The organism is Methylobacterium sp. Leaf88 (assembly GCF_001422795.1).
Lineage (GTDB): Bacteria > Pseudomonadota > Alphaproteobacteria > Rhizobiales > Beijerinckiaceae > Methylobacterium.
Map to the genome: position 1 here is coordinate 1 of NZ_LMMK01000004.1, position 54,261 is coordinate 54,261.

Here is a 54,261-nt window from a genome sequence, read left to right on the forward strand (position 1 = left end):
CTTCGCCATCCGTGAAGGCGGACGCACCGTCGGCGCAGGCGTCGTCGCCGCCATCAACGAGTAATCGTCCGTCCTCACGGTCACGTCTGCAGGGAACGATTGAGGGGCGGGTCCTCGCGCCCGCCCCCCCATTGCCCCGCCAAGGTTTCAGGTCATGAACGGTCAGAATATTCGTATCCGCCTCAAGGCGTTCGACCATCGCATCCTCGATGCGTCGACCCGCGAGATCGTCTCGACGGCCAAGCGCACCGGCGCCACCATCCGTGGCCCCATCCCGCTTCCGACGCATATCGAGAAGTTCACCGTCAACCGCTCGCCCCACATCGACAAGAAGTCGCGCGAGCAGTTCGAGATGCGCACCCACAAGCGCGTCCTCGATATCGTCGATCCGACGCCCCAGACCGTGGACGCGCTGATGAAGCTCGACCTCGCCGCCGGCGTGGACGTGGAGATCAAGCTCTAAGTCCCGCGGGGATTTAGAGCTTACCGTAGAATCGCGCGAGGGAGACACCTATGCGCTCAGGCGTCATCGCACAGAAGGTCGGCATGACCCGCATCTTTACGGATGCAGGCGAACATGTCCCCGTCACCGTGCTTAAAATCGATCAATGTCAGGTGGTTGCCCACCGTACCGTCGAGAAGAACGGCTACGTCGCCCTTCAGGTCGGCGTCGGCAAAGCCAAGGTGAAGAACGTTTCGGCTGCCGAGCGCGGCCGGTTCGCAGTCGCCAAGGTCGAGCCCAAGCAGAAGCTCGCCGAGTTCCGCGTGTCCGAGGACAAGCTGATCCCGGTCGGCGCGGAGATCACGGCCGATCACTTCATCCCGGGCCAGTTCGTCGACGTGACGGGCACCACCACGGGTAAGGGGTTCGCCGGCGGCATGAAGCGCTGGAACTTCGGCGGTCTGCGCGCCACCCACGGCGTGTCCATCTCGCACCGTTCGATCGGTTCGACCGGTGGCCGCCAGGACCCGGGCAAGACCTTCAAGAACAAGAAGATGCCCGGCCATATGGGCGTCGACCGGGTCACGACCCAGAACCTGCGCGTCGTGCGCACGGATCCTGAGCGCGGCCTCATCCTCGTCGAAGGCGCCGTTCCCGGCGTCGCCGGCGGCTGGATTCAGATCCGCGACGCGGTGAAGCGCAAGCTCCCCGCGGACGTTCCGCAGCCTGGCAAGTTCCGTGAGCAGGGCGCATCCGCTCCCGCCACCGAAGCGCCGGCTCCCGAGGCTCCCGCTTCCGAGGAGAACGCGTGATGAAGCTCGATATCACCACGCTCGATGGCGCCGGTGCCGGTTCCGTCGATCTGGATGAGACCATCTTCGGTCTCGAGCCCCGCGTCGACCTGCTCCAGCGCATGGTTCGCTGGCAGCTCGCCAAGCGCCAGGCCGGCACCCATGCGGTCAAGAACCGCTCGGATGTGAACCGGACGCGCAAGAAGCTGTACAAGCAGAAGGGCACGGGTAACGCTCGCCACGGCGCCGCTTCCGCTCCGCAGTTCCGCGGCGGTGGACGCGCCTTCGGTCCGGTCGTGCGCAGCCATGCCCACGACCTGCCCAAGAAGGTCCGCGCGCTCGCCCTGAAGCACGCGCTGTCCGCGAAGGTGAAGGATTCCACCCTCATCATCGTCGACGACGTGAAGCTCGCCGAGGGCAAGACGAAGTCGCTCGTCGAGCGCTTCGAGAAGATGGGCCTGTCCAGCGCCCTGATCATCGGCGGTGCGGAAGTGGACGTGAACTTCGCACGTGCCGCTCGCAACATCCCGCAGATCGACGTGCTGCCGATCCAGGGCATCAACGTGTACGACATTCTGCGTCGCGAGAAGCTCGTGCTGACCCGCGCAGCGATCGATGCGCTGGAGGCGCGTTTCCAATGAGTGCCGATCCGCGCCACTACGACATCATCGTCTCCCCGGTCATCACCGAGAAGGCGACGAACCTCACCGAGCAGAACAAGGTCGTGTTCCGGGTTTCCCCGAAGGCGACCAAGCCGCAGATCAAGGAAGCGGTCGAGAAGCTGTTCGACGTCAAGGTCACGGGCGTGAACACGCTCGTCACCAAGGGCAAGAAGAAGATCTTCCGCGGGCTTCGCGGACAGCGCTCGGACGTGAAGAAAGCGATCGTGACCCTCGCCGAGGGTGAGACGATCGACGTCACGACCGGCCTCTGAGACAAGTCGGGTTAAGGATTACCACCGATGGCCTTGAAGACATTCAAACCGGTCACGCCGAGCCTTCGCCAGCTCGTGCTTGTCGACCGCCGTGAGCTCTACAAGGGCAAGCCGGTCAAGAAGCTCACCGAGGGCAAGTCGTCGTCCGGCGGCCGCAACAACCTCGGTCGCATTACAGTCCGCTTCCGCGGCGGCGGTCACAAGCGCACGCTCCGCAACGTGGACTTCAAGCGTCGCGAGCAGATGGGCGTGTCCGCCACGGTCGAGCGGATCGAGTACGATCCGAACCGCACTGCGTTCATCGCCTTGATCGCCTTCCCCGACGGCACGCAGAGCTACATCCTGGCTCCGCAGCGCCTGTCGCCGGGCGACAAGGTGGTGGCTGCCGAGCAGGTCGACATCAAGCCCGGCAATGCCGGTCCGGTCGGCAACATGCCGGTGGGCACGATCGTCCACAACGTCGAGCTCAAGATCGGCAAGGGCGGCGCGATCGCCCGCTCCGCGGGCAACTACGCCCAGATCGTCGGCCGCGATCAGGGCTACGTGACGCTGCGCCTGAATTCAGGCGAGCAGCGTCTGGTCCACGGCCAGTGCTTCGCCAGCGTCGGCGCGGTGTCGAACCCGGACCACATGAACATCTCGCTCGGCAAGGCCGGCCGCAATCGCTGGCTCGGCAAGCGTCCGCACGTTCGCGGCGTTGCCATGAACCCGGTCGACCACCCGCACGGCGGCGGCGAGGGACGCACTTCGGGCGGCCGTAACCCGGTCACGCCTTGGGGCGTTCCCACGAAGGGGAAGAAGACCCGCTCGAACAAGCGGACCGACGTCTTCATCCTGTCCAGCCGTCATAACCGTAAGAAGTAACGCCCATGGCACGCTCGCTCTGGAAGGGGCCGTTCATCGACGGCTACCTCCTCAAGAAGGCTGAAGCCGCTCGCGGTTCCAGCCGTAACGAAGTCATCAAGATCTGGAGCCGCCGCTCCACGATCCTGCCGCAGTTCGTTGGGCTCACCTTCGGTGTGCACAACGGGCAGAAGCACATCCCGGTCTACGTCTCCGAGGAAATGGTCGGCCACAAGTTCGGCGAGTTCTCGCCGACCCGCACCTTCCACGGTCACGCAGCCGACAAGAAGTCGAAGAGGCGCTGATCATGGGCAAGCCCGCCACTCCCCGCGCGCTCCCCGAGAACGAGGCTCAGGCCGTCGCGCGCATGCTGCGCGTCAGCCCACAGAAGCTCAATCTCGTCGCGCAGCTCATTCGCGGCAAGAAGGTCGACTCGGCTCTGGCCGATCTCGAATTTTCCCGCAAGCGGATCGCCCGCGAGGTTAAGAAGTGCCTCGAGAGCGCCATCGCCAATGCCGAGAACAATCACAACCTGGACGTCGACGATCTCGTCGTCTCCCAGGCCTTCGTCGGCAAGGCTCTCGTGCTCAAGCGTTTCCACGCTCGTGCCCGTGGCCGCGGCGCCCGTATCCTGAAGCCCTTCGCGAACCTCACCATCGTGGTGCGCGAAGTCCCGACCGCCGAAGCGGCGTGAGGAGGACCTGATGGGCCAGAAAGTCAATCCGATCGGTCTGCGGCTCGGTATCAACCGGACCTGGGACTCCCGCTGGTTCGCCCAGAAGGGTGAATACGCCAAGCTCATGCACGAGGACGTCGCGATCCGCGCCGCCCTCATGAAGCAGCTCAAGCAGGCTGCCGTCTCGAAGATCGTCATCGAGCGTCCGCACCGGAAGTGCCGCGTCACCATCCACTCGGGCCGTCCGGGCGTGGTCATCGGCAAGAAGGGCGCCGACATCGAGAAGCTGCGCAAGCTGGTGGGCACGCTCACCAAGGCCGACGTGACGATCAACATCGTCGAGGTGCGCAAGCCCGAGATCGACGCCACCCTGGTGGCCGACTCGATCGCCCAGCAGCTCGAGCGCCGCGTCGCCTTCCGTCGCGCCATGAAGCGCGCCGTTCAGTCGGCGATGCGTCTCGGTGCCGAGGGCATCCGGATCAACTGCTCGGGCCGGCTCGGCGGCGCCGAGATCGCGCGCCAGGAGTGGTACCGTGAGGGCCGCGTGCCCCTGCATACCCTCCGCGCCGACGTCGATTACGGCGTCGCCACCGCCTTCACGACCTATGGGACGTGCGGCATCAAGGTGTGGGTGTTCAAGGGCGAGATCCTCGAGCACGACCCGATGGCACAGGATAAGAAGGCGCAGGAAGAGGGTGGCCGTTCGGGCGGCCGTCGCGAGCGCGATGGTGAGGGTGGCCGCGAGCGCGGCCGGCGCGAACACGCCTGACGGCGCGTTCGTGACCCCGTCACCCAGAAAGGTGTTGAGAGGCTGCCATGTTGCAACCCAAGAAGACCAGGTTTCGTAAGCAGTTCAAGGGTCGCATTCACGGTGCGGCCAAGGGCGGCTTCGACCTCAACTTCGGGACCTTCGGCCTGAAGGCCGTCGAGCCCGAGCGCATCACCGCGCGCCAGATCGAAGCGGCCCGCCGCGCGATCACCCGTGAGATGAAGCGCCAGGGCCGTGTCTGGATCCGGATCTTTCCGGATGTCCCTGTCACGGCCAAGCCCACCGAAGTCCGCATGGGCTCCGGTAAGGGTGCACCCGAGTTCTGGGCTGCCCGCGTGCATCCCGGACGTATCATGTTCGAAGTCGACGGCGTGGCCGAGGACGTTGCGAAGGAGGCCCTGCGCCTCGGCGCGGCGAAGCTCCCGATCCGCACGCGCGTCGTTCAGCGCATCGCTGATTGAGGGAGGGGATCATGAAGTCGTCGCAGAGACAGTCGGATCTGGCCGCCCTGTCACCCGATCAGCTGACCGATGAGCTGTTGAACCTGAAGAAGGAGCAGTTCAACCTGCGCTTCCAAGGCGCCACCGGTCAGCTTGAGAACGTCGCGCGCGTCCGCGAAGTCCGCCGCGATATCGCCCGCGTTCGTACACTCCAGCGTCAGAAGACGCTGAAGTCGGCGCAGGCCTGAGGAGTACACCATGCCGAAGCGCGTATTGCAGGGCGTCGTCGTCAGCGACAAGGGCGAGAAGACCATCGTCGTGAAGGTGGAGCGTCGCTTCACCCATCCGGTGATGAAGAAGACCGTCCGTCGCTCGAAGAATTACCACGCTCATGACGAAGCCAACGTCGCCAAGGTCGGCCAGACCGTGTCGATCGAGGAGTGCCGTCCTTTCTCGAAGACCAAGACCTGGCAGCTGGTGTCCGGCGCCACGTCGGAGGCTCCCGCCGCCGAGGCGTGAACCGACAGCACCGGAACTTCCAAATACGGGCGCAGGCTTCTGCGCCCGTTTTTTCGTGCCGTATTGCTCGGGGGAGCGCATGATTGCGGTCCCGTCCGGCATCACCCGCATCGCTTAAGGATAGCGGTGGAAGTCCTCGTGGCTCTTTTCGGAGCGGAGCAGCTCGACGGGATCGTCAGCGCGCGCCGGCAATTCGGCATCCCTCTCCGGCCGGACCTGCAGACCGCGATCGTCGCCGAGGTCGCATTGCCAGCCCAGGACTGCTGGGGGTGCACCAGGTCTCCGATCAGCTGCCCCTGACGAATTCCGAGCCACCTTGTTTGGTAGCACGGCCAAGCCTTCTCCATGCTTCCGCTGCAGGGTCGCGACACGGACGTCGGTGAAGCCGAGCTGTTCGCGGCCCTCGACAATGGGCTCCGGCTCGTCAAGGTCACGGATCGACCCGTGGTGGTGCTGTTTTCGCAATACAGCATCCTTCGAGAGATCGAGCTCTCGCAGGTCGAGATCGTGAACCTGCCTGACGTCGAATCGTTCGAATTTGCGCGGGCTTTCCCTGCGTGATTCGGGCCGCGGGGGCAACCGTCCCGACGAGATTAAGGACGCCCTTGTGTCGCGTCCGGGGCGCGCAGACAAGGCCATCGAGATCGTAGATCCGGATACGGCTCGCAGGGGCCGGCTCGTCGCACTCTATGGGTGTCCCTGGAGTGCGAGGAAGGCGCGATCGACGAGGCGCTCGCATTGTCGGGCGGCCGGAGCGCCGCCTTCGTGAAGGAGACGGCCCGGCTCCTGGCCCAGAGTTTCTCCTTTGCGGGGCGGGACGATATGGTGGACCGAGCGACTATCTTGGATGTCCTCGGCGAAGCCGCCGGCAGCGCAAACCGGATCGGCCGCCGGATCACCGGCCCGTCGAATACCTTCAAGCTCACCGAACGCGCCGGAGTGCCTGTCCCGGACGGGTGCGGGGAAGATCTCTGAGCCCCCGGCACGGTTTGGGTCCGCGCGTGTTCGGCCTTGCGTCCTGCAGTTCGCTGGTGTAGTGGGCATGCCTTCGCGACAGTTGAGAAGGGTGTTCGCGCCTTTCGAACGCGGTGACCGCGCCGGTGTCCAAAAACACCGATTGCGCGGTGCTTCATATGAGCCGGGGACATCAGATCCCCCTCAGGCGTCGTCCGCCGGGCAATACCGTCCGCGTGCGGAAACCCGCCTGAAACAAAGAAAGGTCACTGCCCGTGATCCAGATGCAGACGAATCTGGACGTCGCCGACAACTCGGGTGCACGCCGTGTGATGTGCATCAAGGTTCTGGGCGGGTCGAAGCGTAAGTATGCCGGCGTCGGCGACATCATCGTGGTCTCGGTCAAGGAAGCGATTCCACGGGGTCGCGTGAAGAAGGGCGACGTCATGAAGGCGGTCGTCGTGCGCACCGCCAAGGAAGTGAAGCGTGCCGACGGTTCGGTGATCCGCTTCGACAAGAACGCCGCCGTTCTGATCAACAATCAGAAGGAGCCGATCGGGACCCGTATCTTCGGACCGGTGCCCCGCGAGCTGCGCGCCCGCAATCACATGAAGATCATCTCGCTCGCGCCGGAGGTGCTGTGATGGCCGCTAAGGTCAAGAAAGGCGACAAGGTCGTCGTCCTCACCGGTCGCGACAAGGGTCGCTCCGGCGAGGTCATCCAGGTTCTCCCGAAGGAAGATCGCGCGTTCGTACGCGGCATCAACCTCGTGAAGAAGCACCAGAAGCAGACGCAGAACCAGGAAGGCGGCATCGTCTCCAAGGAAGCTGCGATCCAGCTCTCGAATCTCGCGTTGCAGGACGCGAACGGCAAGCCGACTCGCGTGGGTTTCCGCATCCTCGAAGACGGCCGCAAGGTCCGCTTCGCCAAGACCACGGGGGACCAGATCGATGGCTGAGAAGAATGCTGACGGGTACACCCCGCGCCTGCGCAAGCACTACGACGAAGTGGTGCGCCAGAAGCTGATCGAAGAGTTCGGCTATAAGAACCCCATGCAGGTTCCGGTCATCGAGAAGATCGTGATCAACATGGGCGTCGGCGAGTCGACGGCTGATTCGAAGAAGGCGTCCGTTGCCGCCGGCGACCTGGCCCTCATCGCCGGCCAGAAGCCGGTCATCACCAAGGCCCGCAAGGCCATCGCGACCTTCAAGGTGCGCGAGGGCATGCCGATCGGCTGCAAGGTCACGCTGCGAAAGCAGCGCATGTACGAGTTCATGGATCGCCTAATCACGATCGCGCTCCCGCGCGTCCGCGATTTCCGCGGCCTGAACCCGCGCTCCTTCGACGGCAACGGCAACTACGCGCTGGGCCTCAAGGAGCACCTCGTGTTCCCGGAGATCTCGTACGACAAGGCCGAGGCCACCTGGGGCATGGACATCGTCATCCAGACGACGGCCCGCACCGATGCTGAGGCGCGCGCGCTCCTCACGCAGTTCCGATTCCCGTTCCGGCAGTGAGCCCCCGTTAGGGTCTCAGACGCGGACACCGGAGAGAGAAATGGCAAAGAAAAGCTCGATCGAGAAGAACAAGCACCGCGAAGCGCTGGTGAAGCTCTACGCTCCCAAGCGCAAGGCGCTGCTTGCCACGGCGAATGACGAGTCCCTCGAGATGGAGGAGCGCTTCGAGGCGCGCCTCAAGCTCGCGGAGCTGCCCCGCAATTCGTCCCCCACCCGCATCCGCAACCGCTGCGGCATGACCGGCCGTCCGCGCGCTTTCTATCGCAAGATGGGCATCTCGCGCATCGCGCTGCGCGAACTCGGCAACCAGGGTCTGATCCCCGGTCTCGTCAAGTCGAGCTGGTAAGGAGCAACCACCATGGTCAACGATCCCGTGGGTGATATGCTCACCCGCATCCGCAATGGTCAGCAGCGCCGCCGCAACGTCGTCCAGACGCCCGGCTCCCGCCTGCGTGCCAGCGTCCTCGACGTCCTCAAATCCGAGGGCTACATCCGCGACTACGCGACCACGGATTACGGCAACGGCCGCACCGAGTTCGCCATCGAGCTGAAGTACTACGACGGCCAGCCCGTCATCCGCTCGATCCAGCGCGTGTCGAAGCCCGGCCGCCGCGTCTACTCGTCGGTCGGCGAGTTGCCGCGCGTCGCCGACGGTCTCGGCGTCACCATCGTGTCCACCCCGCAGGGCGTCATGGCCGACCACGAGGCGCGCGAGCGCAACGTCGGCGGCGAAGTGCTCTGCAAGGTGTTCTGATCTCGGACTTGGAGGAATAAGGCGATGTCTCGCGTAGGCAAGAAGCCCGTTCCCGTCCCGTCCGGTGTGACGGCCACGGTGACCGGTCAAACGGTGAAGATGAAGGGCTCCAAGGGCGAGCTCCAGTACGTCGTTCCCAACGTGGTCGACGTGAAGTTCGAGGACGGCGCCGTCTCGGTGCAGCCTAAGAACCAGACCAAGGAGGCGCGCTCGCTCTGGGGCACCTCCCGCGCTCAGGTGGCGAACCTCGTCGAGGGCGTCTCCAAGGGCTTCGAGAAGAAGCTCGAGATCACCGGCGTGGGTTACCGCGCCGCGATGGCCGGCAAGGCTCTGAAGCTCTCGCTCGGCTACAGCCACGACATCGAGTACGAGATCCCCGCGGGGATCACGATCGCGGTGCCGAAGCCCACCGAGATCGTCATCTCCGGCATCGACCGGCAGGTGGTCGGCCAGGTGGCCGCCGAGATCCGCGACTATCGCGGTCCCGAGCCCTACAAGGGCAAGGGCGTGAAGTACGCGGGCGAGTTCATCTTCCGCAAGGAAGGCAAGAAGAAGTAAGGGCCGCCGAACATGTCACGCAAAATCGATGCACTCGACCGCCGCAAGGCGCGTGTGCGCCGCGCGCTGCGGGCGGCGGCCAATGGACGGCCCCGGCTCTCGGTGTTCCGTTCCTCGAAGCAGATCTACGTTCAGGTGATCGACGACGCCGCGGGTAAGACCCTCGCGTCGGCCTCGAGCCTCGACAAGGATCTCCGCACCGGCCTCAAGACCGGTGCCGACGTCTCGGCCGCCCAGGCCGTCGGTAAGCTCGTCGCCGAGCGCGCCAAGGCTGCGGGCGTCACCCAGGTGATCTTCGATCGCTCGGGTTACCTCTACCACGGGCGCGTCAAGGCTCTCGCCGATGCCGCCCGCGAGGGTGGCCTCGAGTTCTAAGATTGGCGGAGGAGGGCGGCGCCCGCCGCTCTCCGTTCCGGACGATTCAAGCGAGCGGGTCCGCCACCCGCGTCAGTGAGATGGATATTCAGTATGGCACGTGAACGTGAAGGCGGTGGCCGCGGCCGCCGCGATGAGCGCGAGGAGCGCGACAGCGAGTTCGTGGACAAGCTCGTCCACATCAACCGCGTGGCCAAGGTGGTGAAGGGCGGACGTCGCTTCGGCTTCGCCGCGCTCGTCGTCGTGGGCGACCAGAAGGGCCGCGTCGGCTTCGGCCACGGCAAGGCCCGTGAGGTTCCCGAGGCGATCCGCAAGGCGACCGAAGCCGCCAAGCGCGGCCTCGTCCGCGTTGCGCTCCGCGAAGGTCGTACCCTGCACCACGACGTCTACGGTCGTCACGGCGCCGGCAAGGTCATCCTCCGCGCCGCCCCCCAGGGAACCGGCATCATCGCCGGCGGCCCGATGCGCGCCGTCTTCGAGACGCTGGGCATGCAGGACGTGGTGGCCAAGAGCCTCGGCTCCTCGAACCCCTACAACCTCGTGCGCGCCACGTTCGAGGCGCTCAAGAACGAAGACAGCCCGCGCTCCGTCGCGGCCCGTCGCGGACTCAAGGTGTCGGGCCTCCAGGCCCGGCGCCGTGATGCCGATCCGTCCGACATGTCCGAAGCCGCCGTCGCGTAAGGGGAGGGTCCAATGGCACAGAAGACTCTCCGCATCGAGCAGATCGGGTCTCCGATCCGCCGCGAAGGCGACCAGCGCGCGACGCTGATCGGCCTCAAGCTCAACAAGCTGCACCGGGTTTCCGAGCTGGAGGATACCCCCTCCGTGCGCGGCATGATCCGCAAGGTGCAGCACCTCGTGCGCGTCCTTGGCGACGCGGCCTGAGGGAGGGCATCATGAAACTGAACGAACTCCGCGACAACGACGGCGCCACCAAGAACCGGATGCGCGTCGGACGGGGCATCGGCTCCGGCAAGGGCAAGACCGCAGGACGCGGCGTGAAGGGTCAGAAGGCCCGCACCGGCGTTTCCATCAAGGGCTTCGAGGGTGGCCAGATGCCGCTGCATCGTCGCCTTCCGAAGCGCGGCTTCAACAACCTGTACTCCACAGACCTGAACGAGGTGAATCTCGGTCGCGTCCAACAGGCGGTCGATGCCGGCCGGATCGAGGCGGGCGCCACCGTCACCGTCGAGACGCTGATCGCCGCCGGTATCTGCGCCCGTGCCCGTGACGGCGTGAAGCTCCTCGGCGTAGGCGAGCTCACCACCAAGCTGACCTTCGAGGTCACCCGCGCGTCGAAGTCGGCGATCGAGGGTGTCGAGAAGGCTGGCGGGTCGGTCACCGTGACCTACGGCGACGGCGTCTCCACCCGTGGCAAGCCTGCCCGCGTGGTTGCGTAGTCACGCGACTGACTTTAAGTCGAAGCTCTGAGCGGCGGCCCGTGCGACCTCGCGCGCGGCCGCCGTTCCCGTTTTTTTCAGGGAGCGGCCTCTTCTCGCCGGAGAAGACGACCCGCCCTCATGTGATCCATCTCTAGGAACCGGTGCCATGGCCTCAGCCGCCGAGCAGCTTGCCGCGAACCTCAATTTCGGGGCCATCGCCAAGGCCGACGAGCTCAAGAAGCGCATCTGGTTCACGCTGGGTGCGCTCATCGTGTTCCGCCTCGGGACCTACATCCCGATCCCGGGCATCGACCCGGAACAGTTCGCGCGGAACTTCCAGCAGCAATCGGGCGGCGTGCTTGGGCTGTTCAACATGTTCTCCGGCGGTGCCGTCGAGCGCATGGCGATCTTCGCGCTCAACATCATGCCCTATATTTCGGCCTCCATCATCATCCAGCTCCTGACCTCGGTGATCCCGAGCCTCGAGACGCTGAAGAAGGAGGGTGAGTCGGGCCGCAAGGTCATCAACCAGTACACCCGCTACCTCACGGTGGTGCTGGCGCTGGTGCAATCCTGGGGAATCGCCTTCGGCCTCCAGGGATCGAGCGCGGCCATCGAGCCCGGTCCGTTCTTCATCCTGTCTACCGTCATCACCCTGACGGGCGGCACGCTGTTCCTGATGTGGATCGGCGAGCAGATCACTTCGCGCGGCATCGGTAACGGCTCCTCGCTGATCATCTTCGCGGGCATCGTCGCCCATCTTCCGGTGGCGATCGTCGGCGCCCTGGAGCTGAGCCGCACCGGTGCGCTTTCCTCGGCCGTCATCCTCGGTATGGGCGTCGCCGCCGTCGCGCTCGTCTATTTCATCGTGTTCATGGAGCGCGCGCAGCGCCGCCTGCTCATCAACTATCCGAAGCGCCAGGTCGGCAATCGGATGTACGAGGGCCAGACCTCGTTCCTGCCGCTGAAGCTTAACACCGCCGGCGTCATCCCGCCGATCTTCGCCTCGTCGCTGCTGCTCCTGCCCGCCACCGTGGCGAGCTTCTCGGCCAATAACGGCGGCACCGGAATCCTGGCCACGATCACGACCTATATCGGTCACGGCCGGCCGCTCTACATGGTGCTCTACGCCGCCCTGATCATCTTCTTCGCGTTCTTCTACACGGCCGTGGTCTTCAATCCCGAGGAAACGGCAGACAACCTGAAGAAGCATGGCGGCTTCATTCCCGGCATCCGCCCGGGTGAGCGGACCGCGGCCTTCATCGACAAGGTCCTGACACGGATCACCCTGATCGGGGCGCTGTACCTGACCTTCGTCTGCCTGGTGCCCGAAATCCTGGCTTCGTATTCCTCGGCCGCCATCGGCTTCGGCGGCACCTCCCTGCTCATCGTGGTCTCCGTGACGATGGATACGGTGGCGCAAATTCACGGGCACCTGATGGCCCATCAGTACGAAGGCCTCGTCAAGAAGGCGAAGCTGCGCGGGGCGACCCGCCGGCGCTGACGGGAACGCGCGGCGGCCTTCAGGGCCGCCGCGGCCCTTGCTAGAGTTTCGAAAGCCGGCGCCGAGCAGGATCGCCGGATATCCAAGCAGACCGGACCTGAGGAAACGACACCATGCGCATCATCCTGCTTGGGCCGCCCGGCGCGGGGAAGGGGACGCAGTCCGAGCGGATCGTGGCACGGTATGGCATTCCTCAGCTCTCCACCGGCGACATGCTGCGCGCGGCCGTCGCCGCCGGCACGCCGGTGGGCCTACAGGCCAAGAGCGTGATGGAATCCGGTGGCCTTGTCTCCGATGCGATCGTGGTCGGGATCGTGGCCGATCGCATCGAAGAAGCGGATGCCAAGCCCGGCTTCATCCTTGACGGTTTCCCCCGCACGGTGGAGCAGGCCAAGGCCCTCGATGCGATGCTGTCCCAGAAGGGCATCGCACTCGACACCGTCATCGAGTTCGCCGTGGACGAGGAGGCGCTGGTGGGCCGAATCGCCAAGCGCGCCGAGGAAACGGCGGCCCGCGGTCAGCCCGTGCGCAAGGACGACACGCCCGAGGTCTTCAAGACCCGCCTCGACGCATATCGGAAGCAGACCGCGCCCCTGTCCGACTACTATGCCGGCACCGGCCTTCTGCAGACCATCGACGGCATGAAGCCGGTCGATGCCGTCACCCAGGATCTGGTGACGATCCTGGACCGCCACACCGCGTCGGCGGAGTCCTGACCGGACCTTCCCGGCGCGGCCACGGAGCCGAGATCGAGCCGGGCTCGCCGCTTTATCAGGGTTGACACACCCCCCGGCCCGCGCTAGTGGGCCGGTCTTCGTTCAGAGGAAGTGGGTCCGGATCGCCTCTCCAAGAGGCCGATGCGGGCCGATTTGTCGTTTTGGACGGCGCGCAGGGGCCGGTCTCCACCGGACGCGCGTGACACTCGGCCCGGCCTCAGGTCCGGCGCCTCATGGAGAGACACCTTGGCTCGTATCGCTGGCGTTAACATCCCGACCAACAAGCGCGTCGTCATCGCGCTGCAGTACATTCACGGCATCGGCCCCAAGAAGGCCGAGGAAATCACCGGCAAGGTCGGGATCCCTGCCGAGCGTCGCGTCAATCAGTTGACCGACGCCGAGGTGCTGTCGATCCGCGAGACCATCGATCGCGACTACATCGTCGAGGGCGACCTGCGCCGCGAAGTCTCGATGAACATCAAGCGCCTCATGGATCTCGGCTGCTATCGTGGCCTGCGCCACCGCCGCAACCTGCCCGTCCGCGGCCAGCGCACGCACACCAATGCGCGCACTCGCAAGGGCAAGTCCAAGCCGATCGCCGGCAAGAAGAAGTAAGCCTCTCGCTTTGGAGGTCGTGCCGCGCGCGGCCTCCCGACCATCGCGCCCGGTGAACCGTGCGCGTCAGCCCGCGCCGCGGCCCGGCAATCGAACACCGCGCCCTCCGCATCGCAGAAGACTCCCGAGCGCCTGGAATGACGGGCGCGCCTGAAGGACGAAAGTACACATGGCCAAGGAAACCACTCGCGTCCGTCGCCGCGAACGCAAGAACATCGTCTCGGGCGTCGCGCACGTGAACGCGTCGTTCAACAACACGATGGTCACCATCACCGACGCCCAGGGCAACACCATCTCGTGGTCGTCCGCCGGCGCCATGGGCTTCAAGGGGTCGCGCAAGTCGACCCCGTACGCTGCCCAGGTCGCGGCCGAGGATGCCGCCCGCAAGGCCGCCGAGCACGGCATGCGCACACTCGAGGTCGAGGTCTCCGGTCCGGGTTCGGGTCGTGAGTCCGCCCTGCGCGCGCTGCAGGCCGCCGGCTTCACCGTCACGTCGATCCGTGACGTGACGTCGATCCCGCACAACGGTTGCCGTCCGCGCAAGCGTCGTCGCGTCTGAGCCGACGCCGTCGCGAACTTTTTGGGGCCTGTTACGGAGACACGCGTGTCGAATGCTCAGAATCCGCTTCCGGGTGTGCTGCGGTGGAGCTTGGGTGATCTGACGATCACGGTGATGAATGACGGCTACCTCCAGGGGTCGCTGGATCTCGTCACCGGGATCGATCGTGCGGAGGCCGGCGCCCTACAGGCCGCCGGCTTTCGCGCGCAGGATCCCCGGATCACGCTCAACGCCTTCCTGATCACGGGTCCCGGGCGCAACCCGCTCCTCATCGACAGCGGGATGGGCCATTTCGGTGGCCCGTCCCTCGGTCGCGTTCCGGCGGCCCTCGCGGCGGCCGGCATCGCGCCGGATAGCATCGAGACCGTGCTGCTGACGCACCTGCATCCCGATCATGCCGGTGGCCTGATCCGGGAAGACGGTACGGCAGCCTATCCGAATGCCGAACTCGTGGTTCATGCCGACGAAGCCGCGCACTGGCTCGACGACGGCGCGCTTTCGCGGGCGCCGGACGAGGCGAAGCCGTACTTCGACATGGCGCGCCAGGCCACCGCCCCCTACGGGCAGCGTCTGCGCACGATCACGGGCGGCAGCGTGGCACCGGGTATCGAGGCAATCCCGCTGCCGGGCCATACGCCCGGCCATACCGGCTACCGCATCACGTCGGGCGACGCGTCGCTTTTGATGTGGGCGGACATCGTTCACCTGCCGGCGATCCAGTTCAAGCAGCCGGAAGCCGGTATGGTCTTCGACGTCGACGGGGATCAGGCACGCGCCGTGCGTCGCCGGATGCTCGACGCCGTCTCAAGCGACCGGACCTTCGTGGCGGGCGCCCATCTGGAGTTTCCGGCTCTGGGCTACGTCGCCCGGGACGGGGCCGCCTACAGTTTCGTTCCGGAGCTCTGGGTCGCAGCCCAGTAACGGTCCGCGCCCGACGCGGACGCATCAGTTTCCAGCCCGCCGGGCGCCGATGGCGCGGTGTCGACGGGCAATGCGTGGACCACCCATGTGGCCCGCGCCGATCTTGCGAGAGGTAGCATCGTGGTCATTCAGAAGAACTGGCAAGAGCTCATCAAGCCGAACAAGCTCCAGGTCTCGACCGGGCACGACCCCAAGCGGGTCGCCACCGTCGTCGCCGAGCCCCTCGAGCGCGGCTTCGGCACCACGCTCGGCAACTCGCTGCGCCGCGTGCTGCTGTCCTCGCTCCAGGGCGCGGCCGTGACGTCCGTGCAGATCGACGGCGTGCTGCACGAATTCTCCTCGATCCCCGGCGTGCGCGAGGATGTCACCGACATCGTCCTCAACATCAAGACGATCGCCATCCGCTCGCAGACCGAGGCCCCCAAGCGCCTGACCCTGCGCAAGACCGGCCCCGGCGTCGTCACCGCCGGTGACATCGGCACGGTGGGCGACGTCCAGATCCTGAATCCCGACCTTGTGATCTGCACGCTGGACGACGGCGCGGAGATCCGGATGGAGTTCACCGTCGCCACAGGCAAGGGCTACGTCCCGGCCGAGCGCAACCGTCCCGAGGATGCGCCGATCGGCCTGATCCCGGTTGATGCGCTGTTCTCGCCCGTCACGAAGGTGTCCTACCGCATCGAGACCACCCGCGAGGGCCAGGATCTCGACAAGGACAAGCTGACGATGACGATCGAGACCAACGGCGCCGTGTCGCCCGAGGATGCCCTGGCCTATGCCGCACGCATCATCCAGGACCAGCTCCAGGTGTTCGTGAACTTCGAGGAGCCCCGCAAGGAGGAGGCGCAGCCGCTCGCGCCGCAGCTTCCCTTCAACCCGGCCCTGCTCAAGAAGGTCGACGAGCTCGAGCTCTCGGTGCGTTCGGCGAACTGCCTGAAGAACGACAACATCGTCTACATCGGCGACCTCATCCAGAAGTCCGAGGGCGAGATGCTGCGCACCCCGAACTTCGGCCGCAAGTCGCTCAACGAGATCAAGGAGGTCCTCGCTGCGATGGGCCTCCACCTCGGCATGGACATCCCCGGCTGGCCGCCGGAGAACATCGAGGATCTCGCCAAGCGCTTCGAAGAGCATTACTGAGGCGGGCCGCCTCGGCCATTTCGTGGCGGCGCATCTCGGCGCCGCCGGTTCGGCCGACACCATCGGGGTTCGCTCGACGCGAACTCCGACACGAATCCCGCCGCGGGGTCATGCGGAATGAACAGCCCCGAAGAGTGATTCGGAGGGGCGCTTGGCCGTACCGTGGCACGGCGGCCATCAACCAAGGACAGCCATCATGCGTCATGGATTTCGCGGTCGTCGTTTCAACCGCACCACCGAGCACCGCAAGGCGATGTTCGCCAACATGTCGGCCGCGCTGATCAAGCACGAGCAGATCGTCACCACCCTGCCGAAGGCCAAGGACCTGCGTCCGGTCATCGAGAAGCTGATCACCCTCGGCAAGACCGACAGCCTGCATGCGCGCCGCCTCGCCATGTCGCAGATCCGCGACGAGGCGATGGTCCGCAAGCTCTTCGCCGTGATCGGCCCGCGCTACAACACCCGCCCGGGCGGCTACTGCCGCATCATGAAGGCCGGCTTCCGCTACGGCGACAACGCCCCCCTGGCGGTCATCGAGTTCGTCGACCGTGACGTCGACGCGCGCGGCAAGGATTCCGGCCCGGTTCTGGTGGACGACGCGGCGTAAGCCACGCCTCCTTTCGATGACGACCAAGGCGGCCTCCGGGCCGCCTTTTTCGTTGCCCGGACGACGCCGCGTCTCAGGCGGCCCGGTCGAGGAGACGCGAGACCTCCGCCGCGAGATCGGCGGATTCGAAGGGCTTGCGCAGCACCGGCAGGTCTGCCGGGATCGGGATCGCCTCGGCATGGCCGGTGACGATCAGCACGGGCACGTCGGACCAGCGTGCGCGCACAATCTCGGCGAACTCCACCCCTGTCATGCCCGGCATCGCCAGGTCGGCGACCACGAGGTCGAAGGCTCCCTGTTCCATCAGCGAAAGGGCGGACGACCCGTCGCTGGCCTCACGCTCGGTGTAGCCGAAGCTCGACAGGAACGAGGCCGTCACGTGACGGACCTCCGGGTCGTCGTCGACGACGAGGATGCGCGCCGCCCGGGCGGCCGGCGTCGCGGTCCCCGGCACCGCCACCTCGTCGGGACCCGCCGATTCGACCCGGGGCAGGATGATCTGGACGCGGGTACCTTCCCCCGGGGCACTCTCGATGCGCAGGCGCCCGTGGGATTGCTGGGCGAGGCCGAAAACCATGGCGAGGCCGAGGCCCGTACCCTGGCCCACTGCCTTCGTGGTGAAGAACGGCTCGCAGACCCGCGCGAGGATCTCCGGGGCGATGCCGCTGCCCGAATCGGCGATCTCGACGGACAGGTAGGCGCCGGCCGGCAAGTCCGGATCGTCGTCCAGCACGAGGCTGCGGGTGGCGACGACGATCCGCCCGCCTTCGGGCATGGCGTCGCGGGCATTGATGCAGAGGTTCAGGATCGCGAGTTCGAGCTGGTCCGGATCGACGCAGGCGGCCGGCGCCTCCGGGGCGAGGATCGTCTCGACGGTGACGAGGCCCCCGAGACTGCCGGCAAGCAGATCGTGCATCCCGGTGATGAGCTCGTTCACGTCGACGGCGCGCGGGCGCAGGTCGCGGGAGCGGCTGAAGCTGAGGAGGCGCTTGGTCAGGGAGGCGCCGCGCTGAGCCGCCTGCATGGCGTTGCCGACGAGGCGCTGGACCCGCGGCTGGTCGGCGACCTTCGGCGCCACGAGTTCGAGGCTGCCGAGGATCGCCATCAGCAGGTTGTTGAAGTCGTGGGCGATGCCGCCGGCCAGGGTTCCCAGCGCCTGCATCTTGTCCGACTGCCGGAGGCGCGCCTCCAGGGATTTCTGGTCGGTGACGTCGCGTTCGATGGTGGCGAGATGGGTGATCTCTCCGCCCGCGTCGCGGATCGGCACGCGGGTGACGTGGCGCCAGCGCTCGGCCCCGGTCGCCCCCTCGGCGACCAGGCTGTCGCTCGGCTCGCCGGCCGCGAACGCGGCGGCATCCGCGCTCCGGATCGCTGCGCCGTCGCCCAGGATCGCCTCCTCGGTGCGTCCGAGGCAGCCGGCGACGTCGCCGCCGAGACCCGCGGCCTTGCGGGCGTTGAGGCGCACGAAGCGCCCCTCCGCATCCTTGAAGGAGATCGCATCCTCGGCATTGTCGAGGAGCCCGCGCAGGAGCGCCCGTTCCGTCGCGAGGTCCCGCCCGAGCTGATGCCGCTCGAAGGCCTGGCGCACGGTGTTGCGCAGGAGGTTCGCGTCCCAGGGCTTGGTGGCGTAGCCGGTGATGCCGCCCTGGTTCAGGGCCGCCACCACCGCGCTCATATCGGCGTAGCCCGTGAGCAGGATGGCCTGGGCGTCGTGGACTTTGCGCGCCTCGGCCAACATGGCGTCGCCTGTCATGCCCGGCATGCGCTGATCCGAGAGGATCACGGCGATGTCCGGGTTGATGGCCAGCATCCGCAGCGCCTCGGCCGGCTTCGTCGTGGTGAGGACGCGGTACTGGTCCTCGAACAGGTCCTCGAGGGCGATGAGGATGTCCGGTTCGTCGTCGACGGCGAGGATCGTGCCCTGTGACATGCTCAACCCGTCTGTCGTGGGATGCCGATGACGAAACAGGCCCCACCTCCGGGAGCGGCCTCGACGCTGAGCGTGCCGCTATGCGCCTGCACGACACTGTAGGCAATCGCGAGGCCGAGACCTGTGCCGGACCCGACGGGTTTCGTGGTGAAGAACGGCTCGAAGATCTTCTCGCGCAGCGTCTCCGGGATGCCGGACCCGGTGTCGTTGATCCGGATGATGTCGGTGTCGGGGAGACTGCGCGTCTCGATGGTGATGGTGCCGGAATCGGGCATCGCGTCCGCGGCGTTGCCGAGGATGTTCATGACGACCTGGTTGAGGAGGGCCGGCGTGCAGTGGATCTCCGGCCGGCCCGCGAAATCCCGCACGACCGCGATCCGGTCGCCGAGCTTGTGCTGGATCAGGGCAAGCACGGTCTCGATCGCCTCGGGCACGTGCACCAGGGTGCGCTCGCCCTCGTCTAGACGGGAGAACTTGCGCAGGTTGAGGACGAGGTCCTGGATGCGGGTCAGGCCCATGCGCATGGCCCCGACCCGGTCGCTGCACTTCCTGAGCCGGCGCGGGCTGTCGGGCGAATCCGGTTCCGCGACGACCTCGCCGAGGATGCGCTCCACCGTTCCCTGGTGGGCGAGGATGAAGGCGAGGGGATTGTTGATCTCGTGGGCGATGCCCGCCACCAGCTCACCGAGAGAGGCCATCTTGGCCGCCTGGACGAGCTTGGCCTGCGCGTCGGTGAGCTTGCGGTTGGCGGTGGCGAGATCCGCGTTGGCCTGCTCCAGGGCCCCGGCCAGGGCTGCGCGCGCCTCCGCCGCCTCGGCCTCGGCCCGGGCCCGCTCCAGGGCCCGCTCACGGGCGCCGAACTCGCCCGCGATGCGACGGTTGTCCTCCTCCAGGAGCTTCCGGCGCACGAGGCTGCGCACCCGCATCACCAGGATCTCGCCGTCGGATTTCGAGACCACGTCGTCGGCGCCCGCGGCGAAGGCCTCCACGAGGAAGTCCTTGGCCGGGCTGGATCCGGCGATGCCAACCACCTGGAAGGTCGGGGCGCCGGCCTCCCGGCCCGCGAGGCCGGCATTGCGGTGGTCGCTGATCGCCCGGCAGAGGGCGAGGCCGTCATAGGTCGTGGCGAGGAGGTCGATCGTCACGCAGTCGAAGGCGGCGCCCGCCGCCTCCAGGGCTGCGATGGCGGCGGCGTGGCTGTCCGCGGTGGTAACCTCCTGCCCCTCATGGGCGAGGAGGCCGGCGAGGAAGGTCCGGTAAGTGGCGCTGGCATCGACCACGAGGACGCGCCCCCGGCGGAAGGCGGAGACGCCGGGCCCGTCGCTGCCGCCCATGCGCTCGCGTAGGAGGGCGCGGATACGGAGCACAAGGAGGTCGCGATCGGCGGATTTCGCCACGTAGGCATCGGCGCCGCTCTCCAGTCCCTGGCGCTCGCCGTCGCGGGCGCCGGTGAGCATCAGGAGGGGCAGGGCGCGGGTGCGGAGGGAGAGCCGGAGCTGGCGGGCGAATTCGTCGCCGTTCATGCCGGGGAGATGATGGTCCGCCACCACGAGGTCGGGCAGGCGGGTGTTGAGTTGGTCGAGGGCCGCCTCGGCCGTAGCGCAGCGCTCCACCGCGAAGCCCTTCGACTCCAGCAGCAGCCGCAGTTCCAGCGCCTGGGTCTCGGAATCCTCGACGAGGAGGAGACGGGGTGGGGTGGCCTCGGTCACGGCGCGGCCTCTGCCACGCGAGCCAGATGGGCGGCGATCCGGTCCAGGGGCAGCACAGTGCCGGCAGCCGAGAGGCGGATCGCGGCGGCCGGCATGCCGAACACCACCGCGGTGCTCTCGTCCTCGGCGACGGTGAGCCCCCCGGCCCGACGCATGTCGAGGAGGCCGAGAGCCCCGTCCTCGCCCATCCCGGTCAGCAGCACGCCGATGCCCCGCGCACCGGCATGCCGGGCGACGGAGCGGAACAGGGCCGTGGCGGCCGGGCGCTGGCCGCCAACCGGGGCGGCATCGCTGATCCGCAGATGGCCGCCGCCGCCGAGCTCCAGGTGCCGGTCCCCCGGTGCCACGTAGACGCGGCCGGCCTCGGCCCGTTCGCCCTCACGGGCCAGGGCGACCGGCAGCCCGACGACCCCGTTCAGCCAGCTGGCGAAACCCTCCATGAAGGCGGGACCCATGTGCTGGACGACCAGGACAGGAAGGGAGAAACTTGCCGGCAACGCGCCGATGACCCGGGCGAGGGCGGGCGGCCCGCCGGTCGAAGCGGCGATGGCCAGGACGCTGGCGGCTTCCGGCACCTTGAGGGCGGCGGCCAACGGCGGCGGCGCGGCGACGCGACCGGCCCATTCCGAGCCGATCGGCCGGCGCCGGATCACCGGCACGGCGGCCATGATGCGCAGCTGCGTGCAGATCTCGTTCGCGGCGGCGTCGTAGCCGGCATTGGTGGTGGCCACCGGCTTCTCCACCACCGAGAGCGCCCCGGCCCGCAGGGCGTTCATCGAGATGCGCAGGGAGGAATCTTCGATCGCGTCGGCGATGACCACGATCGGGGTCGGGCGCTCGGCCATGATCCGCCGCGTCGTCTCCAGGCCATCGATGCCCGGCAGACGGATATCCATCGAGACGACGTCCGGGCGGACCTGGCCGATCGTCGCCAGGGCCTCCTCGCCGGAGGCCACGGCCGCCACGACCTCCAGGCGCGGATCCCGGCCGACGATGTGGATGAGGAGCTGCCGCACCACGAGGGAATCCTCGACCAGCATCACCCGCACCCGCACGGGCGCTCCCGGCGTCGATCCGTCCCGCGCGTGTCCGGTCACAGCAATTGCCCGATGGTGTCGAGGAGTTTGCGCTGGTCGAAGGTCTGCTTCGTCAGGTAGGCGTCCGCCCCGAGGTCGAGGCCGCGGGCCACGTCCTCCGCATCGCCGCGCGAGGTCATCAGGATGACCGGCAGCTGCGCGAAGGCCTCCTCAGCCCGCAGGGCCTTCAGGAGTCCGAAGCCGTCGAGACGCGGCATCTCCACGTCGGCGACGACGAGATCTACGGGTTCGATGCCCGCCCGCAAGCGGTCGAGCGCATCCTGGCCGTCGACGCAAACGACGACGCGGTATCCCGCCGCTTCCAAGATACCCTTCTCCAAGGTTCGCGTGGTGATCGAATCGTCCACCACGAGGATCGTCGAACGTGGCGCCTGCGCGATCGTTCCGCGACTGCCTGTGGGTTGCGGTGCCGCGGCCGAGCCGGCCTCGCCCGCCCATGCGACCAGCCCCTCGGCATCGAGGACGAGGGCGGGCCGATCCCCCGGCAGAATCACGGTTCCGGTGACCAGCCGCGGATCGGTCCCGATCGGCGGGGCCGGCAACACCCGCAGGGTGGTCACATCGGACAACGCATCGACGGCGAGGACGCAGCGGCGCCCGTTGCCACGGAGCAGGATCGCCGGGCAGGTGGCCCCGGCCTCCTCCGCGCGATCCGGCAAGCCGAGAAGGCTTGCCAGATCAAGCACCGGCACGCTGACGGGGCTGCCGCCGATCTCCACCTGCGCCACGATGCGGCCCATCACCTGCGCAAGGTCGCTGCGATCCAGGCGCAGCAGGCGCTCGGCCGACGCGCTGGGGATCGCGTAGGTGATCCCGCCGCCCCGGACGAGAAGCATCGCCCGGCGGGCGGCCGAGAGCGGCAGCGCCATGACGAGTTCGGTGCCGAAAGGGCTACGCGGCAGGAGGCGAACCGTGCCGCCGAGCCGGCGCGCCGCGTCCGCCACCACCGAGAGACCGATGCCGCGCCCCGAGAGGGTGTCGATGGCGGAGGCAGTTGAGAAGCCGGGCTCGAAGACCAGGGCGAGGAGCGCTTCCGGCCCGGGATCGGCGTCGGCCGAGAGCAGGCCCCGGCGCCGGGCGGTGTCGGCGATGGCCGCGAGGTCCGGCCCCCGGCCGTCATCGTGGACCCGGACGACCAGGCGCCCCCCCTGGACCTCGACGTCGAGGCCGATGGCCAGGGCGTCGGGCTTGCCGAGGTGCCGGCGCGTCTCGGGGGGTTCGGCCCCATGGCTCAAGGCGTTGCGCAGGGCGTGCAGGACGGGGTCTTTGAGGACCTGAAGCATCCCGCGATCGACCGGCAGGTCGAGACCGCGCGCGGTCACCGTGATGGCGCGGTCCGCCTCGCGCGCGTGGTCGCGCAGGGCTCGCGCGAATCCCCCGAAGGCGGTCTCGGCCGGGACCAGCGCCAGGCGCTCGGCCTCGCCGGCGACCCGGGCCATGGCGCCCTCGACCGAGGATGCGAGGGCGCTGCGAACCCGTGCCAGGTCGGCGGCATCGCGCGCCAGGGCGAGGAGTCCGGTCTCCAAGGCCCGCGCATCGCCCTCCGGCTCCGATCCGCGGGCGCCGCGCCGGCGCTCGGTGAGACGGGCGAGGTCGGCGGCCCGGCGGCCCAGGCGGGCGATGCCCTCGGCCAGCACGGCCTCGCCCCCGAGGGCACTGGCCAGTTCGTGTGTGGCCCGCGTCAGCGCTTCGACTGCGTCCGCAGGCACCCGCAGGAGGGTCTGGGCGACCTCGGTGGGGGCTTCGGACGGTGCGGACTTCGAAGCCGTGGCGACGGGTGGGGCAGGATCGGTGGCCGGCGCCGCGGTGGGGGCCGTGTCCGGCGCCCGGTCCGTCTCGGGCGATGCGGCGGCCTGCGGATCGAGGGCGCGGTCCAGGGCCGCGAGGGCATCGGCCGGCATGTCCGGGCCCGTCCCGTCGGTCAACCCGGCGACGTAGGCCTCGATCCGGTCGAGGGCGAGGTGCACGGCAGCGGTGGCGGTGCGCGAGAGACCGCCCTCCTGCGCCACCACGCGCTCGAACAGGGTCTCCAGGCGATGGGCCACCGCCTCCACCGCCGGCAGGTCGACGGCCCGGGAGGCGCCCTTCAGGCTGTGCGCCCGCCGGAAGACGTCGTTCCAATCGGGCGCGTGCTCGCCGTCCTCGCCTCCGAGGGCGGCACGGATTGCATCGATGTGCTCGCGGTGCTCGACCTCGAACGCCGCGAGTAGAAGCTGGCGAATGTCCATCGGTCGCCTAAAGTCGCCCCAGGGTTGCGGCGGATTCCGCACCTCCGGAATCCGCGCGAAGCCATTCGTTCATCATGCATGCCCCGCGAAACCGGGGGTCCCCCAACCGTGGAAGTCCGCTCAGTGCCGGTAGCGCTCGGCGAGCGTCATCAGGGCCTGGGCGAGTTCGGTGAGGTTGGCGGAGGCCGCCTCGACCTCGCGGGTGCCGGCCGCCGTCTGCTGGCTCGCCTGGCGGATGTTCTGCAGGGCGCCCATCACCTGCTCGATGCCGAGCTGCTGCTGGTTCGTCGAGGCGACGATCTGCTGGAAGGTCTGGACGCTCTCCTCGACCCGGGCGGTGATCTCCTCGATGGTCCGCTGGGTGGTGTCGGAGCGAGCCTTGCCCGCGGCGGCGCGCTTGACCGCCTCCTCGGTGAGCATGACCGAGGTGTTGATGCCGCGCTGGATCTCGCCGAGGATCGTCCGGACCTGCCCGGTGGCCGCCTTGGCCTGGTCGGCCAGGAGCTTCATCTCCGAGGCGACCACCGCGAAGCTGCGCCCGCTCTCGCCGGCCGCCGCCGCCTCGATGGCGGCGTTCAGCGCCAGGAGATGGGTGCGTTCCGAGATGTCGTTGACGGTGGTGATGATGTCGCCGATCGCCTGGGTCTTCTCGGAGAGGGCGACGATGTTGCCGGCCACCGCCTCGGCCTGCTCGCGGATCGAATCCATCGCCCGCGCGGTGTCGGCCACCGCGCGCAGGCCGGCGCGGGAGGTCTGGGCCGTCGACTGGGCCGTGGCGATGACCTCGCCGGCCCGCTTGCCGATCTGCGCGCCGGAATGGGTGATCTCGTCGACCGTGGCGGCGGTCTCCTGCACGGCGGCGAACTGCTCCTCGACGCTGGCCGCCTGCTCCTGGGCGGAGGCGCGGATCTCGGCCGCCGCCGCGTTGAGGTCCGAGGTCGCGGCCCGGTTGGTCCGGGCGAGGTCGGCCAGGCCCGCCACCATGCGGTTCAGGGTGCGGCCGAGACGGCCGATCTCGTCCTTGCCCCGCGCCTCGAGGGTCCCCGAGAGGTCGCCCTCGCCGACGCGCTCGGCGAAGGCCATCACCGCCTCGAGAGGCCGCACCACGGCCCGGCTGATCAGCAGGGTGATGAGGATGCTGAGAACGATGCAGGCGCCCAGCGTGAGCAGGATGGAGAGGCGGCTGCGCTCGTAGAGATCGGCCACGCTGCGCTGGCCGGCGGCGATGCCCTCGTCGAGGGCGCTGCGGGTGCGCTCGATGTCGCTGAGGAACAGCTCCTGGCTTCGGTTCAACGCCTCGTTGCGGGCTTCGACACCGTCCACGTCCTTGGCGGCGATCGCGGCGAATTGCGCCTCGCTCGCACTGCGCAGCTCGCGCAGTTCAGCCACGGCCTCGATGGCGATGCCGTTCACCTTGCGCCAGGCGAGACTGCGCTCTTCGGAAGCCGACCGGGCCCGGTAGCTGTCCGTCGCGCGCACGAGTTCGGCGAGGATCGCCTCGGCCTCGGCGGCGGACCGGCGCCAGGAGGCGGAGCCGTCATCCCGCTCCGGGCCGCCCCGCGCCCGCATCAGCAGCGCGATGATGGCGTTGCGGCGCTGGAGGCCCATGTCGCGGGCCTTGTTGGCGAGATCGTCGAGCTGGCGCGCCACCGTCAGGTCGCGGGTGACGATGCCGTCGGTCGTGTCGCGCACCACGCCGATCTGCCCCAGGGCATAGAAGCCGAGCGCTACGATGACGATGGTGATGGCGACGAAGCCGAGGAGGATGCGTTTTCCGATCGAGATCGACACGAGGGGCTCCAGGCTCCGGGAATTCGAGCGGGACCGAGGCAGGACGGCCCCGGGTCTCGGCAGTACGAAGAAGGCTCACCGCCGGCGCGGCAGCGCGGCAGGGACGGTCACGGCAGGTACCGGCGCAGGAGACGCGGCAGATCGACGATGACGAACCCGGGTTCCCCGTCCGGTCCGGCGCCGGGGGGGGCATACCCCGAAACCGCCTCCGTGCTCAAACCGGCCTCGGCGAGGGCCGGAACGTCCGTCGCCTCGGCGATTTCGGCGACACCGAGGACGCGGTCGACGGCGAGCGCCACCGGAACCCCCGCGCCCCGCACGAGGACCACGTGGCCCTCATCACCGGGCGCCGCGGCGCCGCGTCCGAGGGCGCGGGCGAGGGCGATCAGGCTGACGACCCGGCCGGAGATGGCGATCAGCCCGAGGACCGCCGCCGGGGCACCGGGGAGGGGGGTCACCGGCCGGGCCGGCAGCACCTGGGCCACCTGGGCGAGGGCGAGGGCGAAGCGGTCGTCGCCGCAGGCGCAGACGAGAACGGCCCGCGTCGGCCCGGCGGCCACAGCCGTCCCCCGTCCACGCCCGGCGAGCAGGCGGGAGCGCTCGGCGCGCAGGGCCTTCAGGCGGGCGGCGGGGGCTTCGGCCCGGGTCTGCGTCACGGCCCTTCTCCTGTCACGCCGGCACGGGCAAGGGCGGCGCTGCGCGCGATCTCGTGCGGGCCGAGCCCGTCGCCCTCGGCCACCACCGCATCCGGCGCCAGGGATTGGGCCAGACGGATCGCGTTGTCGAGGGCCCGCACCGCGTCCGCCCGCCGGCCGAGGCCGATCATCAGCAAGCCAAGCTGGTAATGCGCCATGACGAAGGTGCGGTCGAGGTAGAGCGCGCCGCGCCAGGCCCGCTCGGCCTCGGCCTCGCGCCCGAGGCTGTGGGCGAGGAGGCCGTCATAGTAGTGCAGGACGGGATCGGTCGGCGCAGCGCGGATAGCCGCCCGGACCGCCCGCCAGGCCTCCGCGGTCTCGCCGGCATCGGCCAGGGCCCGGATGCGGGCCGGATCGTCCGGTCGCACCGAAAGGTCCGGGGGCTCCACCGCATCCGCGCCGGGGGGCCCGGGGAAGTCGAGCAGGGTCGGGTCGGGCAGGTCGGATTTGGACGAGCCGAACTCGGCCGCCTCCGGCTGCCCGATGGCCGGCATGGGTGGGGCGACCGGGGCGGGCTCGGGGACGAACTCCGGGACCCAGGGCGGCGGAGGGAGGACCGGGGCGCCGGCGCCCCGTGGCCGATAGGCGACGGTTCCGGGCAGGTTCACGGGTTCCAGCATCGCCGCGATGGCCGGGTTCGGCTCGGCATGCCCGATCAGGAGCCAGCCCTCGGGGGTTAGGCGCCGGCCGAGGGCGCGCACGATGCCGAGCACGACCTCGGCCTCGAAGTAGATGAGTACGTTGCGGCAGAGGACGAGGTCGAACTCCGCCAGGGGCTGAGCGGTGCGGACGTCGAGGAGGTCCATCAGGTTGCGCCGCTCGAAGCGCACCATCCGGCGGAATTCCGGCCGCAGGGCGTAGGTGCCGTCGCGGCCGGGTCCCGCGACGGCCGGGCCGGGCACGAAGTAGCGCAGGCGCTCGCCGAGGGGCAGGGTCCGCAGCGCCCAGCGGCCGTAGATCCCCGCCCGCGCGGTCTCGAGGGCGGCCGTGCTGATGTCGGTGCCCAGGATCGAGACCCGCCACTCCGGCAGGGCGGTTCCCAGGAGTTCGTGCAGCAGGATGGCGATCGAGTAGGGCTCGGCTCCGGTGGAGCAGCCGGCGCTCCAGACCCGGAGGGTACGCTCGGGGGCGCGGGCGGCGATCAGGGCGGGCAGGATGGTGGTGCGCAGGGCCGCGAACTGTTCGGCGTAGCGGAAGAAGAACGTCTCGCCGATGGTGATCTCGGCCTCCAGCGCGGCCCATTCCGGACCGCCGGTCAGGCGGTCGTCGAGGCAGGCGGCATAGGCCGTCGCATCCGCGAGCCCGAGCGCCCGGAAGCGCTTGCGCAGGCGGTCGAACAGGAGGTCGTCCTTGTCGGCATAGTAGTGATGGCCGGTGCGGGCGATGATCCGGGCCTTGAGGGCCGGAAAGCCCGGATCGACCTCCGGGCCTGAGCGCGGCGGACGCGTCATGGTTGCTGCATGCCGGGTGGCGGCCGGGTCAGACGGCCGACAGGGCGGCGAGGCGCTCGGCCGCCGCATCGGTCAGGGCCGACAGGCGGGCCCGCTCCTCCGCCGTGAGGAGGCGGGCCAGGCCGAGCACGTGGACCAGCCCATCATCCCGGGCGATCTCGGCGACGACGCAGCCGTTGAGGGTCCGCTCCGCCGCGACCGGGCGGAGCGCCGCTGCCTCCACCGTGATCAGGTCCTCGACGCGGTCGACCAGGAAGCCGGTGCCCCGCGGCGCATCGAGAAGGATGTGCCGATAGGCCTCTTCGGCGCCGCGGCGCGCGGCGTCCGTGCGCAGGCCGAGGAGCCGGGCGAGGTCGACCACGGGCACCGGGCGGCCTCCGAGATTGAGGAAGCCCGCGAACGGCCCACCCCCGGCCGGCGGCGCGTGCAGGTCCGGCAGCGGCAGCACCTCGCTCACCGACGTGCGCGCGAGCGCGCAGGCGACGCCCGCCACGTCCAGGAGGAGGAAGGCGCTGGTCTCGGACAGGGGCGGGGATCCTTGTGGACGGGCGGGGACCGGACGCGATCCGACATCGGATCTCGGCCTTGATAGGACGGCGATGCGGCGGGGAGCAAACACGAATCCGTGGCCTCGGCCGAGGTCGCGCCCTCGCGGCGCCGGCCCTCCGCCCTAATATAGTGAGACCCCGCGCGCCTGCGCCCGCCGGGACCTTTCATCCCAGGAGTCCTCACATGTCCCGACCCGCCCAGACCGTCCGTACCGCCGCCCTGACCCTCGTTCTCCTCGCGGTCACCGGGATGGCCCGGGCCGAGGTTCCGAGCGCCGATTGGCTCACCCCGGCTCAGGCGAAGCAGGCCCTGAAGAATGCGGGTTACAGCGAGATCACCAAGCTCGAAGCCGATGACGGACACTGGGACGGCGAGGGGATCAAGGACGGACGACGGATGCGGTTCGATGCGGACCCGAAGACCGGCGCCATCCTCGGGGAAGTTCCGGTCGAGTAATCCGGTCCGGATCCGGCGTCCGTTGTCTGGGCCCGTTGCCCGGGAACGTGCGACGCCGGAACCGGCAAGATCGTGCGCCCCGGCGTTGACCGGTGTCGCCGCCTTCGGTAAGACACCCCACACGATTTTCGATTCGCCTTGTCGGGCGGACGAACGAGGCGGACAACGACGCGATGCGTGCCATCCTTATCGTAACGGAAGCGCCACCGACGGGGCGGACCTGACAACAGGGTCCGCGATCCGAATGGTGGCGCATGCAGGGTCCCTCGGGGCCCTTTTTTATTGCCGCGACGCGCCGGACGACACGAACAGCACAGACAGTTTCAAGGAGCAGGACGATGGGCGGCGAGGTCATGACCGGGGCCGAAATGGTCATCCGGGCGTTTCAGGATCAGGGTGTCGACACGCTGTTCGGGTATCCCGGCGGCGCGGTGCTGCCGATCTACGACGCGCTCTTCCACCAGGAGACCCTCAAGCACATCCTGGTGCGCCATGAGCAGGGCGCCGTCCATGCGGCCGAGGGCTATGCGCGCTCGTCCGGCAAGGTCGGCTGCGTCCTGGTCACATCGGGACCCGGCGCCACCAACATCATCACCGGCCTGACCGACGCGCTGCTCGATTCGATCCCGCTCGTCTGCATCACCGGCCAGGTTCCCACGCACCTGATCGGAACGGACGCCTTCCAGGAGTGCGACACGGTCGGCATCACGCGCCACTGCACGAAGCACAACTACCTGGTCAAATCGATCGACGATCTGCCCCGCATCCTGCACGAGGCGTTCTACGTCGCCGCCAACGGCCGGCCCGGCCCGGTCGTCATCGACCTGCCGAAGGACGTGCAGTTCGCGTCGGGCGTCTACGAGCGTCCGACCCAGAACGGCCACAAGACCTACAAGCCGGCCTTCAAGGGCGATGCGGCTCAGATCCGGGCGGCCGTCGAGCTGATGGCCTCCGCCCGCCGGCCGATCCTGTACACCGGCGGCGGCGTCATCAATGCCGGCCCGCACGCCTCGGCCCTGCTGCGCAGGCTCGCCGCCGAGACCGGCTTTCCCGTCACCTCGACCCTGATGGGCCTGGGCGCCTTCCCGGCCTCGGACGACAAGTTCCTCGGCATGCTCGGCATGCACGGGACCTACGAGGCGAACCTGGCGATGCACGAATGCGACGTCATGGTCTGCATCGGTGCGCGCTTCGACGACCGCATCACCGGCCGCCTCGACGCCTTCGCGCCGTTCTCGAAGAAGATCCACGTCGATATCGATGCCTCCTCGATCAACAAGGTCGTCAAGGTCGATGTCGGGATCGTCGGCGATTGCGGCTCGGTGCTGGAAGACATGCTCGCCGCCTGGAAGGCGCTGCCGCGCCAGCCGGACACGGCCCGCCTGGAGGATTGGTGGACCAAGATCCGCACCTGGAAGGCGCGCGACTGCCTCGCCTACTGGCCGTCGGGCACGATCATCAAGCCGCAATACGCCGTCCAGCGCCTCTACGAGGCCTGCAAGGACCGGGAGACCTACGTCACCACCGAGGTCGGCCAGCACCAGATGTGGGCGGCGCAGTACTTCAAGTTCGACGAGCCGAATCGCTGGATGACCTCCGGCGGCCTCGGCACCATGGGCTACGGCCTGCCGGCGGCCATCGGCACCCAGCTCGCCCACCCGGACGGGCTCGTCATCGACATCGCCGGCGAGGCTTCGATCCTGATGAACATGCAGGAGCTGTCCACGGCGGTTCAGTACCGCCTGCCGGTCAAGATCTTCATCCTGAACAACGAGTACATGGGCATGGTGCGCCAGTGGCAGGAACTGCTGCACGGCTCGCGCTACTCGCAGAGCTACTCCGAGAGCCTGCCGGACTTCGTGAAGCTGGCCGAGGCCTACGGCGCCAAGGGCATCCGCTGCGAGAAGCCGGGCGACCTCGACGCGGCGATCGCCGAGATGCTCGACTATGACGGCCCGGTCGTCTTCGACTGCGTCGTCGACAAGAAGGAGAACTGCTTCCCGATGATCCCGTCGGGCAAGGCGCACAACGAGATGCTGCTGTCCGACTACCTCGGCGAGACCGGGGTCGAAATCGGGGACGTCATCTCCGAAGAGGGCAAGATGCTGGTCTGAGCCTCCGGACCCATCCTGACGCATCCGGATCGGGCGCCGCGCGCCCGGTCCTTTTCCGATCGGCCCCGCCGGGCCACTCACGACACGCCATCGCAGACGAAGATCCGGGGCACGCCATGAACGCCATGAACACGCACTATCCCGATGCCGGCCGGGTCGAGCCGATCAACCGGCACACCCTGGCCGTCATCGTCGACAACGAGCCCGGCGTGCTCGCCCGGATCTCGGGGATGTTCTCGGGACGGGGCTACAACATCGAGAGCCTGACGGTGTCGGAGACCGAGGTGGCGCGCCACCTCTCCCGCATCACCATCGTCACCGCCGGCACCGACGCGGTGATCCAGCAGATCAAGGCGCAGCTCGACCGCCTCGTGCCGGTGCACCGGGTCGTCGACCTCACGCTCCAGGGCAAGGCCCTCGAGCGCGAACTCTGCCTCGTCAAGGTGGCGGGCACCGGCGAGCACCGCACCGAATCGCTGACCCTCGCGGCCGCCTTCGGCGCCAAGACCCTGGACGCGACCCTGAACTCCTTCGTGTTCGAGGTCACCGGCACCACGGAGGAGATCGATCGCTTCATCGGCCTGATGACGGTGATCGGCCTCGTGGAGATCTCCCGCACCGGCATCGCCGCGATGGGACGCGGCGCCGAGCCGATGTAGGTCCCAAGGTCTGGCATCGCGGGAGCCGTTCTGGTCGATGGGGTCCGCTCGATCGACGGGAAGGTACGCATCCGCCGGTCCATCGGCTCCGTGCCGAACTCTGTCCTTACCGAGGTTCGCGGGACGCTCGCGACGTTGATCGGCATCACCTGGAACGCTCCAGAGATCACATGACCACGCTCTACTACGCCCCCGGCGCCTGCTCGCTCGCCTCCCATATCGCCCTCGAGGAGACCGGTGCACCCTACGAGACGGTACGGCTCGACCTCGCCAAGGGCGACCAGCGGGCGCCCACCTACCTTGCCGTCAACGAGCGCGGCCGGGTCCCGGCGCTGGCGGAGGGCGACTGGGTGCTCACGGAGAACACCGCGATCCTGCGCCACATCGCGCGCGCGCATCCCGAAGCCGGCCTGTGGCCGCAGGATCCGCGCGACCAGGCCCGGGTCGACGAGTGGCTCGGCTGGCTCTCCACCGGCCACCACATCGCCTACGCGCATATCCGCCGGGCCGAGCGGTACTCGAACGACGAAACGGCCTTCCCGGGCATCCAGGCCAGGGGCGCCGAGACCTGCGGCGACCTGTTCACGATGACCGAGGTCAAGCTCTCCAACGGCGGCTGGGCCGTCGGCGAGGCCTACAGCATCGCCGATCCCTACCTGCTGCTGTTCTGGACCTGGGGCCGGGGTCCGGCGCTCGGCTTCGACATGGCCGAGCGCTTCCCGGCCTGGACGGCCCATGCCCGGGCCATGGCCGTGCGCCCCGCCGTGCAGGCGGTCTTCGCCCGCGAAGGCCTCAAACTGCCGGCCTGAGCGCGGCACAGGGGCGGCAAAGGACGGGGCATGCGACAATGCCCCTTCCGTCAAGGGGATCGCCTCGCTAAAAGCTCGGCGATCGCACGGCCGCGCGGATGTCGTTTCAGATGAGGGCGCCGGAGCGCACTCATGCCGATTTCATGCCCAATCGAGAGAAAAGAGAAGGTACCGCCATGCGGGTCTATTACGATCGTGACGCCGACCTCAACCTGATCAAGGGCAAGAAGGTCGTCATCGTCGGCTACGGCAGCCAGGGCCATGCCCACGCGCTCAACCTGCGCGATTCGGGCGTCAAGGACATCGTCATCGCCCTGCGCGAGGGCTCGGCCACCGCCAAGAAGGCGGAGCACGAGGGCTTCACGGTGATGTCGGTGGCCGAGGCCGCCAAGCAGGCCGACGTCGTCATGATGCTGACCCCGGACGAGCTCCAGGGCGACATCTACAAGGAGTCCCTGGAGCCGAACATGAAGCAGGGCGCCGCCCTCCTGTTCGCCCACGGCCTCAACGTGCACTTCAACCTGATCGAGCCCCGCAAGGACCTCGACGTGCTCATGGTCGCCCCGAAGGGCCCCGGCCACACCGTGCGCGGCGAGTACCTGAAGGGCGGCGGCGTGCCGACCCTGATCGCCATCGCGCAGGACGCTTCGGGCAACGCCCACGACCTCGGCCTGTCCTACGCCTCGGCCAACGGCGGCGGCCGGGCCGGCATCATCGAGACCACCTTCAAGGAAGAGTGCGAGACCGACCTGTTCGGCGAGCAGGCCGTGCTCTGCGGCGGCCTCGTCGAGTTGATCAAGGCCGGCTTCGAGACCCTGGTCGAGGGCGGCTACGCCCCCGAGATGGCCTATTTCGAATGTCTGCACGAGGTGAAGCTCATCGTAGACCTCATCTACGAGGGCGGCATCGCCAACATGAACTACTCGATCTCGAACACCGCCGAGTACGGCGAGTACGTCACGGGCCCCCGCATCGTCACGCCCGAGACCAAGGCCGAGATGAAGCGCGTCCTCAATGACATCCAGTCGGGCAAGTTCACCCGCGACTGGATGCTGGAGAACAAGGTCGGCCAGACCTCGTTCAAGGCCACCCGCGCCAAGCTCGCCGCTCACCCGATCGAGGAGGTCGGCGCCAAGCTGCGCGGCATGATGCCGTGGATCTCCGAGAAGGCCCTGGTCGACAAGGCCAAGAACTGAGGTCGGGATCGGGGAGGCCGGCATCGTCCGGCCTCCCCTGACGGAGGGCGCCGGCGTCGCGAGAGCGGCGCCGGCTTTTTGATGCGCGGTCGCGGGGCCACACCGCGCGCGCTCGGACGCGACGGAGCCGCGTCGCCTGTTGTGCTCCGACGGGTTTCCCGCGATCATCTCGGGCAACGGCGGCCCGGACGAGAGCAGCCGAAACGCGGAGGACCCCCATGGCATCGCTCTACTCTGACGCGCATCGCGCGCTGCAGGAAGAGTTCAAAACCGTCAAGCTCGCCGAGCGCCTGGACACGGGCTGGGTCCAGGACAGGATCGGCGAGACCGAAGCCGCCTTCATCGGCAGCCGGGACATGTTCTTTCTCTCCACCGTCGATCCCGACGGCATGCCCACCGTCTCCTACAAGGGCGGCAACCCCGGCTTCGTGAAGGTGCTCGACGGCAACACGCTGGTGTTCCCGGGCTTCGACGGCAACGGCATGTGGTACTCGATGGGCAACATCGAGGGGCAGTCGAAGGTCGGGCTGCTGTTCATCGACTTCGAGACCCCGCACCGGGTCCGCGTCCAGGGCCATGCCCGGATGCTGCGCGACGATCCCCTGATGGCCGAATATACGGAAGCCAAGTATCTCGTCCGCGTCGAGGTCACGAAGGCCTGGGTCAACTGCCCGCGCTACATCCACAAGTACCAGAAGGTGGCGCAGAACCGGTACGTGCCCACCCCCGACAAGGAGACGCCGCTCGCCCTCTGGAAGCGCCTCGACATGGTCGCCGACGTCATCCCCGAGGAGGATAAGGCCCGCGTCGCGCGGGAAGGCCAGATCGAGTTGCCCGAGTACGAGGCCCGGGTCGCGCGCGGCGAGAGCTGAACCGGCGCGGCGTCAGAGCAATTTCGGTAATCTCTGGATCACCGAAATTGCTCTAATCTATTGTGTGGTCGCATTGTCTTCACGCGAGCCAGAATCCACCTCGCTTGAAAATGCTCTAGCCCGCGCGTCGCGCGACGATGAACACCCGAGGGAATGCGAGCAGTCGCCGTCCGTCACGGCGGAGTGGATACCCCTCCGCGATCGCCGCCGTGTAGGCGGTTAGGAACCAGGCCTCTTCGTCGGGCGTGAGCGGGTCGAGGAAGGGTCGCAAACCCGTGGCGCGGACCCATTCGACAATGGCGGACGCATCTGCCATCCGGTGGTGATAGGCAGTGCGCCAGACATTCACCTCGGCGGCGTGCGGCGCCAGCAGATCGTAATAGCCGGCCGGTTCCAGCATGCGCCCGAGCCGGCCGGCCACGGCCGGGTCGCCGATCGCCGCTGCCCAGGGGCCGGTTTCCGCCACCATGCGCATCAGGCGGTGCGACGGCTCGGCGAGGTTGTCGGGCATCTGTACGGCGAGAACGCCGCCGGGTGCCAGGAGGCCGAAGAGACGGGGTAGCAGCACCGGGTGGTCGGGCAGCCATTGCAGCACGGCATTGGCGTAGATCAGGTCCGGCGCCCGCTCCGGCTGCCAAGTCGCCGCGTCCGCCAGCGCAAAGGAGAGGCCGGGCAGGCGCTCGCGGGCCCGCTCCAGCATGGCCGGGGAGGTGTCGAGGCCGATGACCTCGGTCTCGGGGAAGCGGGCCGCGATCAGCGCTGTGGAATTGCCGGGGCCACAGCCGAGATCGTAGGCGAGGCCTGGCGCCGCGAGCGGAACCTGGGCGAGGAGTTCGGCCGCCGGACGCGTGCGCTCATCCTCGAAGCGAGCGTAGAGGGCGGGGTTCCAGTCGGACATCGTGCATCTCCCGAAGCCGGCCCTTTGGGAGGCCGGATCGCCTCACTCGTCAGGGGACCATCCGCAGACGCGGCCCGCGGCGGACGAATCCGACGATGTCCTTGACGGCGTCGAGGGTCGGCGCCGCGATGGCCTCGGCGCGCTCGGCGCCGTCGGCGAGCACCGCATCGATCTCGGCCGGGTCGGCCACGAGGCGCTTCATCTCGGTGCCGAGGGGCGCCAGGGTCTCGACCGCGAGCTCGACCAGGGCGCCCTTGAAAACCGAGAACTGGGCGCCGCCGAAGTCGCGCAGGACCTCCTCGCGCGTGACGTCCTTCAGGGCGGCGAAGATACCCACCAGGTTGTCGGCCTCGGGCCGACCGGCCAGGCCGGCCACCTCGGAGGGGAGGGCGTCCGGGTCGGTCTTGGCCTTGCGCACCTTGGCAGCGATCGCGTCGGCATCGTCCGTCAGGTTGATCCGCGAATTGTCGGAGGCGTCCGACTTCGACATCTTCTTGGTGCCGTCGCGCAAGCTCATGACGCGCGCCGCCGGCCCGCCGATCAGGGGCTCGGTAACGGGGAAGAAGCCGGCCCCTTCGTCGTGCCCATGGGCGGCGATCGACTGCGAAAAATCGTTGTTGAACTTCTGGGCGATGTCGCGGGTCAGTTCGAGGTGCTGCTTCTGGTCCTCGCCCACGGGCACGTGGGTGGCGCGATAGGCCAGGATGTCGGCCGCCATCAGTACGGGATAGTCGTAGAGGCCGATCGAGGCGTTCTCCCGGTCCTTGCCGGCCTTGTCCTTGAACTGGGTCATGCGGTTGAGCCAACCGAGCCGCGCGACGCAGTTGAAGATCCAGGCGAGTTCGGCGTGCTGGGGCACCTGGCTCTGGTTGAAGACGATCGAGCGCGTCGGGTCGATACCGGCGGCGAGGAACGCGGCGGTGACCTCGCGGATCTGGCCCTTCAGCGCGGCCGGGTCCTGCCACAGGGTGATCGCGTGCAGGTCGACGACGCAGTAGAGGCACTGCGCATCGCGCGCCTGCATCTCGACGAAGCGCTTGATGGCGCCGAGATAGTTGCCGAGATGCAGGTTCCCGGTCGGCTGTACGCCCGAGAACACCAGTTCCTTGAACGCGGTCATCGCGGCGGGGTCCTCGTGCGGATTGCGGGAGAGCGGCCGCGGACGTCGATCCCGTGCAGCCGAGCGCCGGTTTCTGGACGCCGAGCCGGAACCGGTCAAGGCTTCGCGAAAACCCCCGACGATCGCACGGGAGCGTCGGCACGGGACGACCGGGGTCGTTAGGGCTCGCGGATCGCGCCCCCGGTCCCCGTCCGACCCTGACCTTCGGGACAGAGGTCGAGGAGCACGCAGCGGGTGCAGGCGGGATTGCGGTGGTGACAGACCTTCTGCCCGTGCAGCATCAGCACCTCGTGGTTGTCGTAGAGGGCCTGCGCGCTCCAGTCGGCGGGCAGCTGTGCCCGCAGGATCGGGTGGGACGGCCCGACATCGACGCGGGGACCGATCAGACCGGTGCGCTGGGCGACCCGGTGGTGGTGGCTGTCCACCGGCAGGGCGGGCATCCGCAGGATGCTGAAGGAGAGCACCGCCGCACTCGTCTTCGGCCCGACCCCGGGAATCGCCTCGAGCCAGGCCCGGGCCTCCTCCACCGCCATGTCCTTCAGAAAGTCGAGGGTGAGCGCGCCGTGGCGCGCCTGCACGGCGGAGAGGATCGCCTGCAGTCGCGGCGCCTTCAGCTCGGGCCAGGTCACCCCGGCGATGGTCGCCTCGATCTCGGAGACGGGGGCAGCCAGCATCCGGTCCCAGTCGGGGTAGCGCGCCCGCAGGGCCTTGAAGGCGCGGCCGGACTCCGCGTTGCGGGTTCGGTGGGAGAGGAGCGAGGAGACGAGTTCGCTCAATGGGTCAAGGCTGTGGAAGTAGGGGATCGGGCAGCCGTAGACCGGGCAGAGGCGAGCATGGATCGCCAACGCCTTGTCCGTCAGGGCAGGATCGATCGCGGCCGGTACAGACTTTGAAGAGCGGGTCCGGCGGGGGCGGGGGCCGGCGAGGTCGTGCCCTGATGCGATCGGCATGCTGGAGGAATCGAGCCCGAGTCGTCGCGGTTCCCGAAGTCGACGCCAGGCCATGCCCGGACTGACGGATCGGACAAAGCGTAACGCGCCGGCCGGGCAGGGCGCCTTGCCTGACGCAGTGCAATGTGAAACCCTGACCGAGTCATCAAGGACGATACGGGAGAGCCCAGGTCGAGCGTTTCACAGAGCGAAGCCTTCGAACCATGGCGCCGACGGAGCAACCACCCCCGGAAACTCTCAGGCACAATCACCGTACCGTCGGACAATCTGGAGAGAGGCGCCTGATGGCGCCCACCGAAGGAGAAATCCCGGACCGCAGCCGCGGTCGGGGAGAAGCTCTCAGGTAACCGCGACAGATGGGGGCAGCCGGACACGCTCAGTCGAGCTTCCGGAGGCTGTTCGTCGTGGAGTGATCCGATGTCCCCTGATGTTGCCCGCACACCCCTGCATGCCCTGCACCTGCGTCATGGCGGCCGCATGGTCCCCTTCGCAGGCTACGCCATGCCGGTGCAGTACCCGGCCGGCCTCCTCAAGGAGCACCTGCACACGCGGGCCCAGGCCGGCCTGTTCGACGTGTCGCATATGGGCCAGATCCGGCTCACCCCGCACTCGGGCGATGTGGGCGACGCGGCGCGCGCCCTGGAAACCCTCCTGCCCATCGATGTCCTGGGCCTGAAGCCGGGCCGCCAGCGCTACGGGCTCCTCCTCGATGCGTCGGGCGGCATCCGCGACGACCTCATGGTCGCCCATTGCGGCGACAGCCTCTTCCTCGTGGTCAACGCCGCCAACAAGGTCGACGACGCGGCCTATCTCCGCGCGAATCTCTCCGACACCTGCACGGTGACCGTGCTGGCCCGCGCCCTCGTCGCCCTGCAGGGGCCGGGCGCGGAGGCGGCCCTGGCGCGCCTCGCACCGGAGGTGGCCGGGATGCGCTTCATGGACGTGCGGATGCTCGAGCTGCTGGGCGCCTCCGCCATCGTCACACGCTCCGGCTATACCGGCGAGGACGGCTTCGAGATCTCGGTACCGGAGGACAGGGCGGAGGCCCTGGCCGAGGCGCTGCTCGCCGATCCGGACGTGCTGCCGGTCGGGCTCGGCGCCCGCGATTCCCTGCGCCTCGAGGCCGGGCTGTGCCTGCACGGCAAGGACATCCACCCCGGCATCGACCCGGTGGAGGCCGGCCTGTCCTGGGCCATTCCGAACGTGCGCCGCCGTGGCGGGCCCCGGGCCGGCGGCTTTCCCGGCGCGGGGCGCATCCTCGACGCCCTGGAGGCCGGCCCGGCGCGCAAGCGCGTCGGCCTGCGCCCCGAGGGGCCCACCCCCGTGCGGGCCGGCGCGCCGCTCTTCGCAGACGAGACCGGCGCGGCGGTCGGCCAGGTGACGTCCGGCGGTTTCGGGCCGAGCCTGCAGGCCCCCATCGCCATGGGCTACCTGCCGGCCGCCCTCGCCGCCCCCGGCACCCGCGTCTTCGCCGAGGTGCGCGGCAAGCGCCTCGCCGTCGCGGTCTCGGCTCTTCCCTTCGTTCCGGCAGGCTTCAAGCGCGCCTGATCGGGCCCGTTCCGTCCCCCCCTTTGCCAACAACCAGGAGAAAGCCATGCGGAAGTTTACGGACGAGCACGAGTGGCTGGATTGCACCGGCGACGTCGCCACGGTGGGCATCACCACCCACGCCGCCGAACAGCTCGGCGACCTCGTCTTCATCGAGTTGCCGAAGGTCGGCGCGAAGCTGTCCAAGGGCGAGGCCGCGGCGGTGGTCGAGTCCGTCAAGGCGGCCTCGGACGTCTATGCGCCGGTCTCCGGCGAGGTCACCGAGGTCAACGAGGCGGCCGTGGCCGACCCGTCCAGCGTGGGCACCGACCCGCAGGGCGCCGGGTGGCTCTACCGCATCCGCCTCGACGATCCGGCCAGCCTCGAGGGGCTGATGGACGCGGCCGCCTACGCCGAGTTCGCGAAGTAGCGCCGCCGCTTACCCTCCCCCCCTCAGCGGGGGAGGGTGCCCACGGAGTGGGCGGGAGAGGGGGCAACCTCTCCGAATACGGCGCTTCCCTCATCCGACCCGCTGCGCGGGCCACCTTCTCCCGCTGAGGGGAGAAGGGATGCGACGGCACAGTCCAGATCATTCACAATCCGAGGTCCCCCATGACCACCGACCGCTACGACCCCTACGACTTCGCCAACCGCCGCCACATCGGCCCGACGACGCAGGAAATCGAGGCGATGCTCGGCGTCGTTGGCGCCGCGAGCCTGCATGCCCTGATGGACGAGACCCTGCCGGCCGACATCCGGCAGGAGGAGCGCCTCGATTTCGGGGGCGCCATGACCGAGCGCCGGGTGATCGAGCACATGCGGGGCATCGCCGACAAGAACCGGCTCCTCGTCTCGCTGATCGGGCAAGGCTACCACGGCACCACCATGCCGCCGGTGATCCAGCGCAACATCTTCGAGAACCCGGCCTGGTACACCGCCTACTCGCCCTACCAGCCGGAGATCAGCCAGGGACGGCTCGAGGCGCTCCTGAACTTCCAGACCCTGGTCTGCGACCTGACCAGCCTCGACATCGCCAACGCCTCGCTGCTCGACGAGGCCACCGCCGCGGCGGAAGCCATGGGCATGGCGCAGCGCATCGCCGGCACGGGCCGGACCGCGTTCTTCGTCGATGCCGAGTGCCTGCCCCAGACCATCGCGGTGCTGCGCACCCGCGCCGCGCCGCTGGGCTGGACCGTCGTGGTCGGCGATCCGGCCAAGGACCTCGACCCCGCCCAGGTCTTCGGGGCGATCTTCCAGTATCCCGGCGTCTGCGGCGGCATCCGCGACCTGACCCGGCCCATCGCCGACCTGCACGCGGCCGGCGCGGTCGCGGTGGTGGCGGCCGACCCCCTGGCACTGACGCTGCTCACATCGCCGGGCGAGATGGGCGCGGACATCGCCGTCGGCTCGATGCAGCGCTACGGCGTGCCGATGGGCTATGGCGGGCCGCACGCCGCCTACATGGCGACCCGGGACGCGCACAAGCGCACCCTGCCGGGCCGCCTCGTCGGGGTCTCGGTGGATGCCCGCGGCAACCGCGCCTACCGCCTCGCGCTCCAGACGCGCGAGCAGCACATCCGCCGCGAGAAGGCGACCTCGAACATCTGCACCGCGCAGGTGCTGCTCGCGGTCATCGCCGGCATGTACGCGGTCTTCCACGGCCCGCGCGGGCTGAAGGCCATCGCGGCGCGGGTCCATCGCGACGCCGTGCGCCTCGCCACCGGGCTGGAGGCCCTCGGCTTCACGGTGGAGCCGGAGCACTTCTTCGACACGATCACCGTGCGGGTCGGCGCCTTCCAGGGCCTGATCCTCGGACAGGCGGTGGCCAACGGCGTCAACCTGCGGACGGTGGGCGACGACCGCATCGGCATCACGGTGGACGAGCGCACCCGGCCCGACATCCTCCAGGCCGTCTGGCGCGCCTTCGGGGCGAAGAACCCGGCCTATGACGAGGCCTGGCCGGAGCACCGCCTGCCCGCCGCGCTGGTGCGGACCTCCCCCTACCTGACGCACCCGATCTTCCACATGAACCGGGCCGAGAGCGAGATGACGCGCTACATGCGCCGCCTCGCCGACCGGGACCTGGCGCTGGACCGGGCGATGATCCCACTCGGCTCCTGCACGATGAAGCTCAACGCCACCGCCGAGATGCTGCCGATCTCCTGGCCGGAATTCTCGGAGATCCATCCCTTCGTGCCGGCGGACCAGGCTGAAGGGTACCAGGCCCTCATCGGAGATCTGTCCGAAAAGCTCTGCGCCATCACCGGCTACGACGCGATCTCGATGCAGCCGAATTCCGGGGCTCAGGGCGAGTATGCCGGGCTCCTGGCCATCCGGGCCTATCACCGCGCGCGGGGCGACGCGCACCGGACCGTCTGCCTGATCCCGTCCTCGGCCCACGGCACCAACCCGGCCTCGGCGCAGATGTGCGGCATGAGCGTCGTGGTGGTGGGCGCCGACGCGCAGGGCAACGTCGACCTCGACGATTTCCGCCGGAAGGCCGAGTTGCATTCCGAGACGCTCGCCGCCTGCATGATCACCTATCCGTCGACCCACGGGGTGTTCGAGGTGCAGGTGCGCGCGATCTGCGACATCGTCCACGGCCACGGCGGACAGGTCTACCTCGACGGGGCCAACCTGAACGCCCTGGTGGGCCTCGCCCGCCCCGGCGATATCGGGGCCGACGTCAGCCATCTCAACCTGCACAAGACGTTCTGCATCCCCCATGGCGGGGGCGGCCCCGGCATGGGACCGATCGGCGTCAAGGCGCACCTGATCCCGTTCCTGCCCTCCGACCCGCGCACCGGAGAGGCGGGTGCGGTCTCGGCGGCGCCCTACGGCTCGGCCTCGATCCTGCCGATCTCCTGGAGCTACTGCCTGCTCATGGGCGGGCGCGGCCTGACCCAGGCGACCCGCATCGCCATCCTGAACGCCAACTACATCGCGGCCCGGCTGAAGGGCGCCTACCCGGTGCTGTATTCAGGCGCCCAGGGCCGAGTGGCGCACGAGTGCATCATCGACGTGCGGCCGTTCCAGAAGAGCGCGGGTGTCAGCGTCGAGGACATCGCCAAGCGCCTGATCGATTGCGGCTTCCACCCGCCGACCATGTCCTGGCCGGTGGCCGGCACCCTGATGATCGAGCCCACCGAATCCGAGACCAAGGGCGAGATCGACCGCTTCTGCGAGGCCATGCTGGCGATCCGCGAGGAAATCCGCGCCATCGAGGACGGGCGGATGGACAGGGCCAACAATCCCCTGAAGCACGCGCCCCACACGGTGCGGGACCTCGTGGGAGCCTGGGAACGCCCCTATTCCCGCGAGGCGGCCTGTTTCCCGAGCGGAAGTCTGGGGATGGACAAATACTGGCCCCCGATCAACCGGGTCGACAACGCCTACGGCGACCGCAACCTCGTCTGCGCCTGCCCGCCGGTGGACTCCTACAGCGAGGCGGCAGAGTAGGGACCGCCCATCGCGCTCCCGGCCCACCCGGGACGGGCGCGCCCCTTCCGGGTGACGTCCGCTCGACAGAGCCCTCGGCCTATCGCCAGTCGGGCAGCGTGATCGTCACCATCTTCCCAGTCAGAGGGTCAAAGATCGTCACTGTCATGCCAGCCTCCACTGAAACAGCCGGAGACATAGCCTTCTCCAGGATTGTGGCTGGAACTTGACTTTACAAAAATCAACAGACAGCGATGCTGTTGATTGCCGTGGAATACATCCCAGTGCCCCATCGCGGCCCGCTTCCGCCACACGCCGCCGGTCTGAACCGGCCGGGCGGGACGCCGGAGGCCGAACGCGTCCAGGCGCAGCGGTCGCCCCCCCCGGAACAGCATGTTTTGACGCCAATCCCATAAACGTCTAAGATCAACGCTATACCAATACGGCAGGAAGAAATATCTATATCAATTGTCATCCATATTGATCGCCACGGCGTCGCCGCACGAACTGATATTCGGGTTCGAAGAGGGCGCAATCCGTGGGCGAAGACGCTGGAGGACGCGCCCGTGACCCCTTCCCCCTTCATCCATCTCGACCTGGTACGCCTACCCGATGGCCGCGTGGGAGCCGTCGTGGGCGTCTGGAACCTGGGCGAAGCCTACGAGATCGACGTGGGCAACATCCGTGAGACCTGGTCCGCGGACGATCTGGCCCCCACCGACTAGGACGCCGGCCACGGGGCGCCCGATCCCGAGACCCGAAGGGGCCCGGCGCGCGCACGCCCTGACGCATCACCATCCGAGATCTCGGAAAAACCCCAGGGAGGCACGGCGATGCCCAAGACGGCCATGTATGTCCTGCAAGGCGTCGATCCGGCGGTGATCGCGGCTGCTCCGTTCGACGTGAAGGTGGTCGAGGCCTACACCGATGACGGGCGGATGTTCACGCCGGCCGAGGTGCAGCAGATGGGCGGCGGCCCGGGCCAGGCCCTGCTCCTCGGCTATTTCAGCCTCGGGGAGGCCGAGGCCTACCGGGACTACTTCGCCACGATCCCGAGCGGAGCCCTCGGACCCGAGGACCCGAACTGGGCGGGCGATTTCGAAGTCGCCTACTGGACGCCGGAGTGGAAGGCCGTCGCCGAAGCCGCCATCGATCGGATGGTCCAGGCGGGCTATGACGGCATCTACTTCGACGTGGTCGATGCGTTCGAATTGCCCTGGAGCCAGGCGCATGCGCCCGGGGGCGACGCCGCCGGCGCGATGCGGACGCTGGTCCAGGCGTTGAGCGCCTATGCCAAGGCCCAGGCCCCGACCTTCAAGGTCTGGGTCAACGGAGCGGAGGACCTGCTGACGGACAAAGCCTACGTCGACAGCATCGACGGGTTGTTCAAGGAGAACCTGTTCTACAACGATGACGGCTCCGCGAAGCGGCCCGCCGCCGAGACGCAGGCGAGCCTCGACCAGTTGAAGATCGCCCAGGATGCCGGCAAGGACGTCGTCGCGATCGAGTACGTGACCGGGGCGCAGAAGGTCGCCGATGTCCACGCCAAGGCCGAGGCGGCCGGGATGGGAAGCTACGTCGCCAAGCTCGATCTCATCGGCGTCGACACCGAGGGCGTTCTGCCCGGCCAGGTCATGCACGATGACGGCATCCTGCGCGATGACGGCCCCGGCGACGCGGCGGTCTTGCCCGAGCCGACACCGCCCATGCCACCCTCCGCCACGCCTCCCTCCGCCACGCCGCCGCCCCTCACGACGACGCCCCCCGGTGAGGACGGCACCGCCACGCCGGTCGGACCCAACCACCACGCCGGTGGGCAGCAGGGGCACGGGGACCCCGCGGGCAGTGATGCCCACCGCTCGCTCGCGAGCGAAGCCGGCACCGACAGCTTCGTGTTCGTAGAGGGGGCCCAGGGACTGCGGGATCCGGCCGCCGACCTGCGCGTCGAGGCCACGGCCATGATGGCCGGCGCCCCGGCGCCTCGACTGCACGAGACCGGCGATCCCGCGGACGGGACCGATCCCGGCGCGGGCATCGACGTCGCCCCGCATCAGGCCCCGCATGCGGGGCTGGCGCATCACGACATCCCGCTGTTCTGAGCGGGACGCCGCGCCTCAGCCCGCGTGGCCGGGAATCCGTGCCGGAAGCGCGGATACCGGCGGGGTGGTGCGCTTGGCCTTGGCCACCGCGATCGTGCCGCCGTCGAGGGTGACGAAGCGGATGCCTCCGCCCCGCAGGGTGTCGACCACGAGGCGGTAGCTGCGCCGGGCGACGTCCTGCGGTTCCAGCTCGATGCGCTTGATCGTCGAGATCGAGAGGCCGCTCTCCAGGGCGAGATCGGACATCGACCAGTTTAGCAGGGCTCGCGCGGCCCGGAGATGATCGGGCGTCAGGCTCCCGGTCGCGGCGATGTCACGCTCCACCGACAGCAGGGCCGACCTGCCGAGCTCCTCGCAGAGGGTCGAGAACACGATCTGGCCGAGACGCCTCTGCAATTCGTCCTCGAGGCCCGTCGGATCGGCGATGGCGATCGACGCGGGCGGCGCGTCCCCTGTGCCCGGACCGGCTCCCTTGGGGAAGACTCGCGGCGCGACGGTTCGGTCCCGATTCAAGTTTTCCAGCCAGGCAAGCGTGGGTTCAGTACAGGGCATCTGGCGACACGTGTGATGGCAACATCAGGAAAGGTTTGCAAAAGAGGAGCGGAACTATTGGCACTGTGCTGCAGCAACAGATACGACCGCGATCGCAGCTCCAGATCGATCAATTTCGCGCAAGACATTCGAATTCTACCCCGCAGCTCCATCGCGTTTTCGGCGTTCTCTTGCAGGCGAAACGACGCTGACTGAAATTCTATCAAATGACTGAAACTGTCAAACTTTCGCAAACATGATACGGTTGCGCGCGATCCCGATAGAAACGCCTGATCGCCGCTCCGATGGATGGTGAAGGCCGATCCGCAGCCGGCACCGGCGCCAAGCCGTTCCGGACGCCTCAGAGGGCACGGCCGGTGCGGCGGGTTTCCGTCGGCGTGCGGCCGTACTGGCGGCGATAGCGCTGGCCGAAGTCGCCCATATGCACGAAGCCCCAGGAGCGGGCGATGTCGGCGACGGACAGGGACGCCTTGGCGGGTGACATCAGGTCCTGATGGACCTGCGCCAGGCGCCGCTCGAGGATGACCTGGACCGGCGTGCGCCCCAGGTCCCGGCGGAACCGGTTCTGAAGCGAGCGCACGCTGATCCCCGCCACCGCCGCGATGTCGGCCAGGGTCAGGGCCCGCGAGAGATTCGCCTCGATGTAGTCGAGCGCCCGGCCGAGGCTGCGGGAGGGGATATCCTGCGCCTGGGACGGCGCGGGAGCGTCGCGTTGGGGCCAGGCCGACAGCAACTGGTAGCTCAGGACCTCCTTGAGGAGCTGAAAGGTCAGGTCGTCGTGGCACTCGATTGCCTGGATCTGCTCCTGAACCCGCCGCAGGGTGAGAAACAAGGCCATCATGGCGGGGGTCGCCACGGAGGCCGTGGGCGCGAGATCCGGCAGGGTGCCATCGCTGCGGCCCGTCAGGGCCGCATGGGCGGCCATCAGCACATCGACACTGAACGTTCCGCTGACCGCGCTGAACGCGCCGTAGGCCTGGACCTCCCGCAGGTCGTTGAAATTGACGAGGGTCGCATGGGTCGGAACGCCGTCGACGTCTCCGGATCGGCGCCGATAGATGATGTGGCCGCTCGTCACGAAGCGGATCGTGATCAGCTGTGCGTTGAACTTCGGTTTCGTCACGAAGCCGCTGGACGAGCGAGTCTCCCACAGGCTGAAGGCCTCGGTCTGACTGCCGGCGATGGCGATGTCGGGGATGGTCGAACGCAGGACGTCGAAACCGATCGCGAGTCCACCGCGATCGTTGCACAGCTGAAGTTGTCGCATCGAGGCGATGCTGGCAACGAACCGTCCCTGGGAGCGCCAGGTGACCGGCTCGGGACGCGTATGACCCGTCATGGCAACTTGCCCGCGATGCCCCCACCGTCCGACACGTCCTTCGGCGCGCTCTTGTCGGGATGCGTGCCAGGATGCGGCCCCTGTTAGGCGAGGTACTTCCGCCTACGCAAATAATTTGCGCGAAATCCACCCGAACGGTAAATCGCGCAGATCGTCCAACTCCGCCAAAACCAGTATCAACGCCAAAACCAAGAGTTGATAAATTTAAATTGTGAGTTGCAGATCGCTGGCATGACTGGCCCAAACGCGTCACGCGACGCTCCGCATCTGCCCGACGCACGGGTCCGGTCGCCCGACGACCAGTCCCAATCAATCTTGAGCGCAAAATGCGTGACCTCTGGAAATCCGACCCGAAAGAGAGCGAAGGTCAGGTCCCTCGCCGACGAGCCGCGCCATGCCCGCAACGCGCTTCACGATGCTGCCGACCCCCATCGGTCCGCTGGTCCTCGCCGGCCCGGACGAACGCCTCGCCTGCATCGGCCTTCCCCGCGGCAAGGGCGCGGTGATGCCGGGTCCGGACTGGCACCGGGACGACACCGCCTTCGCCCCGGCGCGCGCTCAGCTCGAAGCCTACTTCGACGGGCGCCTCATCCGCTTCGACCTCGCCCTCGCACCGCGCGGCACGCCCTTCCAGCACGCGGTCTGGCAGGCGCTTACCGAGATCCCGCCGGGGGAGACGATCAGCTACGGCGAACTCGCCCGCAGCATCGGCCGGCCGGGTGCCAGCCGCGCCGTGGGGGCAGCCAACGGCGCCAATCCTCTGCCCATCGTCGTGCCGTGCCACCGGGTCATCGGGGCCGGCGGCACCCTGACGGGCTTCGCCGGCGGCCTCGACATCAAGCGCTTCCTGCTGGCGCTGGAACGGGTCCCGGGCGCCGCGCCGGGCGGGCAGGCCAGCCTGTTCTGAGCCGGCCGCGACCGGACGGTCTCACGCCGACGGCGCGCGGGAACGGCCCCATTCCTGCCACGTCCCCGAATCGGCTCACAGCGCGTGCAACCCTGCGCTCGCCTTCGAGGCCTGAGCCAGGATGCGGTGCGGCTCCCGCATCCGATCTGGCCGCCCGTGCAGCTATCCTCGACGGTCGGGGCTCTCAGCGAGCTGGCGGCCACGACGTCGGCGCGGCGGAGCGCGTGATCCAGCGGAACGACGGCCGGCTCGGCGAGGCCGAACCGGCCGCGGTCCGGGCCTGACCGCCCGCTACTTCGGCAGGGCGTAGATGTTCACGTCGAGCTTCTCGTCGGCCTTGTCGTTCAAGTCCGTGACGTATTCCTCGATGAACTTGTCCTGCACGACGATGTCCTTGGCATCCAGGTAGGCGGTCAGGGTCTCGTAGGTGCCGTCGATCTCGTCGTAGGAGCCCTTGTGCGGGAAGCGCAGGGCGCGGCCGCTCGGCGTGGTGCCGAAGCGCAGGCCGTCGGCCTCGGCAGGCTTGGGGTCCGGCATCGCGGCGATCGGGATCATCGCGTCGTACTGGAAACCGTCGTCGTCGGTCTTGGCGAAGACCGCGATCGGCCGGCCCACGGCCTGGATGCCGGCCTTGGCGAGGTCGCCCTCGATGCGCTGGAACGCGGCCTTGAGGCTCGGCACCGCCTCCTCCCACTTCGTCCGCCCGGCGAGGATCGCTGCGGGCTTCGCGGGTAGCGAGACCTCGTCGACGTCGTTGGCGTCGCCGGGGGTGGCCACCAGGGTCTGCCGAGGTCCGGCCGTCGGCGTGGCGGAGGGCGCCGCTCCAGCCTGGGCCGGCACCGGGATGTCCGCCGTCCCGGGCGTCTTCGGATCGGGGTTGGTGGTGGTCGGCAGCGGGTTGGCCGCGGCCGGCGGCGTGACCGCCTGGGCCAGGGCCGGTTTCGCGGCGCAGACGGTCGACAGCGCGACGCACCCGGCGAGCACCGTGGCGAGCGGCTTGAGGCTGGAGCGGGTCAAGAAGCGGGGACGGGTCAAGGCGGTGGCTCCGGATCGGCGCGGGGCGCATCGAATCGCACACCCCTGGGCCCGTGCGGAGAAACTAGGCGCGATGCCTGCGGCCGGCGAGACGTCCCGGGTGCCGCGTCGCACGAAGCCGGCAAGGCGCGGCGCTTCTGCAACGCAGCCGCGGCGCCGGGCCCCGTGCGTGCGCGGTCGCTTTGGCCTATAGCCCCACCAGGGCCGGTCGCCCTCGTGGGGGTCCGTCGACCCGCGCGATCTCGAGCCCCCCGGACGCACGACACAGAGACAAGGCGGCATGAGCGAGCTTGCCCATCGACGGTTCCTGAAGATGCACGGAGCCGGAAACCAGATCGTGGTGCTGGACCTGCGCGGCACGCAGACGCAGGTCACGGCCAGGGAGGCGCGTGCCATCGCGGCCTATCCCCGGGCGCAGTTCGACCAGCTCATGGTGATCCACGATGCCCGTACGCCCGGCACCGACGCGTCCCTGAGGATCTACAACACCGACGGTTCGGAAGCCGGCGCCTGCGGCAACGGCACTCGCTGCGTCGCCTACGCGATGCTCGACGACCCCGCCATGGCCCGGCCGGCCGAGAGCGGGCAACTCCTCCTGGAGACCCGCGGCGGCCTGGTGGGTGTCAAGCGCGTCGCCGAGCGCTCCTTCACCGTCGACATGGGCCGCCCGAAGCTGGCCTGGGCCGAGATCCCGCTGGCCGAGCCGTTCCAGGACACCCGCCGGATCGAGCTGCAGATCGGTCCGATCGACGATCCGGTGCTGCATTCGCCCGGGGTCGTGAACATGGGCAACCCGCACGCGGTGTTCTTCGTGGATCGCGATCCCGACATCTACGACCTCGCCCGGATGGGCCCGATGCTGGAGAACCACCCGATCTTTCCGGACCGCGCCAACATCTCGGTCGCCCAGGTCCTGGGTCCGGACCGGATCAAGCTCCGGGTCTGGGAACGCGGCGCCGGATTGACGCTGGCCTGCGGCACCGCCGCCTGCGCCACGGTGGTGGCCGCTTCGCGCCTGCGCATGATCGGCCGGGGCGCCACGGTGAGCCTGCCCGGCGGCGACCTCGTCATCGAGTGGCGCGCCGACGACCACGTCCTGATGACCGGTCCGGTGGCGCTGGAATGGGACGGCAGCTTCCCGCCGGAGATCTTCTCCGCCGAAGACGCCGCCTGAGATGGCGGTCGAGACCCTGACCTTCGGCTGCCGCCTCAACACCGTCGAGTCCGAGGTCATGCGCGGGCATGCGGCGGCGGGGGCGGCCTCCGCGGACCTCGTCATCGTCAACACTTGCGCGGTGACCGCCGAGGCCGGGCGCCAGGCCCGCAAGGCCATCCGCAAGCTCGCCCGCGAACGCCCCGGCGCCGAGATCGTGGTCACCGGCTGCGGCGCCCAGGTCGAGACCGGCGCCTATGCGGCCATGCCGGAGGTGGCGCGCCTCGTCGGCAACGACGCCAAGGGCCGGGCCGAGACCTGGTCCCGTCCGGTCCGGCCGGAGGCGCGCAATGCCGTCGACGACATCATGACGGTGCGCCACGCCACGCCGACCCGGATCGCCGGAATCGCCGGGCACACCCGGGCCTTCGTGCCCGTCCAGAACGGCTGCGATCACCGTTGCACCTTCTGCATCATCCCCTTCGGGCGCGGAAACTCGCGATCCCTGCCCGTTTCGGATGTGGTCGATCAGGTCGCCCGCATCGTCGAGGCCGGCGGGCACGAGGTGGTGCTCACCGGGGTCGACCTGACCGCTTATGGCCGCGACCTCGACGCGACCCCGAGCTTGGGATACCTGATACAGACCCTCCTCGGGCAGGTGCCCGGCCTCGCCCGGCTGCGCCTCTCCTCCATCGATTCCATCGAGGCCGACGCGGCGCTGATGGCGGCGATCGCCGGCGAGGCGCGGCTGATGCCGCATTTCCATCTCTCCCTCCAGGCCGGCGACGACCTCATCCTGAAGCGGATGAAGCGGCGTCACGCCCGTACGGACGCGATCCGATTCTGCAACACGGTCAGAGCCTTGCGCCCCGGCGCCGTCTTCGGGGCCGACCTGATCGCGGGCTTCCCCACCGAGACCGAGGCGCAGTTCGCCCGCTCCCTCGACCTCGTGGCCGAGTGCGGCCTGACGCATCTCCACGTCTTCCCGTACTCCGCCCGGCCCGGCACCCCGGCGGCCCGGATGCCACCGGTGCCCGGCGACGTCATCCGGGATCGCGCCGCACGCCTGCGAGCCGCCGGCGACGCCGCTCTCGCGGCCCATCTCGCCGGCGAGGTGGGCCGGACCCGCCGGGTGCTCACGGAACGGGGCGGTCTCGGCCGCACGGACGCCTTCACGCCGGTCCGGCTCCCATCCGGGACACCGCCCGGGATCTTCGCCGACGTGACGATCGTCGGGCACGACGGCCGGGCTCTCATCGCCGCCGAAACGGATCGCAGCCGACCGGTCGACTAAGCGGAGTCCGGTCCCCGGAACCCGCACACGGCCAACCCCGCCTGCATGTGCCCCGGAGCCGGCGCTTCGACCCGGATCGGGGCCTTCTTCGGATAGAGCGGGAGCGTGAGCGCGCGGGCATGCAGCTGGAGGCCCGGGCCACCGCTGCGGGGGGCGGTGCCGTAGATCGGGTCGCCGAGGATGGGAAAGCCCATCGCGGCGCAGTGGACGCGCAGCTGATGCGTCCGCCCGGTGACCGGCGAGAGGGCGAGCCAGGTCAGGCCGCCGCCGCGCCCGAGGACCGCGAAGCGGGTGAGGGCGGCATCGCCCGCCGGGTCGACCTTCATCCACCAGGAGCGGGGATCGTCGGAGCGCCGCGCCAGGGACAGGGCGATCTCACCGGCCTCCGTCTCGGGCCCGCCCTCGACCAGGGCCCAGTAGGTCTTCTCGACCGTACCGCTTGCGGCGAAGAGCCTGTTCAGGCGGGCAAGGGCCTTGGCGTGGCGTCCGAGAGCGAGGCAGCCGGAAGTATCGCGATCCAGGCGATGGGCTGCCTCCGGCCGGCGGGGCAGACCGAAGCGCAGGGCGTCGAGATGGTCGGTGAGAGTGGCGCCGCCTTTCGGGCCGGGATGGACCGGCAAACCCGCCGGCTTGTCGATGACGAGCACAAGGGCATCGCGGTAGAGGAGGCGCGCGCCTATGTCTGTTACGAGGGCATCGGCTGGGGGCATGGCCCTGCGCTAACCATGCCGGGTCCGGGGAGCAAGCGGGAATGAGCGAAGACAAGAGGCCGGGCTGGCTGCTGCGCAAGATGTTCGGCACCAAGGAGGAGGAGCGGCCCGCTCCGGTGCCGGTTCAACCGCCGGATCCCAAACCGGCCCCAAAGTCCGTCGTCGAGCCGGTGGTCGAACCGGCTGCGCTGCCCGTCGACTCCCCCGCCTCGCTGTCCGAGGGCCAACCGGACTTCGCCACGGCCGCGACGGACGTCTCCCACGTCCCGCCACCACCCGGCGAGCCGGGTGAGGGGACACCGGACAAGAACGCGATCCCGGACGAACTCGAGGGCGCCGACCTCCAGCCCGTGGAAGGCGCCAAGGAGCGCCCGCCCGCCGGTACGGCCGGGGACGATCCCGCTCGGGGGGCCGAGCCCGCCGACACGACGAGCCAAGCCTTCGCGCCCGAGCCGGCACAGGCAGTTCCACGAGCGCCACTGCCCGAACCTGAGCCCGAGCCCGAAGTCTCGACTCAGATTTTCATGCCGGAGCCCGACGGGGCTTCCGAAGAGCCCAAGCGCGGCTGGTGGAGCCGCCTGACGGGGGGCATGAAGCGGACCTCGTCGGCCCTGACCGAGCGCGTCACCGGTCTGTTCACCAAGCGCAAGCTCGACGCCGACACCCTGGAGGAGCTCGAAGACGCCCTGATCCAGGCGGATTTCGGCATCGAAACCGCGACTCGGATTTCGGAGGCCGTAGGCAAAGGCCGCTACGAGAAGGGTATCTCTCCGGATGCCGTCCGCGAGATTCTGGCGGCGGAGGTGGAGCGCGCGCTCACCCCCGTGGCGATTCCCTTTCGCATCGATGCCTCGAAGAAGCCTTTCGTCATCTTGATGATCGGGGTCAACGGCGCGGGCAAGACCACCACCATCGGCAAGCTCGCGCTGAAGCTCAAGGCAGAAGGGCACTCCCTGATGCTGGCCGCCGGCGACACCTTCCGGGCTGCCGCGATCGAGCAACTCAAGGTCTGGGGCCAGCGCACGCAGACGCCGGTCATCGCCCGGGCGCAGGGCGCGGACGCGGCGGGCCTCGCCTTCGATGCCTACGAGGCGGCCAAGGCGCAGGGAACCGATGTGCTCCTCATCGACACGGCGGGCCGGCTGCAGAACAAGGCGGGCCTGATGGCGGAGCTGGAAAAGATTCTCCGGGTGATCCGCAAGATCGACCCGCAAGCGCCCCATGCGGTACTTCTCGTTCTCGACGCCACCGTGGGCCAGAACGCACTGAGCCAAGTCGAGCTGTTCTCGAAGGCCGCGAACGTAACCGGCCTCGTCATGACCAAGCTCGACGGCACGGCCCGCGGCGGCATCCTGGTGGCACTCGCCGCGAAGTTCGGCCTGCCGGTGCACTTTATCGGCGTCGGCGAGGGCGTCGAGGACCTAGAGCCTTTCGCGGCTCGAGATTTCGCCCGGGCTATCGCGGGCCTGGACGCCGGGTGACGCGGCGCTCGCCCTGAAGCGCCGTGTCGCGGTAAGCCGCCACCCGGAACCCTATATGACGGATACCATGCAGATCGAAGCCATCCCCCCGCGTCGCCATCTCCCTCCGCTCCTGAAGCTCGCCCTCGAGCTCGGGCCTTTGATGGTCTTCTTCTTCGGTAACGCCTACGCCGAACGCCTCGGCGTTCACCCGGATCAGAAGCTGTTCGTGGCGACGGGCGCCTTCATCGCCGCCACCCTGGCGGCCCTGGCGGTCCATTATGCGCTGATGCGGCGCCTGCCCATCATGCCCCTGGTTTCGGGCGTGGTGGTGGTCGTGTTCGGTGGCCTGACCCTGGCGCTGCAAGACAAGACCTTCATCATGATGAAGCCGACCATCGTGAACACGCTGTTCGGCCTCGTGCTGCTGGGTGGCCTCGCCTTCCGAAAGTCCCTGCTCTCTGTCGTGCTGGATTCGATGTTCGCCCTCACGGAGGATGGATGGCGCAAGTTGACCTTCCGCTGGGGGGTATTCTTCCTCTTCCTGGCGGTTATCAACGAGGTCGTCTGGCGAACTCAGACCGAGGATTTCTGGGTCAGCTTCAAGGTCTTCGGCATCATGCCGCTGACTATCGCCTTCGCGTTGGCCCAGACTCCGCTCCTCCTGCGCCATGAGCGCAAGGCGCCGGATACGGGTTCCGCCTGATATCGCGCGGAGCCGACGGCGTTCCTCAGGCCTCGCCGAGGATACGGGCATACTCAGCCTCCGGAACGCCGTAGGACGCTCCGGCGACAGCCAGGAGGGCGGCACGATCACGGATTCCGATGCCGCCCCGGCGCATCTTCAGGGCACCGGCGAGTTCGAGCATGCGCAGCCCGGTCGTCACGCCTGCGCGCCGGACCCCGAGCATCAATGAAAGCGTCTCGTGCGTCAGGGGCAGATCCTCCCGGTCGGCTCTGTCGTGACACATCAGCAGCCAGCGAGCGAGGCGCTGCTCGATGGTGAAATGCGCATTGCAGAGACCGGCTTGCGCCAATTGCACGGCGTAGACCTGAGCGTAACGCAGAAAGTACGCCTGCAGCGCCCGGCTCTCGGCCAATGCCGTCCGGAACGCCTCAGCCTCGATCCGCAGGGTCCGACACGGTACCTGAACGAAGGCGGTGTGCGGCGCTCTGTCGACACCGTTGAGCAAGGCAATGCCGATCA

The 54,261-nt window shown here is 68.7% G+C and carries 62 protein-coding genes and 1 riboswitch (1 of these 63 only partly in view); of the genes, 46 read left to right on the forward strand and 16 right to left on the reverse strand.

Going from position 1 to position 54,261, the window contains the following annotated elements; all coding sequences use genetic code 11:
- Positions 1-154: 154 nt before the first annotated feature.
- The 30 genes from rpsJ (at position 155) to rplQ (ending at position 17,016) form a co-directional block, all read left to right on the forward strand.
- Positions 155-463, forward strand: a complete 309-nt coding sequence (gene rpsJ / locus ASF20_RS01995; protein ID WP_018044230.1) for a 30S ribosomal protein S10 — start codon at positions 155-157, stop codon at positions 461-463.
- Positions 464-513: 50 nt separating this feature from the next.
- The gene (gene rplC, locus ASF20_RS02000; RefSeq protein WP_055949264.1) at positions 514-1,254 is read left to right on the forward strand and encodes a 50S ribosomal protein L3; all 741 of its coding nucleotides are present in this window, start codon (positions 514-516) and stop codon (positions 1,252-1,254) included.
- Positions 1,254-1,874: a 50S ribosomal protein L4 gene (gene rplD / locus ASF20_RS02005; protein ID WP_056270306.1), complete on the forward strand. Its 621-nt coding sequence runs from the start codon at positions 1,254-1,256 to the stop codon at positions 1,872-1,874. Before rplC ends, rplD begins: the two co-directional genes overlap by 1 nt.
- Positions 1,871-2,167, forward strand: a complete 297-nt coding sequence (locus ASF20_RS02010) for a 50S ribosomal protein L23 (protein WP_018044227.1) — start codon at positions 1,871-1,873, stop codon at positions 2,165-2,167. Before rplD ends, ASF20_RS02010 begins: the two co-directional genes overlap by 4 nt.
- Before the next feature lie 27 nt (positions 2,168-2,194).
- Positions 2,195-3,031: a 50S ribosomal protein L2 gene (rplB, locus tag ASF20_RS02015; protein ID WP_056219866.1), complete on the forward strand. Its 837-nt coding sequence runs from the start codon at positions 2,195-2,197 to the stop codon at positions 3,029-3,031.
- 5 nt (positions 3,032-3,036) lie between these two features.
- Entirely contained in the window at positions 3,037-3,315 is a 279-nt protein-coding gene (gene rpsS, locus ASF20_RS02020) for a 30S ribosomal protein S19 (protein ID WP_055949278.1), read from the forward strand.
- A 2-nt stretch (positions 3,316-3,317) separates the two neighbouring features.
- Entirely contained in the window at positions 3,318-3,704 is a 387-nt protein-coding gene (rplV, locus tag ASF20_RS02025; RefSeq protein ID WP_055949281.1) for a 50S ribosomal protein L22, read from the forward strand.
- 10 nt (positions 3,705-3,714) lie between these two features.
- Positions 3,715-4,455, forward strand: coding sequence for a 30S ribosomal protein S3 (gene rpsC, locus ASF20_RS02030; RefSeq protein ID WP_055949284.1), 741 nt, complete (start codon positions 3,715-3,717; stop codon positions 4,453-4,455).
- Positions 4,456-4,502: 47 nt separating this feature from the next.
- A complete protein-coding gene (gene rplP / locus ASF20_RS02035; RefSeq protein ID WP_055949287.1) occupies positions 4,503-4,916 on the forward strand; it encodes a 50S ribosomal protein L16 in 414 nt (137 codons plus the stop codon).
- Positions 4,917-4,927: 11 nt separating this feature from the next.
- A complete protein-coding gene (rpmC, locus tag ASF20_RS02040) occupies positions 4,928-5,143 on the forward strand; it encodes a 50S ribosomal protein L29 (protein ID WP_056219869.1) in 216 nt (71 codons plus the stop codon).
- A 10-nt stretch (positions 5,144-5,153) separates the two neighbouring features.
- Positions 5,154-5,414 (forward strand): 30S ribosomal protein S17, encoded by a 261-nt coding sequence (gene rpsQ, locus ASF20_RS02045; protein WP_056270312.1) that lies wholly within the window; start codon positions 5,154-5,156, stop codon positions 5,412-5,414.
- A gap of 345 nt (positions 5,415-5,759) precedes the next feature.
- Positions 5,760-5,975 (forward strand): hypothetical protein, encoded by a 216-nt coding sequence (locus ASF20_RS24790; protein ID WP_056270315.1) that lies wholly within the window; start codon positions 5,760-5,762, stop codon positions 5,973-5,975.
- A 132-nt stretch (positions 5,976-6,107) separates the two neighbouring features.
- Positions 6,108-6,389 (forward strand): hypothetical protein, encoded by a 282-nt coding sequence (locus ASF20_RS24795; RefSeq protein WP_056270319.1) that lies wholly within the window; start codon positions 6,108-6,110, stop codon positions 6,387-6,389.
- Between the two features lie 254 nt (positions 6,390-6,643).
- Positions 6,644-7,012, forward strand: coding sequence for a 50S ribosomal protein L14 (rplN, locus tag ASF20_RS02060; RefSeq protein WP_018044219.1), 369 nt, complete (start codon positions 6,644-6,646; stop codon positions 7,010-7,012).
- Entirely contained in the window at positions 7,012-7,326 is a 315-nt protein-coding gene (gene rplX, locus ASF20_RS02065; protein WP_056219883.1) for a 50S ribosomal protein L24, read from the forward strand. The genes rplN and rplX overlap by 1 nt, the downstream gene beginning before the upstream one ends.
- Positions 7,319-7,885, forward strand: a complete 567-nt coding sequence (gene rplE / locus ASF20_RS02070; protein WP_056219886.1) for a 50S ribosomal protein L5 — start codon at positions 7,319-7,321, stop codon at positions 7,883-7,885. Before rplX ends, rplE begins: the two co-directional genes overlap by 8 nt.
- Positions 7,886-7,925: 40 nt before the next feature.
- Positions 7,926-8,231, forward strand: a complete 306-nt coding sequence (gene rpsN / locus ASF20_RS02075; protein ID WP_056183527.1) for a 30S ribosomal protein S14 — start codon at positions 7,926-7,928, stop codon at positions 8,229-8,231.
- Positions 8,232-8,243: 12 nt separating this feature from the next.
- Entirely contained in the window at positions 8,244-8,639 is a 396-nt protein-coding gene (rpsH, locus tag ASF20_RS02080; RefSeq protein ID WP_055881679.1) for a 30S ribosomal protein S8, read from the forward strand.
- A 24-nt stretch (positions 8,640-8,663) separates the two neighbouring features.
- Positions 8,664-9,197 (forward strand): 50S ribosomal protein L6, encoded by a 534-nt coding sequence (gene rplF, locus ASF20_RS02085; RefSeq protein ID WP_055949306.1) that lies wholly within the window; start codon positions 8,664-8,666, stop codon positions 9,195-9,197.
- A gap of 12 nt (positions 9,198-9,209) precedes the next feature.
- On the forward strand, positions 9,210-9,572 hold the full coding sequence (gene rplR / locus ASF20_RS02090) for a 50S ribosomal protein L18 (protein ID WP_056219889.1): 363 nt from the start codon (positions 9,210-9,212) through the stop codon (positions 9,570-9,572).
- A 93-nt stretch (positions 9,573-9,665) separates the two neighbouring features.
- A complete protein-coding gene (rpsE, locus tag ASF20_RS02095) occupies positions 9,666-10,253 on the forward strand; it encodes a 30S ribosomal protein S5 (protein WP_056270322.1) in 588 nt (195 codons plus the stop codon).
- Between the two features lie 12 nt (positions 10,254-10,265).
- On the forward strand, positions 10,266-10,457 hold the full coding sequence (rpmD, locus tag ASF20_RS02100; protein ID WP_055949314.1) for a 50S ribosomal protein L30: 192 nt from the start codon (positions 10,266-10,268) through the stop codon (positions 10,455-10,457).
- Positions 10,458-10,468: 11 nt separating this feature from the next.
- Positions 10,469-10,972 carry a 50S ribosomal protein L15 gene (gene rplO / locus ASF20_RS02105; protein WP_056270324.1) on the forward strand — a complete coding sequence of 168 codons (504 nt, stop codon included), beginning with the start codon at positions 10,469-10,471 and terminating at the stop codon, positions 10,970-10,972.
- A gap of 148 nt (positions 10,973-11,120) precedes the next feature.
- Positions 11,121-12,458: a preprotein translocase subunit SecY gene (gene secY / locus ASF20_RS02110; RefSeq protein ID WP_056219895.1), complete on the forward strand. Its 1,338-nt coding sequence runs from the start codon at positions 11,121-11,123 to the stop codon at positions 12,456-12,458.
- 113 nt (positions 12,459-12,571) lie between these two features.
- Positions 12,572-13,174 (forward strand): adenylate kinase, encoded by a 603-nt coding sequence (locus ASF20_RS02115; protein ID WP_056219898.1) that lies wholly within the window; start codon positions 12,572-12,574, stop codon positions 13,172-13,174.
- A 246-nt stretch (positions 13,175-13,420) separates the two neighbouring features.
- Positions 13,421-13,789, forward strand: a complete 369-nt coding sequence (gene rpsM, locus ASF20_RS02120) for a 30S ribosomal protein S13 (RefSeq protein ID WP_019904471.1) — start codon at positions 13,421-13,423, stop codon at positions 13,787-13,789.
- Between the two features lie 169 nt (positions 13,790-13,958).
- Entirely contained in the window at positions 13,959-14,348 is a 390-nt protein-coding gene (rpsK, locus tag ASF20_RS02125; RefSeq protein WP_055949325.1) for a 30S ribosomal protein S11, read from the forward strand.
- Between the two features lie 45 nt (positions 14,349-14,393).
- Positions 14,394-15,269: an MBL fold metallo-hydrolase gene (locus tag ASF20_RS02130; RefSeq protein WP_056270326.1), complete on the forward strand. Its 876-nt coding sequence runs from the start codon at positions 14,394-14,396 to the stop codon at positions 15,267-15,269.
- Positions 15,270-15,389: 120 nt separating this feature from the next.
- Positions 15,390-16,409 carry a DNA-directed RNA polymerase subunit alpha gene (locus tag ASF20_RS02135; RefSeq protein ID WP_055949333.1) on the forward strand — a complete coding sequence of 340 codons (1,020 nt, stop codon included), beginning with the start codon at positions 15,390-15,392 and terminating at the stop codon, positions 16,407-16,409.
- 196 nt (positions 16,410-16,605) lie between these two features.
- Positions 16,606-17,016 carry a 50S ribosomal protein L17 gene (gene rplQ, locus ASF20_RS02140; protein WP_055949338.1) on the forward strand — a complete coding sequence of 137 codons (411 nt, stop codon included), beginning with the start codon at positions 16,606-16,608 and terminating at the stop codon, positions 17,014-17,016.
- A gap of 73 nt (positions 17,017-17,089) precedes the next feature.
- Here the strand turns inward: rplQ and ASF20_RS02145 are convergent, their stop codons facing one another.
- From ASF20_RS02145 to ASF20_RS02180, 8 genes are all read right to left on the reverse strand, one after another.
- Positions 17,090-18,946 (reverse strand): response regulator, encoded by a 1,857-nt coding sequence (locus tag ASF20_RS02145; RefSeq protein WP_056270329.1) that lies wholly within the window; start codon positions 18,944-18,946, stop codon positions 17,090-17,092.
- Between the two features lie 2 nt (positions 18,947-18,948).
- Complete coding sequence (locus ASF20_RS02150) at positions 18,949-20,655, reverse strand: response regulator (protein ID WP_056219906.1); 1,707 nt, start codon at positions 20,653-20,655, stop codon at positions 18,949-18,951.
- Entirely contained in the window at positions 20,652-21,695 is a 1,044-nt protein-coding gene (gene cheB / locus ASF20_RS02155; RefSeq protein WP_056270332.1) for a chemotaxis-specific protein-glutamate methyltransferase CheB, read from the reverse strand. The genes ASF20_RS02150 and cheB overlap by 4 nt, the downstream gene beginning before the upstream one ends.
- 53 nt (positions 21,696-21,748) lie before the next feature.
- Positions 21,749-23,980, reverse strand: a complete 2,232-nt coding sequence (locus ASF20_RS02160) for a response regulator (RefSeq protein ID WP_056270335.1) — start codon at positions 23,978-23,980, stop codon at positions 21,749-21,751.
- A gap of 120 nt (positions 23,981-24,100) precedes the next feature.
- Positions 24,101-25,771, reverse strand: a complete 1,671-nt coding sequence (locus ASF20_RS02165; protein WP_056219916.1) for a methyl-accepting chemotaxis protein — start codon at positions 25,769-25,771, stop codon at positions 24,101-24,103.
- A 107-nt stretch (positions 25,772-25,878) separates the two neighbouring features.
- Complete coding sequence (locus tag ASF20_RS02170) at positions 25,879-26,427, reverse strand: chemotaxis protein CheW (RefSeq protein ID WP_056270338.1); 549 nt, start codon at positions 26,425-26,427, stop codon at positions 25,879-25,881.
- A complete protein-coding gene (locus ASF20_RS02175) occupies positions 26,424-27,917 on the reverse strand; it encodes a protein-glutamate O-methyltransferase CheR (protein ID WP_056270341.1) in 1,494 nt (497 codons plus the stop codon). The genes ASF20_RS02170 and ASF20_RS02175 overlap by 4 nt, the downstream gene beginning before the upstream one ends.
- Positions 27,918-27,945: 28 nt before the next feature.
- Complete coding sequence (locus ASF20_RS02180; protein ID WP_056270671.1) at positions 27,946-28,443, reverse strand: chemotaxis protein CheW; 498 nt, start codon at positions 28,441-28,443, stop codon at positions 27,946-27,948.
- Positions 28,444-28,649: 206 nt separating this feature from the next.
- On the opposite strand from ASF20_RS02180, the gene ASF20_RS02185 reads away from it, so the two are divergent.
- From ASF20_RS02185 to ASF20_RS02210, 6 genes are all read left to right on the forward strand, one after another.
- Entirely contained in the window at positions 28,650-28,922 is a 273-nt protein-coding gene (locus ASF20_RS02185; protein ID WP_056270345.1) for a PepSY domain-containing protein, read from the forward strand.
- Positions 28,923-29,260: 338 nt separating this feature from the next.
- The gene (locus ASF20_RS02190) at positions 29,261-31,036 is read left to right on the forward strand and encodes an acetolactate synthase 3 large subunit (protein WP_056219930.1); all 1,776 of its coding nucleotides are present in this window, start codon (positions 29,261-29,263) and stop codon (positions 31,034-31,036) included.
- A gap of 116 nt (positions 31,037-31,152) precedes the next feature.
- The gene (gene ilvN, locus ASF20_RS02195; protein WP_056183565.1) at positions 31,153-31,695 is read left to right on the forward strand and encodes an acetolactate synthase small subunit; all 543 of its coding nucleotides are present in this window, start codon (positions 31,153-31,155) and stop codon (positions 31,693-31,695) included.
- 170 nt (positions 31,696-31,865) lie between these two features.
- Complete coding sequence (locus tag ASF20_RS02200; protein ID WP_056270348.1) at positions 31,866-32,504, forward strand: glutathione S-transferase; 639 nt, start codon at positions 31,866-31,868, stop codon at positions 32,502-32,504.
- A 176-nt stretch (positions 32,505-32,680) separates the two neighbouring features.
- Positions 32,681-33,700 carry a ketol-acid reductoisomerase gene (gene ilvC, locus ASF20_RS02205; RefSeq protein WP_056219936.1) on the forward strand — a complete coding sequence of 340 codons (1,020 nt, stop codon included), beginning with the start codon at positions 32,681-32,683 and terminating at the stop codon, positions 33,698-33,700.
- A 218-nt stretch (positions 33,701-33,918) separates the two neighbouring features.
- On the forward strand, positions 33,919-34,572 hold the full coding sequence (locus tag ASF20_RS02210; protein WP_056219939.1) for a pyridoxamine 5'-phosphate oxidase family protein: 654 nt from the start codon (positions 33,919-33,921) through the stop codon (positions 34,570-34,572).
- Between the two features lie 115 nt (positions 34,573-34,687).
- Here the strand turns inward: ASF20_RS02210 and tam are convergent, their stop codons facing one another.
- From tam to ASF20_RS02225, 3 genes are all read right to left on the reverse strand, one after another.
- Entirely contained in the window at positions 34,688-35,470 is a 783-nt protein-coding gene (gene tam / locus ASF20_RS02215) for a trans-aconitate 2-methyltransferase (RefSeq protein ID WP_056270351.1), read from the reverse strand.
- 49 nt (positions 35,471-35,519) lie between these two features.
- Complete coding sequence (gene trpS / locus ASF20_RS02220; protein WP_056219945.1) at positions 35,520-36,590, reverse strand: tryptophan--tRNA ligase; 1,071 nt, start codon at positions 36,588-36,590, stop codon at positions 35,520-35,522.
- 158 nt (positions 36,591-36,748) lie between these two features.
- Positions 36,749-37,540, reverse strand: a complete 792-nt coding sequence (locus ASF20_RS02225) for a Fe-S cluster assembly protein HesB (RefSeq protein WP_082501130.1) — start codon at positions 37,538-37,540, stop codon at positions 36,749-36,751.
- A gap of 257 nt (positions 37,541-37,797) precedes the next feature.
- A riboswitch (glycine riboswitch) is annotated at positions 37,798-37,906 on the forward strand.
- A 51-nt stretch (positions 37,907-37,957) separates the two neighbouring features.
- On the opposite strand from ASF20_RS02225, the gene gcvT reads away from it, so the two are divergent.
- The 5 genes from gcvT to ASF20_RS02245 all read left to right on the forward strand — a co-directional run bounded on the left by gcvT (position 37,958) and on the right by ASF20_RS02245 (position 44,604).
- Positions 37,958-39,088 (forward strand): glycine cleavage system aminomethyltransferase GcvT, encoded by a 1,131-nt coding sequence (gene gcvT, locus ASF20_RS02230; RefSeq protein WP_056270353.1) that lies wholly within the window; start codon positions 37,958-37,960, stop codon positions 39,086-39,088.
- Positions 39,089-39,134: 46 nt separating this feature from the next.
- Positions 39,135-39,497, forward strand: a complete 363-nt coding sequence (gcvH, locus tag ASF20_RS02235; RefSeq protein ID WP_056270357.1) for a glycine cleavage system protein GcvH — start codon at positions 39,135-39,137, stop codon at positions 39,495-39,497.
- 182 nt (positions 39,498-39,679) lie between these two features.
- Positions 39,680-42,526: an aminomethyl-transferring glycine dehydrogenase gene (gene gcvP / locus ASF20_RS02240; RefSeq protein WP_056270361.1), complete on the forward strand. Its 2,847-nt coding sequence runs from the start codon at positions 39,680-39,682 to the stop codon at positions 42,524-42,526.
- 545 nt (positions 42,527-43,071) lie between these two features.
- Positions 43,072-43,230, forward strand: coding sequence for a hypothetical protein (locus ASF20_RS23760; protein WP_156375565.1), 159 nt, complete (start codon positions 43,072-43,074; stop codon positions 43,228-43,230).
- 108 nt (positions 43,231-43,338) lie between these two features.
- The gene (locus ASF20_RS02245; RefSeq protein ID WP_056270365.1) at positions 43,339-44,604 is read left to right on the forward strand and encodes an endo alpha-1,4 polygalactosaminidase; all 1,266 of its coding nucleotides are present in this window, start codon (positions 43,339-43,341) and stop codon (positions 44,602-44,604) included.
- A gap of 15 nt (positions 44,605-44,619) precedes the next feature.
- Here ASF20_RS02245 and ASF20_RS02250 read toward each other — a convergent pair whose 3' ends face one another.
- A complete protein-coding gene (locus tag ASF20_RS02250; RefSeq protein WP_056270370.1) occupies positions 44,620-45,117 on the reverse strand; it encodes a helix-turn-helix transcriptional regulator in 498 nt (165 codons plus the stop codon).
- Positions 45,118-45,496: 379 nt separating this feature from the next.
- Complete coding sequence (locus ASF20_RS02255; RefSeq protein WP_162242605.1) at positions 45,497-46,423, reverse strand: helix-turn-helix domain-containing protein; 927 nt, start codon at positions 46,421-46,423, stop codon at positions 45,497-45,499.
- Positions 46,424-46,889: 466 nt separating this feature from the next.
- Here ASF20_RS02255 and ASF20_RS02260 point away from each other — a divergent pair, with 466 nt between their 5' ends.
- A complete protein-coding gene (locus ASF20_RS02260; protein ID WP_056270376.1) occupies positions 46,890-47,402 on the forward strand; it encodes a methylated-DNA--[protein]-cysteine S-methyltransferase in 513 nt (170 codons plus the stop codon).
- A gap of 291 nt (positions 47,403-47,693) precedes the next feature.
- Here ASF20_RS02260 and ASF20_RS02265 read toward each other — a convergent pair whose 3' ends face one another.
- Entirely contained in the window at positions 47,694-48,365 is a 672-nt protein-coding gene (locus ASF20_RS02265) for a GyrI-like domain-containing protein (protein ID WP_244476311.1), read from the reverse strand.
- Positions 48,366-48,717: 352 nt separating this feature from the next.
- Between ASF20_RS02265 and dapF the strand changes: the two genes are divergently transcribed.
- A complete protein-coding gene (gene dapF, locus ASF20_RS02270; protein WP_056270380.1) occupies positions 48,718-49,611 on the forward strand; it encodes a diaminopimelate epimerase in 894 nt (297 codons plus the stop codon).
- A gap of 1 nt (position 49,612) precedes the next feature.
- Complete coding sequence (gene mtaB, locus ASF20_RS02275; RefSeq protein WP_056270383.1) at positions 49,613-50,884, forward strand: tRNA (N(6)-L-threonylcarbamoyladenosine(37)-C(2))-methylthiotransferase MtaB; 1,272 nt, start codon at positions 49,613-49,615, stop codon at positions 50,882-50,884.
- On the opposite strand, the gene ASF20_RS02280 is transcribed toward mtaB, so the two are convergent.
- Positions 50,881-51,594 carry an RluA family pseudouridine synthase gene (locus ASF20_RS02280; RefSeq protein WP_056270386.1) on the reverse strand — a complete coding sequence of 238 codons (714 nt, stop codon included), beginning with the start codon at positions 51,592-51,594 and terminating at the stop codon, positions 50,881-50,883. The genes mtaB and ASF20_RS02280 overlap by 4 nt on opposite strands.
- Before the next feature lie 41 nt (positions 51,595-51,635).
- Between ASF20_RS02280 and ftsY the strand changes: the two genes are divergently transcribed.
- Positions 51,636-53,075, forward strand: a complete 1,440-nt coding sequence (gene ftsY / locus ASF20_RS02285; RefSeq protein WP_056219981.1) for a signal recognition particle-docking protein FtsY — start codon at positions 51,636-51,638, stop codon at positions 53,073-53,075.
- 67 nt (positions 53,076-53,142) lie between these two features.
- Positions 53,143-53,760 carry a septation protein A gene (locus tag ASF20_RS02290; RefSeq protein ID WP_056220417.1) on the forward strand — a complete coding sequence of 206 codons (618 nt, stop codon included), beginning with the start codon at positions 53,143-53,145 and terminating at the stop codon, positions 53,758-53,760.
- A gap of 25 nt (positions 53,761-53,785) precedes the next feature.
- Here ASF20_RS02290 and ASF20_RS02295 read toward each other — a convergent pair whose 3' ends face one another.
- A protein-coding gene (locus ASF20_RS02295) for a Crp/Fnr family transcriptional regulator (protein WP_244472508.1) crosses the window boundary here: on the reverse strand, positions 53,786-54,261 show its 3' portion. It continues 241 nt past the right edge of the window; 476 of the gene's 717 nt are visible here — the last part of the coding sequence; its start codon lies beyond the right edge, outside the window; its stop codon occupies positions 53,786-53,788.

What these genes read in the sequence shown, in the direction of transcription:
- ASF20_RS02260 (WP_056270376.1), top strand. Translation starts at nt 46,890, where the DNA reads ATGCCCGCAACGCGCTTCACGATGCTGCCGACCCCCATCGGTCCGCTG.
- rpsE (WP_056270322.1), top strand. Translation starts at nt 9,666, where the DNA reads ATGGCACGTGAACGTGAAGGCGGTGGCCGCGGCCGCCGCGATGAGCGC.
- rplQ (WP_055949338.1), top strand. Translation starts at nt 16,606, where the DNA reads ATGCGTCATGGATTTCGCGGTCGTCGTTTCAACCGCACCACCGAGCAC.
- ASF20_RS02185 (WP_056270345.1), top strand. Translation starts at nt 28,650, where the DNA reads ATGTCCCGACCCGCCCAGACCGTCCGTACCGCCGCCCTGACCCTCGTT.
- ftsY (WP_056219981.1), top strand. Translation starts at nt 51,636, where the DNA reads ATGAGCGAAGACAAGAGGCCGGGCTGGCTGCTGCGCAAGATGTTCGGC.
- rpsC (WP_055949284.1), top strand. Translation starts at nt 3,715, where the DNA reads ATGGGCCAGAAAGTCAATCCGATCGGTCTGCGGCTCGGTATCAACCGG.
- ASF20_RS02200 (WP_056270348.1), top strand. Translation starts at nt 31,866, where the DNA reads ATGACCACGCTCTACTACGCCCCCGGCGCCTGCTCGCTCGCCTCCCAT.
- ASF20_RS02210 (WP_056219939.1), top strand. Translation starts at nt 33,919, where the DNA reads ATGGCATCGCTCTACTCTGACGCGCATCGCGCGCTGCAGGAAGAGTTC.
- ASF20_RS02190 (WP_056219930.1), top strand. Translation starts at nt 29,261, where the DNA reads ATGGGCGGCGAGGTCATGACCGGGGCCGAAATGGTCATCCGGGCGTTT.
- rplB (WP_056219866.1), top strand. Translation starts at nt 2,195, where the DNA reads ATGGCCTTGAAGACATTCAAACCGGTCACGCCGAGCCTTCGCCAGCTC.
- gcvT (WP_056270353.1), top strand. Translation starts at nt 37,958, where the DNA reads ATGTCCCCTGATGTTGCCCGCACACCCCTGCATGCCCTGCACCTGCGT.
- rplF (WP_055949306.1), top strand. Translation starts at nt 8,664, where the DNA reads ATGTCTCGCGTAGGCAAGAAGCCCGTTCCCGTCCCGTCCGGTGTGACG.
- rpsQ (WP_056270312.1), top strand. Translation starts at nt 5,154, where the DNA reads ATGCCGAAGCGCGTATTGCAGGGCGTCGTCGTCAGCGACAAGGGCGAG.
- rpsH (WP_055881679.1), top strand. Translation starts at nt 8,244, where the DNA reads ATGGTCAACGATCCCGTGGGTGATATGCTCACCCGCATCCGCAATGGT.
- secY (WP_056219895.1), top strand. Translation starts at nt 11,121, where the DNA reads ATGGCCTCAGCCGCCGAGCAGCTTGCCGCGAACCTCAATTTCGGGGCC.
- rpsN (WP_056183527.1), top strand. Translation starts at nt 7,926, where the DNA reads ATGGCAAAGAAAAGCTCGATCGAGAAGAACAAGCACCGCGAAGCGCTG.
- ilvN (WP_056183565.1), top strand. Translation starts at nt 31,153, where the DNA reads ATGAACGCCATGAACACGCACTATCCCGATGCCGGCCGGGTCGAGCCG.
- ASF20_RS02010 (WP_018044227.1), top strand. Translation starts at nt 1,871, where the DNA reads ATGAGTGCCGATCCGCGCCACTACGACATCATCGTCTCCCCGGTCATC.
- rplC (WP_055949264.1), top strand. Translation starts at nt 514, where the DNA reads ATGCGCTCAGGCGTCATCGCACAGAAGGTCGGCATGACCCGCATCTTT.
- rpsK (WP_055949325.1), top strand. Translation starts at nt 13,959, where the DNA reads ATGGCCAAGGAAACCACTCGCGTCCGTCGCCGCGAACGCAAGAACATC.
- ASF20_RS02245 (WP_056270365.1), top strand. Translation starts at nt 43,339, where the DNA reads ATGCCCAAGACGGCCATGTATGTCCTGCAAGGCGTCGATCCGGCGGTG.
- tam (WP_056270351.1), bottom strand. Translation starts at nt 35,470, where the DNA reads ATGTCCGACTGGAACCCCGCCCTCTACGCTCGCTTCGAGGATGAGCGC.
- cheB (WP_056270332.1), bottom strand. Translation starts at nt 21,695, where the DNA reads ATGCTGGTCGAGGATTCCCTCGTGGTGCGGCAGCTCCTCATCCACATC.
- rpmD (WP_055949314.1), top strand. Translation starts at nt 10,266, where the DNA reads ATGGCACAGAAGACTCTCCGCATCGAGCAGATCGGGTCTCCGATCCGC.
- mtaB (WP_056270383.1), top strand. Translation starts at nt 49,613, where the DNA reads ATGGCGGTCGAGACCCTGACCTTCGGCTGCCGCCTCAACACCGTCGAG.
- rpmC (WP_056219869.1), top strand. Translation starts at nt 4,928, where the DNA reads ATGAAGTCGTCGCAGAGACAGTCGGATCTGGCCGCCCTGTCACCCGAT.
- rpsS (WP_055949278.1), top strand. Translation starts at nt 3,037, where the DNA reads ATGGCACGCTCGCTCTGGAAGGGGCCGTTCATCGACGGCTACCTCCTC.
- rpsJ (WP_018044230.1), top strand. Translation starts at nt 155, where the DNA reads ATGAACGGTCAGAATATTCGTATCCGCCTCAAGGCGTTCGACCATCGC.
- rplD (WP_056270306.1), top strand. Translation starts at nt 1,254, where the DNA reads ATGAAGCTCGATATCACCACGCTCGATGGCGCCGGTGCCGGTTCCGTC.
- rplO (WP_056270324.1), top strand. Translation starts at nt 10,469, where the DNA reads ATGAAACTGAACGAACTCCGCGACAACGACGGCGCCACCAAGAACCGG.
- ilvC (WP_056219936.1), top strand. Translation starts at nt 32,681, where the DNA reads ATGCGGGTCTATTACGATCGTGACGCCGACCTCAACCTGATCAAGGGC.
- gcvH (WP_056270357.1), top strand. Translation starts at nt 39,135, where the DNA reads ATGCGGAAGTTTACGGACGAGCACGAGTGGCTGGATTGCACCGGCGAC.
- dapF (WP_056270380.1), top strand. Translation starts at nt 48,718, where the DNA reads ATGAGCGAGCTTGCCCATCGACGGTTCCTGAAGATGCACGGAGCCGGA.
- gcvP (WP_056270361.1), top strand. Translation starts at nt 39,680, where the DNA reads ATGACCACCGACCGCTACGACCCCTACGACTTCGCCAACCGCCGCCAC.
- ASF20_RS02115 (WP_056219898.1), top strand. Translation starts at nt 12,572, where the DNA reads ATGCGCATCATCCTGCTTGGGCCGCCCGGCGCGGGGAAGGGGACGCAG.
- ASF20_RS02225 (WP_082501130.1), bottom strand. Translation starts at nt 37,540, where the DNA reads ATGCCGATCGCATCAGGGCACGACCTCGCCGGCCCCCGCCCCCGCCGG.
- ASF20_RS02160 (WP_056270335.1), bottom strand. Translation starts at nt 23,980, where the DNA reads ATGGACATTCGCCAGCTTCTACTCGCGGCGTTCGAGGTCGAGCACCGC.
- rplP (WP_055949287.1), top strand. Translation starts at nt 4,503, where the DNA reads ATGTTGCAACCCAAGAAGACCAGGTTTCGTAAGCAGTTCAAGGGTCGC.
- ASF20_RS02280 (WP_056270386.1), bottom strand. Translation starts at nt 51,594, where the DNA reads ATGCCCCCAGCCGATGCCCTCGTAACAGACATAGGCGCGCGCCTCCTC.
- ASF20_RS02290 (WP_056220417.1), top strand. Translation starts at nt 53,143, where the DNA reads ATGCAGATCGAAGCCATCCCCCCGCGTCGCCATCTCCCTCCGCTCCTG.
- ASF20_RS24790 (WP_056270315.1), top strand. Translation starts at nt 5,760, where the DNA reads ATGCTTCCGCTGCAGGGTCGCGACACGGACGTCGGTGAAGCCGAGCTG.
- rplE (WP_056219886.1), top strand. Translation starts at nt 7,319, where the DNA reads ATGGCTGAGAAGAATGCTGACGGGTACACCCCGCGCCTGCGCAAGCAC.
- rplV (WP_055949281.1), top strand. Translation starts at nt 3,318, where the DNA reads ATGGGCAAGCCCGCCACTCCCCGCGCGCTCCCCGAGAACGAGGCTCAG.
- ASF20_RS02255 (WP_162242605.1), bottom strand. Translation starts at nt 46,423, where the DNA reads ATGCGACAACTTCAGCTGTGCAACGATCGCGGTGGACTCGCGATCGGT.
- rplX (WP_056219883.1), top strand. Translation starts at nt 7,012, where the DNA reads ATGGCCGCTAAGGTCAAGAAAGGCGACAAGGTCGTCGTCCTCACCGGT.
- trpS (WP_056219945.1), bottom strand. Translation starts at nt 36,590, where the DNA reads ATGACCGCGTTCAAGGAACTGGTGTTCTCGGGCGTACAGCCGACCGGG.
- ASF20_RS02145 (WP_056270329.1), bottom strand. Translation starts at nt 18,946, where the DNA reads ATGTCACAGGGCACGATCCTCGCCGTCGACGACGAACCGGACATCCTC.
- rplR (WP_056219889.1), top strand. Translation starts at nt 9,210, where the DNA reads ATGTCACGCAAAATCGATGCACTCGACCGCCGCAAGGCGCGTGTGCGC.
- ASF20_RS02175 (WP_056270341.1), bottom strand. Translation starts at nt 27,917, where the DNA reads ATGACGCGTCCGCCGCGCTCAGGCCCGGAGGTCGATCCGGGCTTTCCG.